The sequence below is a fragment of the Enterococcus malodoratus genome (assembly GCF_027659535.1).
GTDB classification, from domain to species: Bacteria; Bacillota; Bacilli; order Lactobacillales; family Enterococcaceae; genus Enterococcus_A; species Enterococcus_A malodoratus.
Window position 1 is genome coordinate 115,188 of record NZ_JAQDPG010000009.1, and the last position, 56,238, is coordinate 171,425.

General features: G+C 40.4%; 63 protein-coding genes (2 of these 63 running past the window's edge). 22 read left to right on the plus strand and 41 right to left on the minus strand.

Annotation, left to right across the window (positions count from 1 at the left end; genetic code table 11):
* The 4 genes from PGP85_RS15090 to PGP85_RS15105 form a co-directional block, all read right to left on the minus strand.
* On the minus strand, positions 1–958 hold the 5' portion of the coding sequence (locus PGP85_RS15090) for a PTS transporter subunit EIIC (protein WP_270328320.1). It extends 458 nt beyond the left edge of the window; only the first 958 of its 1,416 coding nucleotides appear in the window; it begins with the start codon at positions 956–958; the stop codon falls past the left edge of the window.
* A gap of 18 nt (positions 959–976) precedes the next feature.
* The gene (locus PGP85_RS15095) at positions 977–1,741 is read right to left on the minus strand and encodes a carbohydrate deacetylase (protein WP_270328321.1); all 765 of its coding nucleotides are present in this window, start codon (positions 1,739–1,741) and stop codon (positions 977–979) included.
* Between the two features lie 104 nt (positions 1,742–1,845).
* On the minus strand, positions 1,846–2,667 hold the full coding sequence (locus PGP85_RS15100; RefSeq protein WP_010740196.1) for a PRD domain-containing protein: 822 nt from the start codon (positions 2,665–2,667) through the stop codon (positions 1,846–1,848).
* A gap of 440 nt (positions 2,668–3,107) precedes the next feature.
* Complete coding sequence (locus PGP85_RS15105; RefSeq protein WP_270328322.1) at positions 3,108–3,707, minus strand: PepSY domain-containing protein; 600 nt, start codon at positions 3,705–3,707, stop codon at positions 3,108–3,110.
* A 246-nt stretch (positions 3,708–3,953) separates the two neighbouring features.
* Here PGP85_RS15105 and PGP85_RS15110 point away from each other — a divergent pair, with 246 nt between their 5' ends.
* The 4 genes from PGP85_RS15110 to PGP85_RS15125 all read left to right on the plus strand — a co-directional run bounded on the left by PGP85_RS15110 (position 3,954) and on the right by PGP85_RS15125 (position 6,981).
* Positions 3,954–4,865, plus strand: coding sequence for an ABC transporter ATP-binding protein (locus tag PGP85_RS15110; RefSeq protein ID WP_270328323.1), 912 nt, complete (start codon positions 3,954–3,956; stop codon positions 4,863–4,865).
* A gap of 1 nt (position 4,866) precedes the next feature.
* Complete coding sequence (locus PGP85_RS15115) at positions 4,867–5,634, plus strand: hypothetical protein (RefSeq protein ID WP_270328324.1); 768 nt, start codon at positions 4,867–4,869, stop codon at positions 5,632–5,634.
* A gap of 9 nt (positions 5,635–5,643) precedes the next feature.
* Positions 5,644–6,390, plus strand: coding sequence for an ABC transporter permease (locus tag PGP85_RS15120; RefSeq protein WP_270328325.1), 747 nt, complete (start codon positions 5,644–5,646; stop codon positions 6,388–6,390).
* A 78-nt stretch (positions 6,391–6,468) separates the two neighbouring features.
* Complete coding sequence (locus PGP85_RS15125) at positions 6,469–6,981, plus strand: helix-turn-helix domain-containing protein (protein WP_270328326.1); 513 nt, start codon at positions 6,469–6,471, stop codon at positions 6,979–6,981.
* A gap of 129 nt (positions 6,982–7,110) precedes the next feature.
* Here the strand turns inward: PGP85_RS15125 and PGP85_RS15130 are convergent, their stop codons facing one another.
* Together PGP85_RS15130 and PGP85_RS15135 are read right to left on the minus strand one after the other, a co-directional pair.
* Positions 7,111–7,584, minus strand: a complete 474-nt coding sequence (locus tag PGP85_RS15130) for a GNAT family N-acetyltransferase (protein WP_270328327.1) — start codon at positions 7,582–7,584, stop codon at positions 7,111–7,113.
* A 22-nt stretch (positions 7,585–7,606) separates the two neighbouring features.
* Positions 7,607–8,338, minus strand: a complete 732-nt coding sequence (locus PGP85_RS15135; RefSeq protein WP_270328328.1) for a TraX family protein — start codon at positions 8,336–8,338, stop codon at positions 7,607–7,609.
* Between the two features lie 174 nt (positions 8,339–8,512).
* Between PGP85_RS15135 and PGP85_RS15140 the strand changes: the two genes are divergently transcribed.
* On the plus strand, positions 8,513–9,988 hold the full coding sequence (locus tag PGP85_RS15140) for a helix-turn-helix domain-containing protein (protein WP_270328329.1): 1,476 nt from the start codon (positions 8,513–8,515) through the stop codon (positions 9,986–9,988).
* A gap of 45 nt (positions 9,989–10,033) precedes the next feature.
* On the opposite strand, the gene PGP85_RS15145 is transcribed toward PGP85_RS15140, so the two are convergent.
* Positions 10,034–11,095: a BtrH N-terminal domain-containing protein gene (locus tag PGP85_RS15145; protein WP_010740205.1), complete on the minus strand. Its 1,062-nt coding sequence runs from the start codon at positions 11,093–11,095 to the stop codon at positions 10,034–10,036.
* A 66-nt stretch (positions 11,096–11,161) separates the two neighbouring features.
* On the minus strand, positions 11,162–11,980 hold the full coding sequence (locus tag PGP85_RS15150) for a MerR family transcriptional regulator (RefSeq protein WP_270328330.1): 819 nt from the start codon (positions 11,978–11,980) through the stop codon (positions 11,162–11,164).
* Between the two features lie 160 nt (positions 11,981–12,140).
* On the opposite strand from PGP85_RS15150, the gene PGP85_RS15155 reads away from it, so the two are divergent.
* A complete protein-coding gene (locus PGP85_RS15155) occupies positions 12,141–12,518 on the plus strand; it encodes a hypothetical protein (protein ID WP_010740207.1) in 378 nt (125 codons plus the stop codon).
* 25 nt (positions 12,519–12,543) lie between these two features.
* Positions 12,544–13,152 carry a helix-turn-helix transcriptional regulator gene (locus tag PGP85_RS15160; RefSeq protein WP_270328331.1) on the plus strand — a complete coding sequence of 203 codons (609 nt, stop codon included), beginning with the start codon at positions 12,544–12,546 and terminating at the stop codon, positions 13,150–13,152.
* A 145-nt stretch (positions 13,153–13,297) separates the two neighbouring features.
* Here PGP85_RS15160 and PGP85_RS15165 read toward each other — a convergent pair whose 3' ends face one another.
* Positions 13,298–13,987, minus strand: coding sequence for a GntR family transcriptional regulator (locus PGP85_RS15165; protein WP_010740209.1), 690 nt, complete (start codon positions 13,985–13,987; stop codon positions 13,298–13,300).
* 221 nt (positions 13,988–14,208) lie between these two features.
* Here PGP85_RS15165 and PGP85_RS15170 point away from each other — a divergent pair, with 221 nt between their 5' ends.
* Positions 14,209–15,432 (plus strand): cysteine desulfurase-like protein, encoded by a 1,224-nt coding sequence (locus PGP85_RS15170; protein WP_010740210.1) that lies wholly within the window; start codon positions 14,209–14,211, stop codon positions 15,430–15,432.
* A 15-nt stretch (positions 15,433–15,447) separates the two neighbouring features.
* Complete coding sequence (locus PGP85_RS15175; protein ID WP_010740211.1) at positions 15,448–16,188, plus strand: cyclase family protein; 741 nt, start codon at positions 15,448–15,450, stop codon at positions 16,186–16,188.
* Positions 16,189–16,228: 40 nt separating this feature from the next.
* Here PGP85_RS15175 and PGP85_RS15180 read toward each other — a convergent pair whose 3' ends face one another.
* Complete coding sequence (locus tag PGP85_RS15180) at positions 16,229–16,693, minus strand: VOC family protein (protein WP_270328332.1); 465 nt, start codon at positions 16,691–16,693, stop codon at positions 16,229–16,231.
* Between the two features lie 100 nt (positions 16,694–16,793).
* Positions 16,794–17,384, minus strand: a complete 591-nt coding sequence (locus tag PGP85_RS15185) for a DJ-1/PfpI family protein (RefSeq protein WP_270328333.1) — start codon at positions 17,382–17,384, stop codon at positions 16,794–16,796.
* Positions 17,385–17,525: 141 nt separating this feature from the next.
* Here PGP85_RS15185 and PGP85_RS15190 point away from each other — a divergent pair, with 141 nt between their 5' ends.
* Positions 17,526–17,942: an Lrp/AsnC family transcriptional regulator gene (locus tag PGP85_RS15190; protein ID WP_010740214.1), complete on the plus strand. Its 417-nt coding sequence runs from the start codon at positions 17,526–17,528 to the stop codon at positions 17,940–17,942.
* A 72-nt stretch (positions 17,943–18,014) separates the two neighbouring features.
* Here the strand turns inward: PGP85_RS15190 and PGP85_RS15195 are convergent, their stop codons facing one another.
* Positions 18,015–20,801: an FtsX-like permease family protein gene (locus PGP85_RS15195; protein ID WP_270328334.1), complete on the minus strand. Its 2,787-nt coding sequence runs from the start codon at positions 20,799–20,801 to the stop codon at positions 18,015–18,017.
* Positions 20,802–20,811: 10 nt separating this feature from the next.
* Positions 20,812–21,513, minus strand: coding sequence for an ABC transporter ATP-binding protein (locus PGP85_RS15200; RefSeq protein ID WP_270328335.1), 702 nt, complete (start codon positions 21,511–21,513; stop codon positions 20,812–20,814).
* Between the two features lie 119 nt (positions 21,514–21,632).
* Here PGP85_RS15200 and PGP85_RS15205 point away from each other — a divergent pair, with 119 nt between their 5' ends.
* Positions 21,633–22,223, plus strand: a complete 591-nt coding sequence (locus PGP85_RS15205; RefSeq protein ID WP_270328336.1) for a TetR/AcrR family transcriptional regulator — start codon at positions 21,633–21,635, stop codon at positions 22,221–22,223.
* Between the two features lie 49 nt (positions 22,224–22,272).
* On the opposite strand, the gene rsgA is transcribed toward PGP85_RS15205, so the two are convergent.
* The 5 genes from rsgA to PGP85_RS15230 all read right to left on the minus strand — a co-directional run bounded on the left by rsgA (position 22,273) and on the right by PGP85_RS15230 (position 26,628).
* Positions 22,273–23,613: a ribosome small subunit-dependent GTPase A gene (gene rsgA / locus PGP85_RS15210; protein ID WP_270328337.1), complete on the minus strand. Its 1,341-nt coding sequence runs from the start codon at positions 23,611–23,613 to the stop codon at positions 22,273–22,275.
* Positions 23,614–24,311: 698 nt separating this feature from the next.
* On the minus strand, positions 24,312–24,644 hold the full coding sequence (locus tag PGP85_RS15215; protein ID WP_270328338.1) for a carboxymuconolactone decarboxylase family protein: 333 nt from the start codon (positions 24,642–24,644) through the stop codon (positions 24,312–24,314).
* Between the two features lie 123 nt (positions 24,645–24,767).
* Complete coding sequence (locus tag PGP85_RS15220) at positions 24,768–25,148, minus strand: VOC family protein (RefSeq protein WP_270328339.1); 381 nt, start codon at positions 25,146–25,148, stop codon at positions 24,768–24,770.
* Positions 25,149–25,185: 37 nt separating this feature from the next.
* Positions 25,186–26,133, minus strand: a complete 948-nt coding sequence (locus PGP85_RS15225) for a LacI family DNA-binding transcriptional regulator (RefSeq protein ID WP_270328340.1) — start codon at positions 26,131–26,133, stop codon at positions 25,186–25,188.
* Positions 26,134–26,259: 126 nt separating this feature from the next.
* On the minus strand, positions 26,260–26,628 hold the full coding sequence (locus PGP85_RS15230) for a DUF1694 domain-containing protein (protein ID WP_270328341.1): 369 nt from the start codon (positions 26,626–26,628) through the stop codon (positions 26,260–26,262).
* A gap of 96 nt (positions 26,629–26,724) precedes the next feature.
* Between PGP85_RS15230 and PGP85_RS15235 the strand changes: the two genes are divergently transcribed.
* Positions 26,725–27,528, plus strand: coding sequence for a MerR family DNA-binding transcriptional regulator (locus PGP85_RS15235; protein WP_270328342.1), 804 nt, complete (start codon positions 26,725–26,727; stop codon positions 27,526–27,528).
* A 31-nt stretch (positions 27,529–27,559) separates the two neighbouring features.
* Here the strand turns inward: PGP85_RS15235 and PGP85_RS15240 are convergent, their stop codons facing one another.
* From PGP85_RS15240 to PGP85_RS15280, 9 genes are all read right to left on the minus strand, one after another.
* Positions 27,560–28,228: an MmcQ/YjbR family DNA-binding protein gene (locus PGP85_RS15240; RefSeq protein ID WP_270328343.1), complete on the minus strand. Its 669-nt coding sequence runs from the start codon at positions 28,226–28,228 to the stop codon at positions 27,560–27,562.
* A 128-nt stretch (positions 28,229–28,356) separates the two neighbouring features.
* Entirely contained in the window at positions 28,357–28,962 is a 606-nt protein-coding gene (locus tag PGP85_RS15245) for an AAA family ATPase (protein WP_270328344.1), read from the minus strand.
* 14 nt (positions 28,963–28,976) lie between these two features.
* On the minus strand, positions 28,977–29,708 hold the full coding sequence (locus PGP85_RS15250) for a GntR family transcriptional regulator (RefSeq protein ID WP_010740224.1): 732 nt from the start codon (positions 29,706–29,708) through the stop codon (positions 28,977–28,979).
* 22 nt (positions 29,709–29,730) lie between these two features.
* Positions 29,731–30,492 carry an SDR family NAD(P)-dependent oxidoreductase gene (locus PGP85_RS15255; protein ID WP_333490242.1) on the minus strand — a complete coding sequence of 254 codons (762 nt, stop codon included), beginning with the start codon at positions 30,490–30,492 and terminating at the stop codon, positions 29,731–29,733.
* A gap of 19 nt (positions 30,493–30,511) precedes the next feature.
* On the minus strand, positions 30,512–30,985 hold the full coding sequence (locus PGP85_RS15260) for a PTS system mannose/fructose/N-acetylgalactosamine-transporter subunit IIB (RefSeq protein WP_270328346.1): 474 nt from the start codon (positions 30,983–30,985) through the stop codon (positions 30,512–30,514).
* Positions 30,957–31,397: a PTS sugar transporter subunit IIA gene (locus tag PGP85_RS15265; protein ID WP_251867226.1), complete on the minus strand. Its 441-nt coding sequence runs from the start codon at positions 31,395–31,397 to the stop codon at positions 30,957–30,959. The genes PGP85_RS15260 and PGP85_RS15265 overlap by 29 nt, the downstream gene beginning before the upstream one ends.
* 19 nt (positions 31,398–31,416) lie before the next feature.
* Positions 31,417–33,081: a PTS system mannose/fructose/sorbose family transporter subunit IID gene (locus PGP85_RS15270; RefSeq protein WP_270328347.1), complete on the minus strand. Its 1,665-nt coding sequence runs from the start codon at positions 33,079–33,081 to the stop codon at positions 31,417–31,419.
* A 12-nt stretch (positions 33,082–33,093) separates the two neighbouring features.
* Positions 33,094–34,098: a zinc-dependent alcohol dehydrogenase family protein gene (locus PGP85_RS15275; RefSeq protein ID WP_270328348.1), complete on the minus strand. Its 1,005-nt coding sequence runs from the start codon at positions 34,096–34,098 to the stop codon at positions 33,094–33,096.
* 11 nt (positions 34,099–34,109) lie between these two features.
* The gene (locus PGP85_RS15280; RefSeq protein ID WP_270328349.1) at positions 34,110–34,958 is read right to left on the minus strand and encodes a class II fructose-bisphosphate aldolase; all 849 of its coding nucleotides are present in this window, start codon (positions 34,956–34,958) and stop codon (positions 34,110–34,112) included.
* 240 nt (positions 34,959–35,198) lie between these two features.
* Here PGP85_RS15280 and PGP85_RS15285 point away from each other — a divergent pair, with 240 nt between their 5' ends.
* Positions 35,199–35,945, plus strand: a complete 747-nt coding sequence (locus tag PGP85_RS15285; RefSeq protein WP_270328350.1) for a MurR/RpiR family transcriptional regulator — start codon at positions 35,199–35,201, stop codon at positions 35,943–35,945.
* 24 nt (positions 35,946–35,969) lie between these two features.
* On the plus strand, positions 35,970–36,797 hold the full coding sequence (locus PGP85_RS15290; protein ID WP_270328351.1) for a carbohydrate kinase family protein: 828 nt from the start codon (positions 35,970–35,972) through the stop codon (positions 36,795–36,797).
* On the opposite strand, the gene PGP85_RS15295 is transcribed toward PGP85_RS15290, so the two are convergent.
* Positions 36,710–37,459, minus strand: coding sequence for a hypothetical protein (locus tag PGP85_RS15295; RefSeq protein WP_270328352.1), 750 nt, complete (start codon positions 37,457–37,459; stop codon positions 36,710–36,712). The genes PGP85_RS15290 and PGP85_RS15295 overlap by 88 nt on opposite strands.
* 498 nt (positions 37,460–37,957) lie before the next feature.
* Here PGP85_RS15295 and PGP85_RS15300 point away from each other — a divergent pair, with 498 nt between their 5' ends.
* The 3 genes from PGP85_RS15300 to PGP85_RS15310 all read left to right on the plus strand — a co-directional run bounded on the left by PGP85_RS15300 (position 37,958) and on the right by PGP85_RS15310 (position 42,207).
* A complete protein-coding gene (locus PGP85_RS15300) occupies positions 37,958–38,458 on the plus strand; it encodes an NADH-quinone oxidoreductase subunit NuoE family protein (RefSeq protein ID WP_270328353.1) in 501 nt (166 codons plus the stop codon).
* A 110-nt stretch (positions 38,459–38,568) separates the two neighbouring features.
* On the plus strand, positions 38,569–40,446 hold the full coding sequence (locus tag PGP85_RS15305) for an NADH-quinone oxidoreductase subunit NuoF (protein WP_270328354.1): 1,878 nt from the start codon (positions 38,569–38,571) through the stop codon (positions 40,444–40,446).
* 12 nt (positions 40,447–40,458) lie between these two features.
* On the plus strand, positions 40,459–42,207 hold the full coding sequence (locus tag PGP85_RS15310; RefSeq protein ID WP_270328355.1) for an NADH-dependent [FeFe] hydrogenase, group A6: 1,749 nt from the start codon (positions 40,459–40,461) through the stop codon (positions 42,205–42,207).
* 57 nt (positions 42,208–42,264) lie between these two features.
* Here the strand turns inward: PGP85_RS15310 and PGP85_RS15315 are convergent, their stop codons facing one another.
* A complete protein-coding gene (locus tag PGP85_RS15315; protein ID WP_251867235.1) occupies positions 42,265–42,810 on the minus strand; it encodes an ECF transporter S component in 546 nt (181 codons plus the stop codon).
* A gap of 287 nt (positions 42,811–43,097) precedes the next feature.
* Here PGP85_RS15315 and PGP85_RS15320 point away from each other — a divergent pair, with 287 nt between their 5' ends.
* Complete coding sequence (locus PGP85_RS15320; protein WP_270328357.1) at positions 43,098–43,445, plus strand: hypothetical protein; 348 nt, start codon at positions 43,098–43,100, stop codon at positions 43,443–43,445.
* Positions 43,446–43,514: 69 nt separating this feature from the next.
* The gene (locus tag PGP85_RS15325; protein ID WP_270328358.1) at positions 43,515–43,946 is read left to right on the plus strand and encodes a M23 family metallopeptidase; all 432 of its coding nucleotides are present in this window, start codon (positions 43,515–43,517) and stop codon (positions 43,944–43,946) included.
* 58 nt (positions 43,947–44,004) lie between these two features.
* Here the strand turns inward: PGP85_RS15325 and PGP85_RS15330 are convergent, their stop codons facing one another.
* From PGP85_RS15330 to PGP85_RS15365, 8 genes are all read right to left on the minus strand, one after another.
* Entirely contained in the window at positions 44,005–45,000 is a 996-nt protein-coding gene (locus PGP85_RS15330; protein WP_270328359.1) for a sugar kinase, read from the minus strand.
* A gap of 15 nt (positions 45,001–45,015) precedes the next feature.
* Positions 45,016–45,756, minus strand: a complete 741-nt coding sequence (gene dagF, locus PGP85_RS15335) for a 2-dehydro-3-deoxy-phosphogluconate aldolase (protein ID WP_270328360.1) — start codon at positions 45,754–45,756, stop codon at positions 45,016–45,018.
* 15 nt (positions 45,757–45,771) lie between these two features.
* Complete coding sequence (locus tag PGP85_RS15340; protein WP_270328361.1) at positions 45,772–46,866, minus strand: DgaE family pyridoxal phosphate-dependent ammonia lyase; 1,095 nt, start codon at positions 46,864–46,866, stop codon at positions 45,772–45,774.
* Complete coding sequence (locus PGP85_RS15345; RefSeq protein ID WP_270328362.1) at positions 46,856–47,962, minus strand: amidohydrolase/deacetylase family metallohydrolase; 1,107 nt, start codon at positions 47,960–47,962, stop codon at positions 46,856–46,858. Before PGP85_RS15345 ends, PGP85_RS15340 begins: the two co-directional genes overlap by 11 nt.
* An 8-nt stretch (positions 47,963–47,970) precedes the next feature.
* Complete coding sequence (locus PGP85_RS15350; RefSeq protein WP_270328363.1) at positions 47,971–49,059, minus strand: DUF871 domain-containing protein; 1,089 nt, start codon at positions 49,057–49,059, stop codon at positions 47,971–47,973.
* Entirely contained in the window at positions 49,056–49,319 is a 264-nt protein-coding gene (locus PGP85_RS15355; protein WP_270328364.1) for a hypothetical protein, read from the minus strand. Before PGP85_RS15355 ends, PGP85_RS15350 begins: the two co-directional genes overlap by 4 nt.
* Positions 49,320–49,388: 69 nt before the next feature.
* On the minus strand, positions 49,389–50,738 hold the full coding sequence (locus PGP85_RS15360) for a PTS sugar transporter subunit IIC (protein ID WP_010740245.1): 1,350 nt from the start codon (positions 50,736–50,738) through the stop codon (positions 49,389–49,391).
* Between the two features lie 233 nt (positions 50,739–50,971).
* Positions 50,972–51,673, minus strand: coding sequence for a GntR family transcriptional regulator (locus tag PGP85_RS15365; RefSeq protein ID WP_270328365.1), 702 nt, complete (start codon positions 51,671–51,673; stop codon positions 50,972–50,974).
* Between the two features lie 182 nt (positions 51,674–51,855).
* On the opposite strand from PGP85_RS15365, the gene PGP85_RS15370 reads away from it, so the two are divergent.
* Positions 51,856–52,458 (plus strand): DUF1349 domain-containing protein, encoded by a 603-nt coding sequence (locus PGP85_RS15370; protein ID WP_270328366.1) that lies wholly within the window; start codon positions 51,856–51,858, stop codon positions 52,456–52,458.
* Between the two features lie 196 nt (positions 52,459–52,654).
* Positions 52,655–53,341 (plus strand): phosphoribosylaminoimidazolesuccinocarboxamide synthase, encoded by a 687-nt coding sequence (locus PGP85_RS15375; protein ID WP_010740248.1) that lies wholly within the window; start codon positions 52,655–52,657, stop codon positions 53,339–53,341.
* A gap of 283 nt (positions 53,342–53,624) precedes the next feature.
* On the opposite strand, the gene PGP85_RS15380 is transcribed toward PGP85_RS15375, so the two are convergent.
* Together PGP85_RS15380 and PGP85_RS15385 are read right to left on the minus strand one after the other, a co-directional pair.
* Entirely contained in the window at positions 53,625–54,803 is a 1,179-nt protein-coding gene (locus PGP85_RS15380; RefSeq protein ID WP_270328367.1) for a site-specific integrase, read from the minus strand.
* A gap of 103 nt (positions 54,804–54,906) precedes the next feature.
* Positions 54,907–55,221: a helix-turn-helix domain-containing protein gene (locus tag PGP85_RS15385; protein ID WP_069017661.1), complete on the minus strand. Its 315-nt coding sequence runs from the start codon at positions 55,219–55,221 to the stop codon at positions 54,907–54,909.
* A 107-nt stretch (positions 55,222–55,328) separates the two neighbouring features.
* Between PGP85_RS15385 and PGP85_RS15390 the strand changes: the two genes are divergently transcribed.
* The gene (locus PGP85_RS15390; protein ID WP_016613890.1) at positions 55,329–55,544 is read left to right on the plus strand and encodes a hypothetical protein; all 216 of its coding nucleotides are present in this window, start codon (positions 55,329–55,331) and stop codon (positions 55,542–55,544) included.
* A gap of 298 nt (positions 55,545–55,842) precedes the next feature.
* On the opposite strand, the gene PGP85_RS15395 is transcribed toward PGP85_RS15390, so the two are convergent.
* Positions 55,843–56,085, minus strand: coding sequence for a helix-turn-helix domain-containing protein (locus tag PGP85_RS15395; protein WP_002335627.1), 243 nt, complete (start codon positions 56,083–56,085; stop codon positions 55,843–55,845).
* Positions 56,072–56,238: the end of a sigma-70 RNA polymerase sigma factor region 4 domain-containing protein gene (locus PGP85_RS15400; protein ID WP_061724774.1), read on the minus strand. 262 nt of this gene lie beyond the right edge of the window; only the last 167 of its 429 coding nucleotides appear in the window; its start codon lies beyond the right edge, outside the window; it ends in the stop codon at positions 56,072–56,074. Before PGP85_RS15400 ends, PGP85_RS15395 begins: the two co-directional genes overlap by 14 nt.

A 56,238-nucleotide genomic window follows, 5' to 3' on the forward strand; every position in this document is an offset into this window, starting at 1 on the left:
CGAAAGTAAACCCAATCCGAATGTTTAGCAAATAGCAGACAATTCCGGCTAACCCAGCAAATGCGGCATGTATCACGTATAGCATCGGTGAAAGGAACATAAAACTAAATTCCACAGGTTCGGTAATATTTGAAATGAATGATGTTGCCGCCCCACTGCCCATGATCCCTTTGACCATAGCTTTATTTTCTTTGAAAGCAGCTCGATAAATTGCTAGACAGATTGCTGGTACGCCGAACATCATGACCACGAAGAACCCAGATAAGAATAGTCCTGCTTGAGGATCACCGTTGATAAAACGAGTCATTTCACCCCGGAATACTTCTCCACTCGGTGCGGTATAGCTGCCCAAGTCGTAGTAAACATACGTATTCAACACATGGTGAAGACCAAATGGAATCAGCAGACGATTAAGGAACATGAAAATCCCAACGCCCAAAGCACCCATATTGACCAACAATCTGGCAAAACTATCAATCCCCGCTTGAGCAAACGGCCATAAGAAACCAAACACCACTGACGTAATCGTTTGTAAAATCATGACCATCGTCAATGGAAATTTCTCACCGGCAAAGTAAGAAAAAACCATCGGCAATTTCTGTTCTTTGAAGCGATTGTAGGTCCAAGCCGCAATCAGCCCTGAAATGATTCCGCCGAAGATTCCCATATTGACAGCCGGATTCATAATCTCCAACCCTTTTTTCAACGTGGCGATCGCCAGAAATCCTGTAAGTGCTGGGATTCCCTTATCTTTCGTTTTAGCAAAACCAATCGTTACCCCAATCGCGAACAGGATATCCAGATTACCAAAGACCGCATTTCCAGCGGCGCCAATTACTGGAATGTTTAACATATCATCGGCTGAGAGACGCATGATCAACCCTGCCAACGGCATCGCGGCTACTGGAAGTAGCATGGCTCTACCTAACTTTTGAATATTTGCTTTGAAATTTGACATTTTTTGCTCCTCCTTAGGCTATATATCTTTGTACGTAACCAACTCAATCAACCGATCTTCTTTAACTTGCTGCGCAAATTCCGAATGAATCAAAAATTCAACCTGATTGATTCTCGGATAAACAAAACTCGACCCTTGCAGTAAGGCCTGATCAAGGTACGCCGTATGACACATAATTTCAATCGATTTTTCTTCCCGTAAAAGCTGCAATAAACGCTCTAAATATTGATCAATGGAACAATTGATTTGCCGCTTCTCGATAACAGTTTCCCCAACATCATCGAAGTACGGTTCAAAATAATCTACATGTCGAACTTCTGCTTTTTTCTCAAAATTTCCACGAACCGGCAAATCATATTTTTTGGCCAATGCAATGACCACTTCCTGATTCATTCCAAATGTATGTGTATGATGATGACTGTCTAAGTGCGTTGGAATAATTCCCGCTCGATACACCTTCTGAATCTGCGTATTCCATTCTTGATAAAGCTGATCTCCATCAACCTCAAAAGGTTGCGTATAAAATGATAAGTGCTTAAAGTTGTCACCATCCATCAGACTAGCTACATTTTTCAGCAGCGGCTTGCCGCACGTTAACGTCAAATGAACGCCAACACCTAGATTTGGCAGCTCTCTTTTTAGTTTCACCGCGTGATCAAATCCCGGCATATTCGCCATTAACGTTGTTGAGGTTAAGATTCCTCGTTGGTAGGCATCCACAATCCCATAATTCACACCGTGACTGTAACCAAAATCATCTGAATTGAAAATTACTTTTCCCATTTTTTTCTTCCTTTCTTTTTATACTAAAAATAGACGCAACCTAATGAGCACAGATTAATTTCTGTGGTTCAAAAGGTTGCGCCTACCTAATAGTTACGCCCTACTTATTGAATTCTTGCCAAGTGAATAGCCAAATAAATAACCTCATTTTCTTGAACAGCCAGATCAAACGTTTCTTCAATCATTTTTTTGATGGCGATTGCTGTTTGATAGGGTTTGCTATCCTTAAACGTGCTAGTGAAAAAACCGATATTCTCGGTTGGAGACTCTTCTTGATAAATCAAACGTTTCACTAAAAACTTGATATGGATCATCATCCGATGATAGGTTAGTGAGTCCTTATCGAACCGATAACCATAATTTTTTTCCAAGTCCTGTAAAATTACTTTAGTCATTTCCAGGATCTTCAAACTGTTCAAACTGTTCCGCTCACCCAACTCCGCATTGATAATATGCATCGTGATGAAGCCGACCTCATTGGCGCCTAATTCTGTATCGTAGCGTTGATTGATCAAGGAGACGACTTCATTGGCTGTGGTATATTCATCAGGATATAATAGCTTCATTTCTGGTAACATAATCGCTGTGACTTGGCTGTCTTCCTTTTTTCGTTGAATCGCGAAGTAGATATGGTCCGTCAGCGCAATATAAATATTCGAATCTAAAGGTGAAGCAATTCTTTTCGAAATAAATTGAATGATCTCTTCCGAAAACTCAAGAAATTCGATTGGAATTTGAGCTGCCATTTCACTAAACATTTTAGTTTTTTCCTTGGAATCCAAGGTGAAAAATTTATCTGCAAGAGTCGGGTCAAACATCTGATTGACGACAGCAGAAAAACCGATTCCTTTGCCCATCGCAATTTTTTCTATTCCTTCATCATCAATTAATACCACATTATGATTGATCTTTTTAACAACCTTCATAGTTGCACCGATCCTCTCTCTATAAATGCTCCCGAATTTTTAATTTAAGCAACAAAAAAACGACCCAAGGAAAGTGTCTTTCCTAGGTCGTGCCTAATTTAATAGTTACACCCCATCTGTTTACACGCTCAATATAGCAAATAAAAAAAGCGCTGTCAACGATTTTTCGAAGTCTCTTTTTTTATGTCTTTATTTTCCCAATAACAATTCCTAAGCTTCGAAAAAGCTGCTCATTTTTGAAATCACTAGATCGAAGAATTAATATTGAATTCTTTTTATAACAGATAACCAATGTAAATCTAAATTTTTATACTATTCAATACTAAAAAAAGAATCCCGCTTATCATAAAACACCACCAAAATAACGAAGCTCATAGTTCTATACTGACTATGAGCTTCATAAAATTCAGATAAAAATTGTCTAGTTAAACAGTTTTTGATTAGTCATCTGTTTCAGATTCTAATACGTCACCTGATTTCGCATCGATTTTAACTTCGGTTTCTTTGTGGCCATCCATTACTTTGACTTCCCAGTATGTTTTCCCCATGTCTTTGTCCAAGCTCCAATCAGTAGCCTTTCCTTTGCCGACATGTTTTACAGCGATATCAGAAACTTTTTCAACACTCAAAAGATTGTCTAAATCCAGTTTATCTTCTTTTCTTTTCACGCCATCTTTATCTTCTGTATCTAGGTTCTCTTCACGTTCCTTGGAAACCTCTTTTGTATCTGCATCTACTCGTACTTCGTATTCCTTGTCGTCGTCGACACCTTCGATTTTATACAAATACTTGCCGAAAGATGTTTCTAAATCAACGGATGTAATATCGCTATCCGGATATGCCTCCTGATATGCCTTGATCGCATCATCTACACTAACTTTAAAATTCGTATTCGCTTCGCTGCTTGTTTGGCTATTGCTCGTTTGACTCGTTTTTTGTGTGCTGGAGCTTGAACTTGCCGAATCATCTGAATCTGTCCCACAGCCAGCTAAACCTCCCAATAATGCAACAGATAAACCTAAAATAACTATTTTCTTCACGATTATTCTCCCCTTCTCTCATTTATGTCTCTTATTTTATAATCTTTCTTTTAAAACTAAATACATCTGGCGACCTATTATAACTACTTTATCATCCCAAATAATTTATGCAATATAAAAGATCAGGTTTTAATTATTTAATTTATGTGTAATCTCACAACCAATCATTCAACCCAATTCGACGATACGTCGATTGTAGTTTTCCAATTTCGTGTTTAAACTGATGAAAAATCAATGGAGGAAGCTATGCATCCAGCAATCAGTGTAAACAATCTTACCAAAAAATATAAAGAAAAATCCGTCGTTGACGCACTCAGTTTTGACATAGAAAAGGGCAGCATTATGGGATTGCTTGGACCAAACGGCGCCGGCAAAACAACGACTTTAAAAATGTTGACTCATCTGATCAATAAAACTGCCGGCGAAATTTTGATTAATAATCTTTCTTTAGAGGCGCATCCAAAACAGGCCCTTCAAATGGTCGGCGCCTCGTTAGACACCCCAGCTTTTTATAATGAGTTCACTGCGCTAGAAAATTTGAGTTACATCGCCAAGTTGCATGAAAACATCAGCACCCAGAAAATCACACAATTACTTGAGCTGGTTGGACTTTCCGCAGAAACAACAAAAAAGGTTCGACATTATTCACTTGGGATGAAACAACGCTTGGCTTTAGCAAGAGCATTGATTCATGAGCCCAAAATCGTCATTCTTGATGAGCCTGCTAATGGACTTGATCCACAAGGAATGCGGAAACTTTATCAATTGATCCGATCATTAGCACTGGAAAAACAGGTGACGTTTATTATCTCTTCTCATCAGCTTTCCGATATGGAGGAATTATGTACGGATGTGATGATCTTGAACAAAGGGAAAGCTATTTTACACGGGAAAACCAAAGAGCTAGTCCAAAGAAAGAATGATTTGATCATTCTTTCTTTGGAAGATTCTCAAAAAGCATTCAATTGGCTGCAGGCCTCTTCACAAATTTATCTCATAGATCAACATGAATCAGATTTCCATATTCAACTCAAAGACATTTCCTTTGATACTTTTTTGAAGCAACTGGCTGCCAGTGGTTTAGTGATTCAGAGATTGAGTATTAAGCAAAAAAGTTTAGAGGATCTTTTTGTAGAATTGACGGAGGGCTGGGATTGAGATGGCTATTATGACTCGTTTAGAAATAAAACGACTGCTGCAGCAAAAATTAATTTATTTTTTTCTCGGACTATTTATTTTTGCGGTCATTGCTAATTCTGGTCTGCTCACTTCTGCGGCCTTGCGAGAGTTGGTGGATGCGGATGACCGAATTTTAGGCGGTCATTACTTTCCCGAATTTATGCTGCGGTTTTATTCCACGAATATCGGCGCCCTTTTTATGGCGATGATCACGACCCTATTTATCTGCGAAGATCGTCAGGCTGGACTCTTGATTCAACCGCTGCTGCACGGCCGAACGAAAAAGGAAGTACTTACTGCCAAAATAAACATGTTTTGCTTGTTTTCGCTAGTGATGGTAATAATTATTGGATTGATTGTCTACACGACTTCGTATTTTCGCTGGGGGGCTCAAATTTTCTCTGCACCTATATTCTCTCAAACATTAATCAAATATGCTTTAGTCGCCTTTTCCTTTATCCCGTTAGAGTTGTTTTTGATTTTACTTGCTGTTTTTGCCAGACATACGGTCATAGTACTTGGTGAAACCTTTTTGCTCTTGATGTTTTTCGTTTTTCTCAACCATAGCTTTCCAAAAGCTGCTTGTTTTTTCCCGCTGTACTATCCTTACGAATGGATTATCCAGCAGGAATTTCAAGCATTGACTTTGGCGGAAATTTATCCTGGTTTATTGATTTTTTTAGTTTATTCTCTTTTGATTTATTTTTTCATTATTCATTGCTCGAACAAAATAAACTTTGATAGATAGGAGCCGCAAATGACACGCTTATTACAATTTCAACTTGCTAAAGCCTTTCGACAAAAAGCTTTTTTTCTTTATCTGCTTGCTTACACGATCATTCTCTTGTCCGAAGGTTTAGCATTTAAACAAAATCCGCAAAATGATTTTGCTCAGGCCTATGCTGGCGGAAAGTTTTTGATATACACATTGCAGCTGCAATCTGCCTTGATTGGTCCGCTGTTTTTTCTTTTGTTAGCAGCCTTCGCAATCAACTTGGAGCGAACAACAGGAACTTTTCATTTGCCCTTGATCAATGGTCTATCAAAAAAACAGCTTCTCCACAGTAAATTACTCTATTTGATAATTTTGATGATTAGCAGCATTTCATTCCTAACTCTGTTTGCGTTTTTAGTCAGTGGTCTGCTGAATGGTTTTGGTTTTGTGTTCAATGGATTAACGCAATCACTTTTCACTATTTTTCTGACACTTATCCCATTGTTAACTACTTGTATTGGGGCGGTACTGTTATGTCTCTATACCAAGAATGTTGCGATTACAATGAGCATTGGTTTACTAATTCTGCTGGTCGATAATTTATTGAACCAGTTTATGGCAGGTTTCGTTTCAAATTTTTCTTTTTTATTTTATAATTACGCTTTTTCACTTTATAATGGCCGACAGCTTCTTGCTAGGGATATTCCGTTGGGGCTCGGATTGAGTATTTTTTATGCTGCACTCTTTTACTATTTGGCTATGCGAAAAATTAAAAAAATAGAATTTTAAGGAAAAATCATGCTTAAGTTGGACGAAAAAGCCCTTTCACTTCGTTAAACTAGAGAAAAGCCTTGAGGAGAAGTGTCTATGTTGGAAAATTCGATGGGAAATTATATAAAAGAATTACGAGTCGCTAAGGGATTGACGCAAAAAGAATTAGCAGAACAAATCTTTGTTACGAATAGTGCGGTCTCAAAATGGGAACGTGGACTTGGCTGTCCGGAAATCAATACCTTGCCGTTACTAGCAACTGCCTTGGAAACAACAGTAGAAGAACTTTTGCAAGGAAGTGCTCTTTCTTTTGATGAGCCTCTGGTAAAAAAAACAATTGAAAAAGAAAAAAATTCCCCTTTGCCGCAAACTGCCTTGAAAGCACAAAGAGGAAAAGTTTTCTTTTTTACCTCTTCCATTCTATCGACCGCTTTCTTTTTAATGATTATTTTGATTAATGTGATCTTAAATCTTGATTCCGGTTTAAGCGGTGTACTGGATATCGTTCAACCATTAACAGTCGCTTGGATCGGAGCAACAAGTATTATCGGTTTTATTCCATGGTTGTTTTTCTATTTGATGGATCGATATCGAATGGTCGTGGATTAATTTTACGAGAAAGAGCGCTCGAACATGAGCCTCTTTTTTTAATGCTTTAAAAAAACCGCCATCTGCTTTTATGAACAGTTGACGGGGTGCCGCATTATTTTAGAATTTTATAGTATAAACTAGCCTGACCTATAACTTGCAAATCATGATATATTCTTCTTGATTTTCATCGATAATCTCAAAGCCGACTTGCGAATACATTTTCACAGCGTAATTGTCTTTTTGAACAGCCAATGAAGTCTGGGCATACCCCGACTCCTTCAATTTTTCTATCATCGCCCGCATGAGAGCCGTGCCAATCCCGAATCCACGATATTCTGGCTGTAATGAAATGGCGAATTCAGGTGTGTGATCATCGATTGAACCGAAGCCCTCAATATTTCTGACCCAAACAGCACCGACTACTTGGCTTTCGCTCTCGGCACATAAACAATAGTCTTCCTTATATCTGCCAAAATCTTGGATATAAATACTTATGCTGGGTTCATCCAATACTGATCTCGGAATAAGATTATTGGGGTCGCGTTGAAAGATTGCGTGATATAAAAATTCCTTTAGTAACGGATATTCTGAACTCTTTAGCTCTCGAATAAAATACTCCATGTGCTCCTCCTATTGATTTGACTTAATGAATCACCATTCGAATCAAAGCTAAAATAGTCAAATGTATTGGATAAAATCCGTAAAATCCCCATTTCACCCATTGCGGTGAATACCCTCTCTCACCATTATAAGCATGTAGCAAAGGAATCACCATCAGCGTACCTAAACCAGTGAATACTTCATAAAGCGGAAAGCGCTGCGGATCTGATAAATTCATCATTCCCAATATCAACACTAAGAAAGCCGTCATATAAACGACCGGCAACCAAATTCCCCTTGATTCATTCTTCCATTTATAGAACCCAAAAATTAATAATACTCCGATCAGAGACCAGTCAGATGCCATCGTCACTATTGAAAAGAAGATGACTAATAAATTCTGCAAAAAGGGAGATTTCACTTGCTCGTAAGCCATCAGTAGCAATAAACCCATCAGTAACGTGAAGAAAATATTATTGACCAGCTCAATCGGACTAAACGAATGGTTGCCGCCAAACAACATATGAAAAGGATAGATCGATACTAACCAAAATATGGCCATCCGTTCAGCGTACTTCCTGCGATTACGCGTATAGTGAAATCCTTCGACCAAAAGATACGCCATGATTGGAAAAGTCAGTTTGCCGATAAACTCTGTAAAAAAATAAAACGCATGTGACTGTTCGTAAATATCAAAACCACCACCAATGTGATTCAGCAGCATGGCAATTATTGCGATCACTTTTAATTTGAAACCATCAATTGATTTGTTCATATCCTACCTCCACCAAAAAATTATTACGTTAAGTATGCCATAGACTCGCTATTAATTACCTTACTTTGGAGAAAGTTGTGGAAAATACTTTGACTATTAATAATGTTTATTATTTTCAGTTAACATTTTTTCCTATATACTTAGAGGTATCTATCGATTGAAAGAAGGTTTAACATGAGACATGCCCTATCTTCTACTAAAAATCGTCAAATTGAATTAATTGAACTTCTCAGAACCGCAAACAATTATGTGTCTGTAAAGAAAATAGCCAAAAAAATTGAGGCCGTCCCTAAAACAATCATAAGCGATTGTCAAGAAATCGAAGACCAGTGGAGCGACATCGTTCAAATCGAGAAAAACGGCTCTGGGGACTTGCATCTAACAGAAAAAGATAATCATACCGTACATGAGATTTTCTCAGATATCCTTAAAGAGTCACCGACATTTCAGCTATTGGAAATCCTTTTTTTTCAACCAGGGAAACTGCGGACTGATTTGGAAAAGGAACTCTTTCTAAGTTCCTCCAGTTTGTATCGCCGGATCGTCAAATTGAACGAAGGGCTGGAGATGCGCGGCCTGCAGGTTGATCGAAACAACCTCACCCTTGTCGGTGCGGATGAACGACAGGTGCGGTTATTTATGGCTGATTATTTTTTGGAAGTTTACGATATTTATGAATGGCCATTTCAATTGGATCAAAAAAAGGTATTGGCAACGATTAATCATTTGAATGATCACCTCGAGTTAAAACTGAATTTTTTACAAAAAACAGAGTTTGCTTTTTTACTAGCAGTTAGTTTGATTCGTCAAGATCAAGGCTTTTTCAGTACTAAAAAGCAAAATGCTTTAGCCGCCGAAAATGTAAAAAGCTATGTATTGCCAATTCAGGAACTAATGGCACCTATTTCACTACCGGTTACTGAGGAAAGACAAAATGATTTAATCCAAACGATTTTTTGGTTTGATTTTGGCTGGGATAACGCGGAGGAAGAGGCCCGAATCGAACGCTTATGTAATCAAACGCTTACTTTGATGACGGATGCTTTGGGAATCGGTATTTCTGATTTAGGCCGCAAAAATTGTATTGCTCTACTAAAGGCGGTCTATGTTTCATATAAAGTTTATCCTTACGAAAAACACATCGCCTATAATCGTGACTTGTACAATAGTTTAACTGTTCAAAGAGATTTTGCCGTTTTTACTAAAGTATTGGAGAAAACCTTACGGGACCAAGAGGCAAAAACCCGTTTTCCTTGGTATTCCATGTATTTCCACCCGATCCTATTCAAGCTGTTTATTTATTGGGACGATCTGCCAGAACAATTAGATGCTTTGCGCAAACCCGTCGCAACCGAGGTTTGCAGCGATTTAGGTGCCAAGCATGCACAGTTTTTGGCGTATTATCTTAAAAAGAATTACCACGATAAGGTGTTGCTGGATGTCCAAGCAGATAAAATCTATGCCGAAGTCGCTCCGGAATCCCTTGTTTCCGATCTCTATGTTACTAATTTTTCTACACCCGAAATTCCTGAGGAACGACTATTTGTTGTGGAGGATGTCCCTTCTGCCAAAAACTTGTCTGCTCTAGGCAGGAAAATAGAAGAATACCGAATGGTGACCTTGATCAAACAACTTTCTTATTTAAATTAGCTGCGTAAAAGCGAATCGTACCTTTTCTAGGTCGATCCGCTTTTTTTATTTGTGCGTCAAGTTTAAATCAACTAAACATTCTAATCGTTCCAGCAGTTTTCTTTCGTTTGTCCCTAACACTGCGATTTGTTCACTCAACGGTTTCAACAGTTCTGGATCACCGGTTTTTCCTAATTTCCATAACTCTCCAGCAAGTAAATCCCATTTTTCAGCTAACTTAATAAAATCATTGCCGATAGCTGTAAACTCTTTGTCAGTTAAAATGTGAGCAGCCTCTATTAAAAACTCTCCGTACATCTTCCGAAAAATACCGCCGCCGGTTCCGCCATCTTTACTAATCTGAAAGTAATTGGTAATCCCCGCTGTCTTCAATTTTTTTTGATCGAGGGTACGCCACTTTACAATTTCTTGTGAAAATTTGGTGATACCATTGATACCAAGCAGCTTTGCGGGCGGATTCAGCATACTCTCACAAGTTTCCCTAATCGCTTCAGTGAGGGTCTCCGAATTCGGCGCTTCATAAGTTGTCATATCGAAGGTCAAGTATTTATTATTCGCCGGAAAGGGCCGGAACTTACTGCTGCGTGCCTGCGCCATTTCTTGATAACTTACTAAATGATACTCACTGGCGATCGGACCTTTGGGTGTTCGTATCGGAAAGTCCGAATGATCGCGATCGCTCACATAAAAAACTTCTTGTTCCTCATCATACCCAAATAGAACTACCGCGTGCCCGCCAAAATGACTGGACGGATTCATTCCTAAGTATTTCATAAAAGGCATATCCGCATAAATCAGAACCGGATGATCTTGCTGAAGCAACTTTTTCGTTTTTGTAAAACTGACTTCATAATTTTTGGGCTGATGGCAATTGATCTGGATCATTAATCGTTCAGCTAGCTTTTGCTCAAACTCGATTGGCTTCGTTCTGCCGAATACCATGGGCGAGTTAGCTAAATTGATATAAGTAAAGGCCAACCCAGAACCGATTCCAAATAGCATCGCTTCCGATAATGGACAGTGGTAATAGTCAAAAACCTGTTTCAAAGCATTGGTTATACAGTGTTCTCCACCCGCGGGTTTAAAGTCTTCAATAATATGTCGCATAGCATATGCTCCTTTCAACAAAAAGGCAGTCAGCTATAGAGTTGACTGCCTTTTGTTTTGATGTGTCTAATTTGATTTGGCTACAACAAATCCTGATTCGGTTACCCAATTATCTGGATTGGGATCTTCCCCTGGCGAGACGTGACCAATATTGATCATCGGTCCAACAATTTTGTATTCGTTGGCTTCAAGCCATTCGGCAATCGTTTGGGTGATTTTCGGCATTTGATCAAAGCTGCCGCTGAATGTTACTGAGGCCATCGTAAAGGCCGGCGCTTTTTTGAATTCTGCCGTTTCACTGTTAGGATACTCGCCTATCACACTAGTTTGAACTTCTACATCAGCGTCCTTGTCGACGTACTCTACATCATGAAACAGGGTCATATTCAATGGCGGCTGCTTCATCTTGGCTCCGGTTTCTGCCATGCCTTGCTGCAGTTTTTGCCACAATTCTCCCTCCAAAGTATAGTCTGAAAGTATTCCGCGAACACTAAGGACGTTTCTTTCAGGGATTTCTTTTACGACTACATTATATTTCGTCATGTCATTTCCTTCTTTCATATTTTGTTTGAGAAGGGAGACCATCCGCTGTTTTTTCAACAGCTCATCTAAATCCTCCTGCAGTTTCTCCTCTTGGAGCGTATAATGCTTTTCTAGAAAATCTAAATCATTCGTATCAATGATTTCTTTGATCGTTTTCAATGGCAGCCCAGTTTGTTGGAGCAGCTTGATCTGATTCAACGTAGCTAATTGTCCTGCCGAGTAATACCGATAATTGGTTTGGTCATCCCTTTTTTCTGGCTTTAAAAGTCCTAAAGCGGCATAGTGATCCAATGTTCGAACGGTGGTGTTTGATAGTTTTGAGAATTCTCCAATTTTAAACATATGCGTGTGCTCCTTTTTTCTTCGTTTCGCTAGCTTACTTATAGTATAGAGTCACACGTAACGTGGGAGTCAATCAAAAATAAACTTTTTTTTGAAAAGGCTTGTACATTACTTTTAGTAATGTCACTATTAGCAATATAGAAACGAGGAGGAATTTGAAATGACACTTTTTTCAATTATTGGAGCGATCATTTTTAGTTTGATGGCAGTATTGACACTTTTAGTTACACTTGGTTTTCCGTTAGGCGAGTTTACCATGGGAGGAAAATATAAAGTCCTGCCTGTTCACATGCGTTTTATGACCGGCAGTGCGTTCATTTTTCAAATAATTGCTGCCATCAGTGTCCTCTATGTTGGAGAGGTCATTTCCTTGAATATTCCCTACTCTCTCGCCCGCGGTGTTTGTATTTTCTTTGCTTTTTATCTTCTATTAAATACGGGGATGAATCTGATGTCCTTCAGCAAGAAAGAAAAATACGTGATGACACCTTTGGCATTGATTGGATCAATCTGCTTTTTCGTAACAGCATTTTTATAATAAAAGATTACTGAGGAGTGAAAAAATGGATATTATCATTTTAGGTTTTTTAATGATTAAAGGCTCAACCATTTATGAGTTGCGGCAGATGATCAAAAATTCTCTTTCGACTGTTAGCAGCGACAGCACTGGCAGTATTCAAGCGGCTTTAAAGAAATTGTTGAACAAAAAGATGATCACTTTCACAGAGCAAATCGAAGGTGGTATCAACAAAAAAGTTTATTATATTACGGACGTGGGGAAAGAACACTTTCAGCAGGCTATTGCACAACCAATGCTGTATAAAGAAAAAAATATGGAGTTAAGCAAATTCTTCTTTATGGGCTTTACTGATAAAGCTAAAAGAGATGATATGTTAGCGGATTATATTCACGTTTTGGAAGATGAACTTGCTTCATTAGAAAAAATCAACACCTCAACCAGTCCCCGCTATCAATTTGATGATGCTGGTCTGCAAGATTTAAAAAAACGCGGCGGCGCTGCTGAATACATGACTTTAGAAAACGTTAATGAAATCGCCCATTTTCAATATGCCACACTAGATCTAGGAATCGAAAAAGCTCGATTTGAGATCGAATGGTTCAAGAAATTCAGAGAACGATTAAATTTGGAGGTCACTGCAGATAAACGCTAACACCATTGCCATTTCTGTTAAGGGCGTCAAAAAAGCATTCAAAGAAGATGAAACTCTATCGAAGAAAAGTGAAGTAATCATTGATCGCAAAAAAATAAAGTTGAGAAAAAGAACTTCCATTCTTTTCCCCAACTTTATTTGGTATTTATTGCCATTCAAAGAAGACTTCATACATTCCTTTAATATCTTTTTCGATCAAGGCTTTTGCCTGATCAGCAAAGCCTAACTTGATAGCATTAAAGATCGCTCGATGGTTTCTGGCTGATTTCACGAGAATTGGTTGCAGCTGCTCCTTGCCGATTTCCCCAATCAAGCAATGCCGATAGTGGCGCAAACGCAGCTCCATCGTTTCATACATCCGAGAAATGTGCGGATTTTGGGCCGCTTCAATCAGCAGATTATGAAATTCATGATCACAATCCGCGTATTGCCAACTGCCGTCTTCCAGATCAACTTGCTCGTATTCCACGGTCAGCTCTTCTAAACGTTTCAATTGCACTTGATTGATTGTGCTAGTTGCTAAAAATACCGCATGACCTTCCACCGCGATTCGCGCCTCACACAGCATCACACTTTCAGTTTTACTCATACTGGCAACAGTATACAGTTTCCCATTTTTTTCTACTAAAAATTCATCCAGTAATTGGTCTAAAGCTTTGCGGACAGGCGTCCGACTGACTGCCAACTCATTCGCGATTCGGCTTTCATTTAATTTCTGATTAGGTAATAGATGGAGATGAATAATTTCTTCTTGGAGAAACAAATAGATCAAATCGGTGATTGAGAAAAACGGATGGTCCTTTTTGATTTTTTCAAATTTTTCAATAGCGATCATGGCTGTTCTCCTATCCGTTAGCATAATACATTAGTATAAGTCACTTTTCTCGGTTTTGCAATCGTTTTCACGAAGGGCTTTTTACCTGCTGTAAGACTTCTTCTGTATTATTTTAAAACCTAAAATCTACAGTGGACGAATCTTTGTACTTATTTAGACGCCCGTCCCTGCTTTTTATTACACTATAGATGAACCATAAAACTTACTGGAAGGTGATATTGATGGAAAAAACATTCCCAATTGAACAAGTCAGAGAGCTTTTCCCTGCTTTGCAACGAACACATAATGGTCAAACGGTGGCCTATTTTGATGGTCCCGGCGGCTCGCAATTTTTAGAGAGTGCGATTGGCGTCATTAGCGACTACATGCGCAGCGGCGCAGCTAATCTTCATGGTAATTTTCCTACGAGTCACGAAACGGAAACGCTGATTCAGCAAGCCAAAGAAGACATTGCGGTCTTGTTCAATGCCGATGCTTCTGAGATTGCTTTTGGTCCGAATGCGACAACGATGATGTTTCATACTAGTCGAGCTTTAGCCAATCAATGGCAAGCAGGCGATGAGATTATTTTAACTGAACTCGAGCACCATTCCAACATTGATTCTTGGCGCAGAGCGGCGGAAGATCATGGAGTGATTGTAAAGTATATTCCGTTAAATACAGAAACTTTAGAATTAGAATTGGACAAATTGGATGAACTGATCAGTTCGAAAACTAAATTGATCGCTGTCGGCCACGCCTCAAACTGTGTCGGAACCATCACGGATATCAAACTCGTCTCCGCGAAAGCTAGAGAAGTTGGTGCTTTAGTCGCTGTCGATTCTGTGCATAGTATTCCTCATATGTATGTTGATATGCAGGAATTGGGCATCGATATGCTCTTCTCTTCTGCTTACAAATTCTTTGCCTCACACGTCGGTATGGCGGTTATTCGCAAAGAATTATTTGACAGTCTTGATATTTATAAAGTAGTTCCTGCTCCTGGCGGTGTACCTGATCGGTTAGAAATTGGTACGCAAAATCATGAAGGCATCCCGGCGGTATCGGAGGCTATCCATTTTATTGCCAGTTTAGGTGAAGGAAAAACATTGAAGGAACAATTAATCAGCGGATATCATGCCATTGAAGTCTATGAAAATATGTTGGCAGAACGAATTCGTAAAGGTTTGGCGGATGTTCCGGGGATTAAACTTTATCAAAGCGACAAAGAGAAAACTCCGACGATCGCCTTCCGTGCAGACGGGATCACGCCAATCGAATTTTGCACAAGAATGTGTAATGAGCACAGTGTCTTCATCGCCGAAGGTCATTTTTATGCGTTAACTTTAGTCGAGCGTTTAGGGATCGACCAAACAGGCGGGTTCATTCGCGCAGGTATCGCTCCTTACAATACAGTCGAAGAGGTAGATCGGTTCTTAAATGGTGTCAGACAAATCATGGCTTAGAAAGGTGGAAAAAAGATGAGCAACAAATTATGGGAATTGTTAGATGAAATGAAGTCACCTGCATACGAATGGGTCGATCTGAGTCATCCAGTCAATGAGGATACACCCCACTATGCCGGGTACAACACCCTTGAAATGACGGAAGTTTTTACCTATGATGAACATACCGTTTGTGCCAGCGAATACAAAATGGTTAGTCAATATGGTACGCACATCGACCCTCCTTCTCACTTTGTCAATGGCGGACGAACCTTGGATCAAATCACATTGAAAGAAATGCTGCTGCCTCTTTGTGTTGTCGATCTAACAGAAAAAGTCGCGAACGATGTCGACTATGCGATTACTGTTGCTGATTTAACTGCGTGGGAAGAAAAAAACGGTCAATTCCCTGACAATAGTTTCGTAGCTGTTCGAACGGATTGGTCAAAACGAACGGGTGAAGATTTCTTCGCTCCCGATGAATCAGGTCAGCCGCATTATCCTGGCTGGTCGCTTGAGGCACTCAAATTTTTGAGTGAAAAACGGACGATTACGGCGGTTGGACACGAGACTCCTGACACTGATCCTGCCATCGCTAATTTGATCGTTCCATGGCAAGGTGAACGCTATTTGTTAGAACAAGATAAATATCAAATCGAAATGCTTTGCAACCTCGATCAGCTGCCGCCGACTGGTGCGATCATCAGCTGCAGCTTCCCAAATGTGTCAGATGCTCCGGGATATACGGCGAGATGTATTGCCATTTATCAAAAATAAAAACGAACAGCGACCTGAAATGGGCCGCTGTTTTTTTCGTTCATTTCAACATCCGCTCTACCATCTTCGGTGACATAAATGTTTTTTCGGCTAATTGCTCTACAGTCAAACCTGTTCCATGCAGCCGTTTCATCATAACCTTCATATCCTCGCCAATCTCGATAATGTGCTTATCCGGATCATACAGACGGACAACCTTTTGGCCCCAAGGCATTTCCAGATCTTCTCCAACGCGTTCCACGTCTAGGGTCGAAATCCTCTTTAGAAAGCCATCAAAGTCTTCCTCTTCAAAATACATCTCAGCATCATTGCCATGGTAACGAAAAAAATCACTGGTACAATTAGTGAATGTCGACCACGAACTTTCCGTTTGCAAAGCTAATCCGCCAGTTAATGTTGCATTTTCTCCTAAATCAGCGATCACTCGAACACCGATCACTTCAGTGTAGAATCGTTTTGCGATCTCGATATCCTTTACTACTAACATCGGTCCTCTAAACTTCATTTACCTTCCTCCTAATGACTTATTTCATATTAATTTTATCACGAGTGAAGTTTCAAATGCTCGCCAATTTTGCCCAATAATGCGAGTTTCTAGTGCTAGTTCAGCTGGAAAACCCCATTCTTCGTTTAACTTCCACAGTATTTTCTGAACTGGTTACCTTCTCTAAAAGTCGAAAGGCAACATCTAGGGAGGGTTCGGGTGAAGAAGAAGTGATAATATTTTGATCCTCGACAATGCGTTGATCAGACTTCACGTTGACACCGAACGCTCTCATTTGCTCTTGTCGCGGATTATTTTCAAAGCGGTAGGTTGTTCCTGAACGATCGTGCAGTACACCGCTTTTAGCGACCGCAAGCGCCGCGACACAAATAGCGGCAATCGGTTTGTTTTGCTGATCAAAATTTCGAATCACTGCTAAAAATTCTTCGCTATATGCGTCCTCATAAAAGTTGGCTTCTTCAAAGCCGCCAGGAATCGCTAACGCATCAAACTCAGTCAAATCAATCTCCTTTAGCTGACGCATAGGAACACACGAATAGCCCCACGTACAATCTAAAACAGGATGCAGACCAACCGAAACCAATTCCGTTGAACGATCCCCTTCGTATAGATTCCAACCAAAAATATCGGTAAACACGCTCGCTTCATAGGATTCAAAACCATTGGCTAAAAGTAATAAGATTTTTTTCATTTGTATTCCTCCCTTTCGTTTCATTTATGATAAGGTATAATTACTTCAATCGACAGACAGGTTTTAAAGTCTTTTGACAATTTCACTTTAACAATTAAAGAATTTTTGTTTTTTCACTTCAAAAAGGAAGGATGCTGCATTATGGATGAAACAGATAGAAAAATACTGAATCTTTTAAAAGAAAACGCTCGAGCACCCTACAGTGAGATCGCTCAACAAGTAGCCCTCAGTTCTCCCGCCGTTAAGGAACGAATCACTAAAATGGAAGATTTGGGAATCATTGAAAAATACACGATCAACATCAACTATCAAAAAATTGGTAAAAACATCACGGCGTTTATCCTATTTGAAACGATCAATTGCAAAGCTTTTCGTGAATTTTGCTCAGAACAAAAGATGGTCTTAAAGTATTATCGCATCGCCGGACACTATAGTTACTTGGTTAAGGTTGTTGCCGAAAATATGGCGCTGCTAGAGGACTTCATCGATGAGTCGATGCACTTTGGAACCCCATCAACCCACATTGTTTTCTCCTCTGCGGCAAATGATTCATTGTAGAAGCAATAGAAAAACCGCTCAGAAAACTATTTCTGAGCGGTTCTTTAGTTTAGGTATTAGATATTTTCCAAATTAATCAACTGATTTCAAGGCCTCTAACATATCGACCGTCTTTAAACGATGATTGACAACGAATCCTAAAATCAGTGTTACTAACGAGATAATCGCGGCCGGTACAATAAAACTAGTTGCTGATAATGCCGGATTAAACATGACATCATCAGGCGGAACAACTGCAATAATATATTGATGGAGAATTTCACCAATGCCAAAGCCAGTGACTATCCCCATTAATGTTAGCAAAATTGTCTCGCGGTAGATATACATGGTCACCTCTTTGTCATAAAAACCTAGCACTTTGATCGTTGATAATTCTCTGATTCGTTCAGAAACATTGATATTTGTCAGGTTATAAAGTATGACTACTCCCAGCAAAGCCGCGATAACAATCAAGACTTTCATGATTTTATCTAATGAATGTACAATTGTATTCACTTGATTTGTCAGCGTTGTATTTTGAACTACCCCTTTTACACCGCTCAAATTTATAAACTTCACTGCTTGCTTCTCTGTATTTTTCACAGTACCGTCTTTTAATCGAACCAAATAAGCATTATTCACTGGTTCTTTACTAAACGTCTTTTGATAGCCGTCTTTACTCATAAACGCAAAATGTCCCATATACATTTCGGTAATACCACTAACCTTCATCTTCCTAGCGTTATTGTTGCTATCCATCAATTCGATTGAATCGCCTCTTTTAACATTCATTAGTTTACTCAATCGTTCAGAAATAATCACTCCATTATCGGGCAACGTGATTTTTTCGTCTGATTTTCGATTTTGAAGTCTAATATAATCTGAAAATTGTTGATTGTCTTCTGGGACAATTAACTTGATTTCTTGCTTATCACGATTACTTCCCGCAATTTTACTCATTTCCTCAAAACAAATGGACTCTTTTTTATCTATAGAAGAATCGGTCAATAGTTTATCAATTTCCTGTTGTTGAGATTTTGGAACATAATTATTTTCCGCAACGATCATATCATAACGGATAAGATCACCAAATTGACGGTCATTAATGCCGCTAATTGAATGTTGCACACTGAAGCCTGCAAACAAAAGTGCAACGGCCCCAGCAACACCAAAAATTGTCATCAGCATTCTTTTTTTATATCGAAAAATATTGCGTGCCGTTACTTTATGAGTAAAGCTCATTCGATTCCATAACGGTTTTATCCTTTCTAGTAAAATTTTGGAACCCGCTGCTGGAGCTTTTGGCAGTAATAGTTGAGCAGGATTTTCGCGTAGCTCTTTTATACCGATAAGACATGCCGGCAAGACCGCACTGATTGCTGCTAATAAAAAGGCCGCAACAGTGACACCCCAATGAAAGTGCAGTTCAATCTTAGGAACAGTAAAGCCCGAATGGTATGCGTTGTATACGATAATCGGCAATAATGTGTGACCTAAAAAAACACCTATCATCGTTCCAGATAAACTCGAAAATAATCCATAAAAAACAAACTTCTTCATCACATCTTTATTTTCATATCCTAATGCTTTTAACGTTCCTGTATTCATACGTTCTTCATCAACAAAACGTGCCATTGTTGTAAAGGTCACTAATGCCGCGACAAAATACAGAAAGATTGGAAATACATTGGCTAGTGCATCCACAATCCTAGAAAGTGAACTATAAATCTTATAGCCTTCTCCACCAGGTATCTCTCGCCGTGTATTCAAAGAATAGACTGGTTTTTCTAGATGATTGAGTGCCTCTCTCGCATCATTCAACCGTTCTTGATTTTGAGTAATCTCCTGTTCAACTGATACTCTTTTCTGCTGAAATAATTGATTTTGTTCCTGATACTCTTTTTCTTTTACAGCTAATTCTGTTTGTGCTTCACCTAACTGCTGCATTACGGCAGCTTGTGGAACTGATGTACCACTCTGCTGTTGGGCAAGCTGAAGTTCTTCTTTTTTTTGATCAATTTGCTGCTTAGCCTGATTTAATTCTATTTGTGTTTCAGTAATCTGCTGCTTTCCACTATCTATTTTTTGCTGACCTTCATCAATTTGACTTTGATACTCCCTTTTTATAGCTGATAGTCGGTGCGCTGGCTGATCTCTTAATTCTTCTGTTAACGCTGTTTTGTGCCGTTGGATTTTTGAGGTATAGGCAGCTGAATATGGATCTAAATCCTGCGTATCGTTAAATGTCATGCGTGCTAGCATATAATAGTCAGAATGGAAAGCCTCCTTTGAAACAACTCCATAGCCTTTTAGCGCCCCCGTTCCAGCGTTGGATTGACCTAAGTTTATTCCGGACAAGATTTCTCCTGAATAAACGAAGCCAACAATCTTAAAATCATGCTTTTTTAAAGAAGTATCTCCTGCTGGATTTTCCTTTTCAGAGAACGCTATTTGATCGCCGATTTTGTACTCTTTGGAATATTTTTGATCAATCGCAATCTCATTATTTTTATTTGGAAGCTTTCCGCTAATTAGCTGATAATCCGAAATCCTCTTTGATGCTGAGAACAAGCGAATGCTGTCATCTGTATTTTTAATGACCACATCTTTTAGATAGCCATACTCAATATCCTTAATCCCTTTCGTTTTGTTAATTGCCTTCTTATCGCTTTGATCAATACCTAAGTCTCCAATAACCGTCATATCAGCCACATTCAGTTTATTAAAGTAAGCTTCACCAGTTGTACGCATATCTGGTCCTGTCACTTTTAAACCAACCAAAGCAAATGAACCAATCAGCATCAATCCCATAATCGAAATAAAACGCCCTTTGGATTTTGAAATTGACTTTAGATTATCTTTCCAGAGTTTTCTTTTCATTTGACTACACCTACCACTCTATATCCGAAATTTTTTGAGGATGACGATTAACCTCGATTGATTTTACTTTTGCATCATGCATCCGAATTACTCGGTCCGCAATTGGCGCGATGGCAGCATTATGTGTCACAATAATAACGGTCGTACCTTGAATCCGACTCATATCCTGTAGGATTTGCAAAACCTGTTTCCCTGTTTGATAATCTAGTGCTCCAGTAGGTTCATCACAAAGTAAAATTTTGGGGTTTTTAGCAACTGCACGGGCTATCGCTACTCGTTGCTGTTCTCCGCCAGATAACTGAGCTGGAAAATTACTCATTCGCGCCGCTAGTCCCACCTCTTCCAATACCTTTTCTGGATCGGAAGCATTCTTAACAATTTCCGAAGCCAATTCAACATTTTCTTTTGACGTTAGATTCGGAACTAAGTTATAAAATTGAAAAACAAACCCCACTTCTTCTCTGCGATATTTTGTTATTTGTTTTAAAGTATAATTTGCGATGTCATTACCATCGACAATTACATTTCCTGAATCATTGGAATCCATTCCTCCTAAAATATTTAAGATGGTTGATTTTCCAGCTCCCGAGGCTCCTAAAATAATTGCTAATTCTCCTTTTTCAATTTCAAAGGAAACATTCTGATTCGCAATAATCTCTGTATCTCCCATTTGATATCTTTTATAACTATTTAAAACTTCAATGTAGCTCATGAAACTTCCTCCTTAAATTAACAACGTGTTGATTTATTTATAAGGAGAGTATAGAATTAATAGAAATGGAAGACAATAATCAATTTTCAAGAAGTGTCGATTTAAGGAGAGTGGCTTAAGTGACAAAGAAAAGAAATACGCAGACAAAAGAGAACTTAAAGAAATCCTTCATCAAGCTTGTAAATGCTAAAAATTTTGATAGCGTAACTGTCAGTGATTTAGCGCGAGATTCCAAAATTAATCGCGGAACCTTTTATCTACACTATTTAGATAAATATGATCTGATGGACAAATTAGAAGTGGAAGTTATCCATGACCTAAAGCAAATTTTATTGTTTGATGTAAATCTAGATAATTTAGATGATCCAATCGAATTAATTCCTTATGAGTCGATCTTAAATGCGTTGATTTATGTAAAAAATGATTTCGAATTTATCAAAACCTTAGCAAGTGACGGTGGAGATCCTAACTTTATGCTGATGGTCAAGGATATTCTCAGCGAAATGATTGATTCAAAAATCCAACAATCAGAAAAACTAACCTTCTCTCAACAAATGCTGCCTGAAGATTACGCAAAAGAAATCTTGTTATCGAGCATCGTTGCCATCATTATCTTATGGATTAAAAAAGATGCTCAGGAACCCCCTGAAGAAATAGCCACGATGATTACAAAAGCGAAACAGATTTCCCCTTATGAGTTATTGATTTAAAAAATAGAATAAAAAAACCGCTCAGAAAACTACTTCTGAGCGGTTTTTCTTATCCAAGTTTAAATGGCGGGTGTTTCAAGGCCTTCCCTGCCAAACTAATCAAGCGCTGCTGATTATCGTCAGCGGCTACACGATTAGTTTTTAATGTGCCGCAAGCTCGGCAGCGATGAATGATCGCCCATTCGCCATCTGATTTTGACCAAATGCTGATTGGGTCCATTCTTCCCTTGCACATCGAAGAACGGTCTCCCGGACGATTATCGACATGGAGACTAACTAGACAGTGAGGGCAATGATTTCGATGCTGACTGCCGGCACTTTCCGGATTCGCCGGCATTCCGCAATCCTGGCAAATAAAACTATCTGTACAGGCCGTTGCTTGATACGTATTTTTTAATTGGCGGGCAAATTTACTAATGTCCTTTAGCCAAACTTCCTTTTCACGTAAATAGGCCGTTTTATCGCTAGTGTATTTCGCTTCCGCGTGAAGCTTCAGATAGCTTTCCCAACGCTCTGGTGAGAGCTCTTCTTGTCGTAATGCTTCCTTGATCCCACAGCCGGGTTCGCTTTGATGACGGCAATCAGAAAATTTGCAGTTGCCGAAATGGGCCTCTACATCAGCAAAACTTTCTTCCAAGCCGTGACGAACATCCCACATTCCAACTTCGCGCATGCCGGGAGTATCGATCAGCTTTGTACCGTTATCCAACTCAAATAGTTGTCGGTGACTAGTGGTATGACGACCACGTCCATCTTTCTCGCGAATCGTGCGGGTTTCCATCACTTCTTTATCTAATAGGCGATTGATCAGCGTAGATTTTCCAACACCCGATGATCCAACTAAAACAATCGTTTTCTCCGATTGCAGGTACCGATTTAATTCGGACATGCCTTCACCAGTTTGTGCACTGACTGCATGAACCTCTGTTCCTAAGGCAATTTTTTGTGCTGCCTTAAGTTGGTCTGAATATTCTTCCGCTTGATCTGTTTTCGTTAATAAGACAATTGGAACTGCTCCGGATTGCCAAGCAAGTGTCAAATAACGTTCCAAACGACGTAAGTTAAAGTCGTGATTCAACGATTGTAAAATAAAAACATAATCAAAATTCGCGGCAATCATTTGCTCTTTCCCTTTGTATGAATCTAACCGTGACAAGGCTGAACTACGCGGTAAAGTTCTTAAAATGATGCTTTGGTCGTTGCCCTGCCAATTGATAACAACATGATCGCCTGTGGTTGGATAAATTTCTTGTTGGCTCTCATAGTTTCCGCGTTTTACTCTGGCCAAACCTTTTCCTTTTTCACTTGTGACCTCAAATAAATCTTTATAAACAGCCGTTACTTGAGCGATTGTTTCAGCTGGGTGATTTCCGATATTTTTTGTATTCATAAAATTGTTTTTCTCCTATTGTCATTGATTTTTCTCCTTTACTTTGTAAAATAATTATTTCCGATAGCATGCAAAGCGCTCCTTCTTCTTTTTAAAGTATTCATTTTTCTTTCTTGAAAAATGAGTCCGATTTTCAGGCCGTATACCATTCAACTATGTCTCTCATCCTTATTTTTTAGAGAAAGTTCAGATTGACTCTCCCCCTATAAGCTCTGGGAAAAGTTGAACTGGCATCCTTCTTCATTTTAAAGTATTCATTTTCTCTCTTGAAAATGAGTCTGATTTTCAGGCCGTATACCATTCAACTATGTCTCTCATCCTTATTTTTTAGAGAAAGTTCAGATTGACTCTCCCGCTATAAGCTCTGGGAAAAGTTGAACAGGCATTCTTCTTTTTAATGTATTCATTTTTCATACTAATTTTTTATACAGGATACCTGCCGTGAAAATAAATACTTCACCTAAAGGATTAAAAAACGACAAAAAAGACGATAGTCATACTATCGTCTTGAGAATACACTCATCCCATTGATTCGACAGATACCACTTCTAAAAGCACACCAAATAAAACTCGCTTTATTCGGTTATTCAGCTTATTAGTTAGATATCTGTGACACTCACAAAACATGCTCCATTCGTTAATAGGTGGTTGATTTATTTTCACCATCAGTATAGCAAATGCCAGTAACGCAAATCAACCTAATTCTGATCATAGCCCAATTCATCCAACAATCTCAGAATTTTTCTGGCAAAAGGATACAGCACAGATCCGCCGCCTATGACCGTCAGTTTCACGACTTCGATTACTTCTGCACGAGTAACCTCGGCTTTTTGACATTCTTCTAAATGATAAAGAATACATTCCTCGCATCTTGACATGATTGAGATAGTCAAGCCGATCAACTCTTTTTGGCGCTTATCAAGGACATTCGCTTGATACGTTTCATTGTCTAATTCTCCAAACTTCTTAAAAAAATCGTCCTCTTGCGTCAAGCGCTGATTGTATAATTTCCGTTCGTTACTTTGTTCCATTTATACACTCCCCTTCACCATTTTCACTCTTTAAATAATACAGAGACTTTTTGGTCTTTTCAAAGAAAATTTTACCGTACGCAAAAAGCAGTCGAATACGCGACTGCTTTTAAATAGATTCGTTTAGTCCGTCGTTAGCTCGATCAGGTTTCCTTCTGAATCTTGAATAACTGCTTCGTAATAGCCATCGCCGGTTGTTCTTGGCCCATTCAATAATGGGAAGCCATCAGCCAAGAAGCGCTCAACATAGCTATCAACATCCGCCTTTGTTCCAACTGAAATTGCCAAATGCGTATAACCTAAGCTGTCCGCAACGCGATTCGATAAGTGCTGTTTAGAGGTCAACTCCAAGCGGCTGCCTGAATCAAAGCTGACAAAATAAGATTTGAAGCCGGTTTTCTTGTTGTGATAAAGCTCCGTACTGCTGACATTAAAATAGTTTTCGTAAAAAGCCTTCATTTTCTCCAGATCCTTGGTCCAAATTGCTACATGTTCGATATGCATCGTTTTATTCCCTTCTTAATCCAAATATTTAGTAAAGCTATCGTTTAATAATACGTGGTTCCTTCGCCACGTTTATCATCCCTTGGTCCGATAAAATATAGTCGATCACCGCCGGCCCGATTTCCGTTGGCAGAAAATCAATGGTCGAAAAATTTAACAGCCGGCTATATGGCTGATTGCCTTCGCCAATTATCTGATAATCCTTTTTATGTGTGAACCCGATTTCCTCTAGTCCGCTAATGATGCCGGCGGCGGTATCATCCGCATTCGCGTAAATTACTTCTGGCAGCGGCAGTTCTTTAAAGGTTTCTTTGGCCCAACAATACCCGTTGTTATAACTTTCAATCCCGGTAAAGAAATTTTGGCCTTCAATCACCTCACCAAAATATTTTTGGTAGCAGTCAGCTTTATCTCGCGCGCTGGTGCTTTGTGCAAGGTCTCTTTTATTTGTGAAAATGACTTTACTGACACCTTGTTCAGCTAACTCGCAAAATAATTGATCGTAGGCCTTTTTGCGATCAGGAAAGATCATGGGAATTTTAGGATTGGCGACTTTTTCAGTTGAGACAATTCGCCCTTTTGATTTGAGTTTGGTCCAATTGTCCAAATTACTGGCCCGGGAAGTCAGCACCAGCCCGTCGATCATTCTTTTTTCCAATAACGAATAGTATTCGCTCTCGGTCTTCTCATCGTAATAGGTAGGTAAAAGCAAGACCTGATAGCCCTTCTCTCTCGCATGAAACAGTAGGCTATTGACTAAACGATCATAGCAGGAGCTATTGTAAGGCAACGTTACGCCTAACGTATAGTTTTTTCCATTGCTCAACTTTACCGCATTGCCGTTGACTACATAGCCAGTTTCTTCGATCGCGGCTTGAACTTTGGCTCGGATATCCTCTGAAACATACTGATGATTGTTGATCACTCGCGAGACAGTCGTTTTGGATACGCCAGTCATTTTCGCAATGTCTCGAATATTTGCCAAATGGACCACCACCTTTTTATCATCTATCAAGAATATACCCTATGGGACGCGTCCCATGTCAATAAAATTTTCACATTCAACAAAAAAACAGCCGAAAGTTCGACTGTTCAGTTTACAAAAAATCGTTTATTCCGCTGGATCTTCTTCAAAGATTACGGCCAAATGTTCTCTATTTTCGACGTTTTTCAGCATTGATAAGCGATACCCATCGTTAACCACAATCGTAAAATGTCGATTATGCCGCTGGGACAGCAGCATTAATTTCGTTATCATGGGAAGCTTTAAGTTGCCATTAATAATCAACTTGCCCTTGCGTTTCAACAGCTCTTTCAACCGTTTCATAGAAGTCTCCACATTGGTATGCAGTTCCTTGAAGGTCAGAAAATACGTCACTTTCTCACGTTTGCTGCCAAGCAGAACATTCTCCTCGATCAAACGATTATTGGCTTTCAATTGCCGCTGATTGATATAATGAATGATTTTCTTGATGTTCATTTTTCTCCCTCCATTTGCGCTGCTTTGAAATAAGCAGGAAAATATGCTATAAAACAGTTATAAACTATCCCTTTAAGGGAAGGTCAAGGAGAAAAGATGGATACGACAGAATTAATCACAATCGGCAAACTATCTAAACTAACCGGAATTCACGTAAAAGCCCTGCGATATTATGATCGGATCGGCATTTTGATTCCCGCCTACATAAATACAGAGAACGGCTACCGCTACTATACGCGAGAGCACATTTATTTAGTGGATATGATCAAGCTTTGTGCCGAGATCAATATTCCCCTTAAAGATATCAAAGAATTTTTAGGGATTGACGGCACTTCAATCGACATTGATAGTGTGTTAGACACCGGAATTAAATTGGTCAGAAACAAGGTCGACGAGTTTGAAAAAAAGCTAACTTTTTTAGAGGAAATGAAAAAGGAGGTACGGCGAAACGAAACACTCCATAAACAAAAAGACGGTCTATCGCTCACGATCGAATCAACCGATTATTGGTTGGAGCCCTTCAACGGAAAAATCGGCAGCAATGACTACTACCTTGCATTTAACCAACTGTTGAAGCAAATTACTCAAAAGAGTCTAGAGGCGGTTTATGAAGGAGGTCTCGCCATGGTAATTAAAAATCCGCGGCCCGAAACGTTTCTCTTCATTACTTTAGAACCAAATCCGCAAAATGCACAGCATAAAAATATCTTGCGACTGCCAAAGACACGTTATCTAACAAAAGTAACCGCTGAAGCAGATATTCAGAAAGTCTACCAAGCATCCGCGAAACAACTGGAAAATCAATCGGAAGTCATCCTCTTTGAATTAGAAATGTATGCTAGTCAAACGTCCAAGGCGGACCCCTTATATGAAGTACGAATCCCAATAGAAAAACAGTAGCTGATCGGCTCAGCTACTGTTTTCTTTCTCTTTATTTCACCGCCAATAGATAGCTTTCATCAATCAATTTCTTCAGCTCGTCAAAAGAAACTGAATCATCCAAGCAAATCGTGAACCAGTGTTTCTTATTCATATGGTAGCCAGGAAAATACTTTACGCCATCCACTAAGGCTGCAACCTTTTGCGGATCATTCCTCAAATCTAAGACTTCAATCAGGTCGTCGGAGGGAATCCCCAACTTATTTTTTTGAACGGTCAATAGAGCGCCGTACCATTTGCCGCTATCTGTTCTTCTAAAGATGGCATTACTCGGCGTTTTCGGCCATAGAAATTCCAGCTCGTTCTGGTAAGTCTCTCGCGCATAGTCAATCACTCGCTTGGTCTGTTCATTTTTGAAAATGTCCGCTTCGAAGCATTGATCGGCGATCGCTTGCAGGACAGCCTGATATTCCGCCTTCACTGAACCAACAAAAGAACCCGCCGCTGACGTTCGATGCAGCACGTATTCCTCGGCGCTGGCAAGTTCAACCAATTTAGTCTCGATTGTACCGGTATCTTCGATCGTGACCGTTAATTGGAATTCCCCCTCCATAATCGTCGTCTCATATGTATAATGCGCCGCGTTTTTTTCAAACCCATAAGCAAGTAACTTCGCTGGATTTATTTTCTTATGCTTGAAAAAAAGCTCCTCCCTGCTCATAAAAGGTTCCACTCCCATCCTTCATTTTTTCCATTATACACATTTCTGATCGAAACATCGCCCTTTAAATGAGGACGCAAAAAAAGAGTGGCTTTTTGCTCCACTCTTTTCTTTCATTCGACCGATTACTATTCTAACAGCTTTTCGAGCTCTATTAATAATTGGTCATAATCAACTAGAGAAAAATCAGTCACATCGACTTCGATCAATTCTCCCAATGAAAATTCTCCATAACCACGTGTCGTGCAGCGTTTGATGAACTCCTGATAGTCGACGAGATTATCTGCTGATTTATGATCAATCGTTTCGTTTTCTTTGTGATAACGCAATAAGATATGCCCCAAATGTCTCGAATGATCCAAATCCCGCAGCTTTTGACGTTCATAAAGAACATCTAGCTCTGCTATCAACCGGATCGTAATCACTTGATATCCAGATTGATCTGTTAAACGCCTCAATTTTTCCTTTTGTTTCCCGCTAAAAGGATAATCAGAAATCAAACTGATCGATTGCTGGAATTTTTTGGACATGATCTGATAGTACTCTTCCCAGCTTTTTTGAATCAAAGTTTCTTTTTCAGCCAAGTTATTAAAGCCGTATTGATCCCAATTTTTTTCTTTCAGTTCATCTGGCGAAAGAAATTGAATGCTTGGGAATTTTTCCAAAATCAAATTGGCCAAATAGGATTTGCCCGTTCCGGGATATCCTGCTAATAAAATCAAGGTTTTCTTCAAGGCTGTTCATCCCTTTATATCGTTAGTTCTATTTCCAGATGGTACTTATCGGCTAGATAGTAGCTATCTACATATTCTCGCGGGATATCTTTTACATCGTAGGAAATTCTTTTGATATGAAGCAAGGGCGTTCCTGCTTCTACTTTCAGGAGATCCGCAAGGGCTCCCGCGGCAACAATTGAAAAGATCTGCTGACTGGCGTAAGACCACTGAATATTGTAGGTTTTATCAAGAAAGACTCGAAGCGACTCTTCTGAAAAATTGCGATTCAGCATTTCGGGTACATAGTCTTTTTCAAAGTAATTAATCTCTAAATAGTACGGTTCCGTATCACCATAGCGCACCCGGTTCAAGCAAATCACTTCCGTATCTGGTTTTAGCTTCAGCGCTTCTGATACATCTATTGGTGCTCGAATTACACCGAATTCGATGACCTTTTTCTTGGCAATAACATCTTCTAGTCGTTTCTTTCTTGTATATTTCGCAACATTTTGGGGAGAATGTTTAGGATGTGTAGAAATGACGACTGTACCAAGACCACGCTGCTTCTTTACAAAGCCGTCGTTGGCAAGCATTTCCATTGAGCGCCTGGCCGTTGCTCGACTTACTTGGTAGGTCTTCATCAATTCACTTTCAGAAGGAATACACTCTCCGATAGCATAGGTACCATTGATAATTTTCTGGAACAAGCGGTCGTACAGTTGATAATACAATTGCTCTCTGCCGCTAAAATCCAACGAAGTCATTCTACAACATCCTCCTACTCTTTTAATCCATCCATTCTCCACCAACCAGATTGATCGATTGACCGGTTAGATAACTGGCCTTTTCTGTCAATAAGAATACCGCCGCATTGATAACGTCTTTCATCTCTACCAAACGATGCATCGGGATATTCCCTTTGAAATAATCCATGACTTCTTCCGGATCGATGTTTCGTTTTCTAGCGTACTCATGTTTCAGTTTTTCCCACATCTCGGTATAAACGATTCCCGGGCAAATTGAATTGACTCGAATATTTTGATCGGCAAACTCTTTGGCGATCGATTGTGTCAGTCCTTGTACCCCAAATTTGCTCGCGCAATAAATAGTCTGCCATGAGCTGGCCTTTTTCCCTGATAAGGAAGACATATTGAGTATTTCACCCCCGCCATGTTCAAGCATACGTTCTATAGCGATCTGACAACACAGAAAAGTCGCCTTCAAGTTGACGTCCATTGTCAGATCCCATAACTCCTCGGTACTCTCCAAAAAAGGTACCATCTTGGAAACACCGGCTGAGTTAACTAATGTGGTCAATGGACCATATTTTTCTTCGACACTTAGTATGCCTTTTTTGATTTCTGCTTTTGAAGTCACATCGATTTTATAATAAGCTGCGGCATCCCCAGCTTCTGCGACCAAATGGTTTCCTTTTTCCTCATCTAAATCAAAGATTGCTACTTTTGCTCCACGTGTGACAAAATCTTTTGCCATTGCGGCACCCATACCACTGCTGCCGCCTGTGATAACAATGACTTTTCCATCCATTTTTTCCATGTATTTGCTCCTACTTCAGATATTTATCTACACTGACTGGTTTGTCTTGCGGCATCACTTGGATGAATACGTTAACCTTTTTCTCAAGCAACGCGTTGAATTGTTCGTTTTCTTCCGCGCTCGTGGAAATGTTTTTGTATAAAACATTGCGCTCCGGCCGCGTCCCCATACCACCAACATCCACTTCCTCGATTTGAATCCCATTATCAACTAGATAATTTAACGCTTCTGGTCCCTTCACCAACAGAATCGTCGGCTCATCCAAGCCTTGGCTGAAGAATTGAACCCCTTCTTCTTTCGTAAAGATACCGATCGCGATTTCTTCGGGAATCGCCATTTCTAACACTTCAATCATATACTCATCATTGGCCGTTCCATCATCAACGATCACCACCTGATTGGCTCCTTTGTTTTTGATCCAAGCAGTCATAACTTGTCCATGGATCAAACGGTCATCAATTCTTGTTAATACTAAGTTTTGCACGCTGCTTCCGCTCCCCTCTACCGAATATCTTGCTTTGAATTCCCACACAATCTTCTGTTGTCGCTTTTTCCACCAAAGAATCTAATGTATCCTCTGCGGTTTTTCCCAGTGTCAATGACAATAACATCGGCATGTTCATCCCAGAGACGAGTCCAATTTTAAACTCTTTCGATAGATAAGCAGCACTTTGAAACGGTGTGCCGCCAGCAATATCTGAAAGAATCAAGAACCCCTGCTCTTTTTCTGAATAGGATGAAAGGGTGTCCGCCAATTTTTCACGATAACTCTCAGGAGCCTCGCCGGGAATCAAAGGCACTGCTTTGACTCCGAAGGTATCTCCCGCAATCATTTTTAAACTGCTCAATAAACCTTCACAAAACTCGCCATGACTGATTATGACCACATTAACCATTTGCCCACCTCATTTATTTTTAGCTCACATATCCTAAAATCCCCAGATAATAAGCCAGAATTCCAACTACAAAAATTGCGATAATGATATACAATGTATTGATTTTCTTCTTCAGCATCCACCATACTAATAACGTCAAGCCTAATGGGATCAAGCCTGGTGCCAATGAATCCAACACATCTTGAATCTTAGTAGTACCTTGCCCAACCTTAATCGCCAGTGGAGTGTTGACTGTTACGCGGCTTGCCGCCATTGCACCGACAACCATCAAACCGACGATACTAAACGAGTTGATGATTTTATCAATCGTGCCATTTTTCAAAATTTTCAATAAAGAGGTCTTTCCTTGCTTATATCCTGTCATAAACATAAAGTAACCGCAACCAAAAATTAGCGCTTCAAACACAACGAAGGACAAGATCGGACCTAAGTAGCTTCCTTCTAATGCCAGTGAACAACCAATCCCAAAAAGAATAGGGAACAAGATTCCTTGCATAACCGTATCACCGATCCCAGCGACCGGTCCCATCAACCCTGTTCGAACCGCATTGATATCTTTTGCCTCAACATCTTCACCGTTCGCTCGCGCCTCTTCCATTGAGCAAGCGATCCCGTTGATGATTGGTCCAATAGTAAATACTTCTGAGTTGTAAAAGACCATATATTTCTTTAACTCTTCCGCCTGTTTCTCGTTCGTATCATACAATTCGCGAATCGGGGTGATCATCAGGTTTGCTGCACCTAAGGCTTGTAACCGCTCATAGTTGTAGCACGATTCTGTACTCGTTGTCCATAACCACGTTTTCACCAAAGTGCTCTTAGAAAGCTTCTTAGTATATTCGGGAGCAACAGCCGGAGTATTTCCACGGTCATTTACCTGAGCGACTTCCACTGAATCAATTTTCTTGTTTACAGATAAGCGTTTTACTTTTTTCTTCTCGACTTTGTCTTCTGATTTATTATTACTGTTCAAATACATTACTAAAGCGATAATTGCTGAAAAGATCGAAATCGCGGTCATCCCCAAACCTGAATAAACGGTCAAAAAGAAACCAGCGAAAAACCAAGGAATCAACTTTTTCTTACCTAAATAATTCAACAACATAGCGATCCCTAGCGCGGGCATGATTCCGCCCACAACTTCCAGTGCGCTGATCACATGTTTGGGTACCATATCAATCAGTTGCTGCGCCCAGCCGCTGCCAGAATAGACAAGTAAGAACGCAGGAATCCCGTATAAGATAAATGCCATACACGCAGACGGAACAAAGTTCATTAGCCGTACGCCCCGCAAATTGCCCTGATCCAATAATTTATCGGCGCGATGAATCCAGGCCGCATTGACTGTCATGTAAATTTGATTCAAAAGCAGTCCCAGCATACTAAAAGGAATCGCAAATGTCACAGCCATTTTTGCATCTGCTCCAGACAAAATCGTCATCGCCGTTCCAAACACCCCTGCGACAATCGTATTACTCGGCATTGTTCCGCCCGCGGATATCCAACCTAGGTAAATCAATTGAATATTCGCACCAGCCATCATCCCTAACATTGGATCGCCCATAAACACACCGACCAACGTTCCGGTCGTTAATGGATAGACTAAACATTTTGTTACAGGACCAAAAAACCACCACTGACCCATCGTTGCTAAGATTGCAACCAAAACTGCTGATATTACCATTATATTTCCTCCCTAATGTTCTTTGCTTAAATAAACCATCACTTTCCCTTTTCGTGAATACTCTAACGCACGTAGTTCACTGCCGATTTCCTCCAAGCTTAATTCCGCGCTGATGATACTTTTTGTATCCAGCAGCCCGCTTTCTAAAAGTTTGACGGCTCTTTCAGAAGTATGCGGATTTAAAAATGACGTATAGATGCTTAGTTCCTTGGTGTACGCCTCAAATTGATTGAAGGAGACTGGCTCCTCGGGATCACCCAAACCGAATAGCAAAACCTTGCCATTTTTTCCCGCAATCTTGATCGCCTGTTCCATAGTTTGTTTCAATCCGATACATTCGACAACATAATCAATGTTTAGCTCTTTCGAAAGAGCTTCGATCTCCTGATCGGTCACAGCCAACGACGCTCCTAGTTTTAAAGCCAATTCTCGTTTTTCCGCTTCTCGTTCAACCACTATAATTTCACCAGCACCGCTGTACTTGATCAGTTGCAGCATCAGTGAACCGATCGCCCCCATGCCGTACATGACGACAGTTTTTCCGCTTTGAATCTGAATCAGATCCAAGCCGTGGATCGCGCAGGATAACGGCTCTGTAAAAGCCGCTGTCTCTAAATCAAGCGAGTCAGCGATTGGATACACATTTTGCTCTGGCGGATAAACATATTCTGAAAAACCTTTAGCCACGCCATGACGTTCTAAACAAAAGTTTGGAAAGCCCTGCTGGCACCAGCTGCATTTTCCGCAGCCGTAGCTGGGATCGCAGGCCACGCGATCACCAGGTTTGAAATACTTGCACTCCGGGCCGACGGCGGTCACTATCCCTGAACATTCATGGCCTAAAATGATCGGCGGAACAACCACGCTTGCACCATTTTTTCCTTGAAACTTATGGACGTCCGTTCCGCATAAGCCGCACCAAGCGACACGGATCTTTACTTGATCCTCAACAGGTTCATTCTCTGGAATATCTCTCACTTCATAGGTGTAATCGCCTACATAATATCCTGCTTTCATTTTTCTTCCTTTCACTCACTCATATTTTTGAATAAGTTGATTTTCCGAGCCACGATCGCTTCAATCGTTTCTAAACAAGGAACCACATTATCCCGATTTGAAACATTTTCCTTGTGTGTCTCGTAGCATTCCTTTGATTTTCGATTCCAACCAACTAATAGTTCTGTACCGACATTGAACTTGCGAATCCCCAGCTCGATAACTCTTTTCACATCGTCATCCTTCACACCAGTCCCGCCATGAATGACTAAAGGAATGTCAACGGCCTTTTTGATTTTCTCCAATTGTTCAAAGCTGATATCCGTTTTCGACATATATTGACCATGATTGGTACCGATCGCCACAGCTAACGCATCAATTCCGGTCTCAGCGACAAAGGCAACGGCATCTTTCGGATCAGTATAGAAAACTTCATCTTGGCTGACGACCAATCCGTCTTCCGTTCCACCCACGGTCCCTAATTCAGCCTCAACACTTACTCCGTATTCTTTGGCAAAGTTGACGACTTGTTTGGTTCCTAAAATATTTTCCTTAAAAGGCAGCGACGACCCATCGAACATGACTGAACTGTAGCCTGCCCGAATCGCTTTTCGAATTTCAGCAAAATCTTTGGCGTGGTCTAAATGTAAGACAACATCTACTCCATATTCTTCGGCCATTGATTTACAGACCGCAACGAGATTGCGATGACCGACATAGTTTGCTGTGCCGCAGCTTGTTTGGATGATCACTGGGGTCTTTTGTTTTCCAGCTGCTTCGATGATTGCCGGCAGCATTTCCAAGTTGTGAGTATTAAAGGCCCCAATCGCCATATTCAGGTGATTTGCCTCAGTTAAAACTTCTTTTAAAGTAACGTACATCAAAAACTCCTCCTAAGCGTTATCTGAATCCCTAACAAAAAAGATGGCCATCTTCTTATATCTTCTGCAAATATAAAAATGTTAGAATATACGTACGTTTGATTCATCTCAATCATATAATGCCTCATTTGGAAAAGCTATACGCCGAAAAGGAAAACCCTTACAGCTTTTCGCGGATTTTGGGAAATCCTGAAAATCCATTCATGCTAAACTATGGGAGAATGAGATAGGAGGAAGATCATGATCATTGATATAAAGAAAGAAGTTTATCAGAGTCTGTCAGAATCAGAAAAGAAAGTAATTGATTTCTTGAATCGAAATGAGCAGCTTATTCCTGAACTGTCTATTACAAAAATCGCAGAAAAAACCTTTACCTCTTCTGCCACGATTTCAAGAACCATTCAAAAATGCGGTTTCTCAGGCATCAGCGAACTGCGCTACAAAATTTCTCAACAAAAAGAATCAGCCGAATCAGCCAACGCGCCCTATGTTGTCAATAATATTTTGGCAAAATCATATCGTGAGTGCACGGAGACGATCAATTCAATCAGCTCTACAGACATTTATCAAACGATCGAATACCTCAAAAATGCCGATCGAATTTTCATTTGCGCCCGTGGCTTCACTGCCCTGATTGCTGATGAACTGCAGATGTATCTGCAACTATTGGGCTATAATGCGATCATCGTCAAGGACGTTATGTGGATGAAAAAATTTCATCGCATCATTACGTCAAAGGATACCCTAGTCATTATCTCGCTTAGAAACAGCACGCCTGAACTAGCAATAACAGCTAAGGCTGCTCGCGATTGTGAGGCCAAAGTAATCACTATATGCTGCAAAACACCCACCGAACTTGAAAAGTATTCTGACATTACCTTGGTTGGGCACTCCGAAAAAATTATGGAGGCCAGTGAACAAATCGTCTATTCACGAATTCCATTATTAATCATCACTCGAACCATTATTGAATATATCGGTTTATAACTTCGTTTTGAGAAAGGGGTAAGTATGAGTATTTTATGCGTCGGCCAAGCAGTTTATGATTTAACTTTTCCTGTAAATGAACCGTTAGTAGAAAATCAGAAATATCGCATTCCCGATCGTCATGAATGCATGGGAGCACCCGCAGCCAACGCCGCTTATTTGTGCGGTTCTTGGGGGGCTGAAGCGGCTTTGATCGCCCGAGTTGGTGAGGATTTATTTGGACAAGAGATTGTTCAAACCTTAGCCGTAGGCGGAGTTGACGCCGCTTCTATTTATTGTGATCCTAAGCAAGCGACGAGTATAAGCTGTATCGTTGTCAATCAGCAGAATGGCCATCGCACAATCTTGAATTCACCAATGAGAGAGCAGCGATTTCCGATCGTCTGGCCAGATAAAGAGCCACAAGTGTTACTCGTAGACGGTCATGAACTGAGCGCCGCGTTAGAAGCTATCAAAAAATATCCGACCGCCCTATCGATCATGGATGCTGGGACCTATAAACCAGAATTAGCGAAATTAGTGCAAACAGTCGACTACTTGGTTTGTTCTGAGGACTTTGCCTATCAAGCTACTGGAATCCCTATTCAACTTGATGGACCTGATCAAATAAAGGAAGTTTTCAAGCAACTTCGCACACTTAATGGAAATCAATTAGTGATTACGATCGGTGATCAAGGCTGTCTCTGGCAAGAACAAGAAATAATTCATCACGTTCCCGCTTTTAAGGTAGCACCAGTAGATACGACTGGTGCCGGGGATATCTTTCATGGTGCTTTTGCCTTCTGCTTGGAACAAAAAAAATCACTGAGAGAGACTATCATTTTTTCTTCTGCCGCCTCTGCCTTCTGCTGACCCTTTTTCGTTCCGCCTTTTTTATTTGTAGTTTTTCTCGGAATCATCTTTCTTTCCACAACTACTTCGATCTCGCTATAGATCCGTTTTGACTCCACCAGTTGCGTGAAACGGCGAACGCCATTGTTTTCGAAAATGGGCAGTGTCGTCAGGATCTCTAAAAGGGCCTTAAAGTCTTTTTTATCCTTCAAAGGATCTGCATCCCGCAATGTCCATTTATGATTCTTGCCATTCGCATCTTTGAAAACCGATTCGATGGCAACCTTTCGATCATCAGTTAATTCTTTTCCAATATTGGGTTTCATCATTTGATCGTAATGGGACCGTGCTGCTTTTGTGTACTTGAAATAGCTTGTCTTATTCTTGAATAGTCGACCGACAACTGTCTCCCATTCTTCTTTCGTAAAGTAATTTTGAAAATAGGAGCACTTCTTTCTTAAAAGATCATTCGGTTCAGCAAAAAGGAACAGGTCTCTGATCAGTTCGTCCAAGAAAAGAGCAAAGTCATTGACTGTTAATGCATTTCTGATTAATATCGCTATCGTGTAATCCAGTACTGAAGCCACATCAAGTGTATCGTAATAGTACTGGGGAATTTTCTTCACTAGATTCTCTCTTTTCATTCCAAAAAGTTGACGTTGATTCAGTTTCTGTTCGCTCATCTCTTTCCCTGCTTTCTTTCTAATTATATAAATCGCTTTCATTTTTTCCTACAAGAAAATCATACAACTAGAATGATTATTAATCCAACCCAAAATAATTATTATTTTGAAATAATTATGCAAACTCAGATAGAGTATTTTTCTAACTCATCATTGAAGGCAAGACACTCTTAAAATAACAACAAAAAGAAAAGCATCTGACTATTCAACTGCGATTTTCTATTCTCAGTTAATTTATCGAATTCCATTTCACTATTTTCGATAACGGTCGTTTTCTAAACTGCTAAAAACCTGCTAGTCCCTTCTCCCCGTTTCACTAGCTTTGCTTTCACGTACTTGATCATTCGAGAACAGTTCTCATTCTCATTTGACTAATTATTCACAAAGAGCCCACTATTTTTGATATACTTATTTTATATACAATAACTTTTTGACTGGAATTAGTTGTGATCATGTAGGGAATTTAGTCAACCTTATGAAAGGAGGATACAAAAATCAATGAGTACAGAAGCAGTGTTTGAATTTATCGAAACTGAAAGTCAGCATCAAGAATTTCTAACGAGTATAGAGAATCTGAAGGGACAGCGCGGTGCCCAGATGCCGGCCCTGCAAGAGGCTCAAAGAATCTATGGTTATTTACCTATCGAAATTTCGAAAAGGCTTTCAAAAGAACTAGCTCTTCCTCTCGAAGAATTGTACAGCACAGCAACCTTTTATGCTCAATTCACTTTTGTGCCAAAAGGCGAGTATACGATTAGTGTGTGCATGGGAACGGCCTGCTATGTTAAAGGCGCCGGCGACATTTTGGATTCGTTTTCGACCGAGCTGAAGATCGCACCGGGGGAAACAACCGAGGATCGTAAATTTACCTTAGAATCATGCCGCTGTATCGGTGCCTGCGGTCTAGCGCCCGTACTAACCGTTAATGAGGAAGTTTACGGTCGTTTATCTAAGAAGAAAGCAGACAAAGTGCTGGTTACGTATCTAAAGAAAGAATAAGTAATCGTGAAGGTTGTTCCTTTAGAAACTAGTACATAACCAAATGCTCGAGAAATTTTTTGAAAATTTGTTGTTGTCGACTGAAGCCTCTAGAGTCAGGAGTAAAAAATATGAAAGATTGGAATGAGTTAACGGAACTTCGAGACACCCACCGTCAAACAATCACGATGCGCTTAGATGATCATGATGCGGCAGAAAATCAGTATGACAAAGAGATACTCGTCTGTGCAGGAACGGGATGTATTTCATCTAAGAGCAGTGAATTCGTTGACGCGTTAAAAGAGGAATTAGCTAAAAATGAGTTAACAGAAAAAGTAAATATCGTGAAAACCGGCTGTTTTGGCCTGTGTGCGCAAGGTCCGATTGTCATTATTTATCCAGAAGCTGTCTTTTATCACCAGGTCCAGCCGAAGCACGCAAAGAAAATCGTGTCAGATCATTTAGTTAAAGGTAAATTAGTCGAAAAATTACTGTATCACGACAATGAGACCAAGGAAATCATCAATAAACTAATGGATACTCCCTTCTATCATAAGCAAAAGCGTGTTGCTTTACGAAATTGCGGACGAATCAATCCAGAGAAGATCGAAGAATACATTGCCTTTGACGGCTATCAAGCTTTAGCCAAAGTAGTGAATGACTATTCTCGTGACGATGTTTTGAGCACCCTGGAAACCTCGGGCTTAAGAGGGCGCGGCGGTGCCGGCTTCCCTACATTTATGAAGTGGTCATTTGCTAAAGCTAGTCAATCAGATCAAAAATACGTCATCTGTAACGCCGATGAAGGCGACCCGGGTGCCTTTATGGACCGTTCAGTCCTGGAAGGCGATCCGCATGCAGTCATTGAGGCAATGGCGATCGCGGGTTATACGATTGGCGCAAACCAAGGCTATATCTATGTCCGAGCGGAATACCCGATCGCCGTTAATCGTTTGCGAATCGCGATTAAGCAAGCTCGCGAGGAAGGCGTACTCGGTGACCATATCTTCGGCAGTGATTTCTCCTTTGACCTAGATTTGCGTTTAGGTGCTGGAGCTTTCGTGTGCGGTGAAGAGACCGCACTGTTAGAGAGTATCGAAGGACATCGCGGCGAACCACGGCCACGTCCGCCATTCCCTGCAGTCAAAGGACTGTTTGGAAAACCGACGATCGTTAACAACGTGGAGACATTCGCCAATATTCCCCAGATTATTCTCAAAGGACCGGAATGGTTCGCTAGTTTCGGAACGGAAAAATCAAAAGGAACGAAAGTATTCGCCTTAGGAGGCAAGATTCAAAATACTGGATTGGTTGAAATCCCCATGGGTACCACTTTACGAGAGATCGTCGAAGACATCGGCGGCGGTATCCCTAATGGTAAGAAGTTTAAAGCGGCTCAAACCGGAGGTCCGTCAGGTGGTTGTATTCCACCCGAGCATTACGATGTTCCAATCGATTATGAGAACTTGAAAAAGATCGGTTCGATGATGGGATCTGGCGGCTTGATCGTTATGGATGAAGACAACTGTATGGTCGACATCGCAAAATTCTTCTTGGAATTCACCGTAGAAGAAAGCTGCGGCAAATGTGTGCCCTGCCGCGTCGGTACAAAACGGCTGCTGGAACTTTTAGATAAAATCACAATGGGCAAAGCAACGTTGGATGATCTGGACAAAATGGAAGAACTTTGCCACCACATCCAGGAAAATTCTCTTTGCGGTCTAGGGCAAACAGCACCAAATCCTGTGCTTTCTACCCTTCGCTATTTTAGAGAAGAATACGAAGCCCATGTCTTAGAACATCGTTGTCCATCTGGCGTCTGTAAAAATTTGATTCAATACCGGATCTTGCCAGACAAATGTACCGGCTGTCGGGCATGTGCAAAAGGCTGTCCAGTTAGTGCGATCAGCGGTGAAGCCAAACAAATCCATGAAATTGATCAGTCGATCTGTACCAAGTGTGGTTTATGTATTGATACTTGTCGCTACGATGCGATCACGGTCATATAGGAGGTGGAGCAAGTGAAAGAAGTTATGATAACAATCAACGGAAAGATCTGTACTGCTCCCGAAGGATCGACGATTCTCGAAGCAGCACGAAAAAATAATATTGAGATCCCTACCCTGTGCTTTTTGAAAGAAATCAACGAAATCGGCGCTTGCCGTATGTGTGTGGTCGAGGTCAAAGGGGCCCGCAGCTTAGTGACTGCTTGTGTCTATCCGATCAGTGAAGGCATGGAGATCACGACGAATTCGAAAAAAGTATTCGACTCCCGCAGAGTCACGCTAGAATTGATTCTCTCAACCCACGAACGCAAATGTCTTTCTTGTATCCGCAGCGGAAATTGCGAGCTGCAGAAACTTTGTAAAGAATTCAACGTTGCCGATGAAGATTATTTCAATGGGGAAAACTGTGAATACGAATTTGACGACAGTGCCGTGCACATGGTGCGCAACAACAATAAATGTATTCTTTGCCGCCGTTGTGTGGCTGCTTGTTCGAAATGGCAGGCAGTCGGCGTGATCGGGCCAAATGATCGCGGCTTCAACACTCATATCGGCAGCGCTTATGAACAAAACTTAGGCGATGTGCCATGTATTTCCTGCGGACAATGTATCGTTGTTTGTCCAACGGGGGCAATTCATGAAAAAGACCAGACACAAGAGGTTTGGGAGGCCTTGGAAGATCCAACGAAGCATGTGATCGTTCAGACCGCCCCATCTATTCGGGTAACTTTAGGCGAAGCCTTCAACATGCCGATCGGTACTAACGTTGAAGGCAAAATGGTTGCCGCTTTACGGCGAATTGGTTTCGATAAAGTCTTCGATACCAACGTAGCCGCTGACTTTACCATCATGGAAGAGGCCAATGAATTCTTGGAACGTGTCGGAAATAACGGTCCATTCCCTATGTTCACATCTTGCTCACCAGGCTGGGTCAAGTATTGTGAACACTACCATCCCGAATTGATCCCTAACCTATCAACCTGTAAATCACCGCAGCAAATGTTTGGCGCCTTAGCAAAAACTTGGTATGCCGAGAAGGAAAGCATCGATCCAAAAGATATTTTTGTCGTCGGCATCATGCCTTGTACAGCGAAGAAATTTGAAGTGACGCGGGAAGATGAAGCAGCGGCCGGCTACTCGGATTGTGATGTGGCACTGACTACTCGCGAATTGGCTCGGATGATCGATAAGGCCGGTGTCCGCTTTGTGGAATTGGAGGATGAATCCTTTGACAATCCGCTAGGCGAAGCGACTGGTGCCGGTTATATCTTCGGTGCTACTGGCGGTGTTATGGAGGCCGCCCTAAGAACAGCGGCAGAAACTTTAGCCGGACATTCTTTGGAACAAGTGGAATTTACAGAGGTTCGCGGCATGAAGGGCATCAAAGAAGCAACCTATGAAATGAGCGGCGCAACGATCAATGTGGCGGTTGCCTCAGGAATCGGCAATGCCAAGAAATTGCTTAAACGTATCGAATCTGGCGAGAAATTCTACCACTTTGTTGAGATCATGGGCTGTCCCGGCGGCTGTATCAACGGCGGCGGACAACCTGTCCAACCAGCTTCGGTTCGCAACTTCGTCGATTTGAAAACAAAACGTGCGGCTGCTTTGTATTCCGAAGATAAAGGAAAAGGCCTGCGGAAATCAAACGATAGCCCGATCGTACAAAAGATCTATCAGGAATTCTTAGACAAACCAGGCAGTCTAAAGGCCCATCATATTCTCCACACCAGTTACCGTGATCGGACAAGAGTCAAAGTTTAGAACATTAAATAAGCGCCCAATCGAAAAATCGATTAGGCGCTTATTTTTTCTGATTGATTAATGAGCTCTCTGACGATTCAACGCTTTAGATAGGACCGGAACAACTAAAATGGATAATCCCCCGCCGATCAAAGCCGTGATCAATTGCGGGAAGGAAAATGCTCCTGAAACCATCGCCGCTTTCGGCGCCGGCATCTTCAACAAAATAGGAACAACAAATTGAACGATCGACAGATACAATACACCAAATTTTGCTACTGCACCAATCACTGTCGCCAAAACAAAATTCGTGATACTTTGCTTCTTGTTATACCCTGCAATAAAGTGCCAGATCGTTACCAAGACCGCATTCCCAATCGCGATACAAAATACAATTTGCGGAAATGCGGGCCCAATCCCAAACATAAAAGCAAAAATCGGTGACAGCAAAGCAATGCTTATCCCACTTGCCAATCCACCAGTAGTCACCGCAACAATCAAGATCAGATTGACCAAAGAGCCGGTCACCAACGTATTCCCTAGACCAGAAGTTACAGCTTGAACAACGATCAGTAGCGCCAACAAAACACCGGTTTGAGTGATCCATAATGCTTTTCGATTCATATTTTCGGAGATTTCATTTGTAAACGGATTCACAAATAATCCTCCTTTCACTTCCCTTCTTGTATCGATTTACGTTCCTGCCTTTGAAGATGAGTAAAAAATGAATAAATACTAGCTATTTCTTAATAATATTGTACCAGATTTAAGGCACAAATTGAGAAAGCTTTTTATCCAATTTTTTTCTATTTACTATGCAGAATTGATCCTCGAATCAACCTTAAGTCCGAATAAAAAAAACATCTAACATGCTATATTTATTAAAATGATCAAGAAAAAGGGTGTATGAAATGAGAAAAAGATCGATAATAAATAGGCTGTTGGGATTTATTTTAGGAATATTTTGGGTTTTTGTTTTATTTTTTCATGGCCTTGCGGGAACTTTTGCCTGGTTTGGACTAAAAATTGTTTTTCCGGTAATTGGTTTGATTATTCTATTAATCAGCTTAATCCGCTTAGTCACCAAAAAGGATCGGTTTAAAAACAGCCTAGTAACGATTGTTCTATCGCTGCTTATGATAGCTCCGATTACATTAGTTATAGGAATCTTCCACACAGCCTATCCGATCAGAGAAAGCCAAGCAAGTCCGGCTTTGACAGTTTCGTGGCCGCTAAAGGAACAGACGGTTGTTGGTTAGGGCGGAAATACGTATGAGGAGAATTATCATTCAGAATGGCCGGCGACTCGCTGGGCCTATGATTTAGTGATGGAACCTTATAACACCAATAATCCTAAGTTAGCTAGCTACGGCTGTTGGAATAAAGAGGTCGTTTCTCCAGTTGAGGGAACGGTCGTTGGAGCCTATGACAAAGATGAAGATCATGGCGTGAATTTGGATGAATTCTACAGCCAAGGAAACTATGTATTTATTAAGGTAAAAGAAACTGGGACCTATTTAGCACTCTATCATCTAAAGCAAGATAGCGTCACGGTGGCTAAAGGCGATCAAGTAAAAGTTGGAGACACTTTAGGCCGCGTAGGAAATAGCGGTGCCTCCTCCGAACCGCATCTGCATATTCATCATCAAAAACAGAATCCAGTAAATGGCAATCAATTGTTAGCTGAAGGACTGCCGCTCTACTTTAAGCTTCAAGGTAAACAGGAACTGCCTGTAAAAGGTACAATCGTCACTCCATAAAAATAGACCCGATAAACAGGACAAGAATCTCTTGTACTATTTATCGGGTTTAGTTCTTTTAACGAATCAAATCAATACCAGGATTTTCCAACACGGCAAGGACCTGTTCCTTCGTAGTCAATGGTACATCTCCATGAATCGTATGAGCCAATACTGCATTCATCGTTGCAAACTCGACTGTCTCAGTTAATGACCAGCTTTCTGCATAGCCTGCTAAAATCCCAGCAGCATATGCATCACCGGCACCGATTCGATCTAAAACGGTTAACTCACGACTTGTACTAACAGCCTGCTCATCACGAGTATAAAGAAACCCTTGCAGCTGTTTCTGATTGTTGGCGGAGGTTCTTTTCGTTCCGGCGAACCAATCAATTTGATACATTTCCATAAATACCGAAATCAATTCATCCTCCGTACCGGATAATGGCATTTGCAGCAAATCCGTCAAATCTCGAACACTGCCAAAAACGATATCACAGTAAGGTAAAATCTGCTCATACTGCTTTTTCATGAAAGCAGCCTTATTTGGTTCGGTATTCAAACTAGGACGAAAGTTAAAATCAAAACAAACCTTTTTGCCTGCTTCAGCCGCTTTTTTTGCTAATGCGTGAGCGGCGTTTCGCGTCTCATCCGTTAGGCTTAAGGAAATTCCGCAAATATGGATCAGATCATTCGAAGCCGCGACCTGCTCAAAATCATAGGCAGTCTGATCGCTCACCCCAAATGAACTGTGATGGCGATTCTGATAAGTCACTTGTGTTGGACGCTGACCGTAACCATTCTCCGCAAAATAACTGCCGATATGCTGGTGAGCAAAAGTTAGTAGCTCCGTCCTGATCCCATATTTAGCGATTGCTGATTTGGCAACTTGGCCTAAACGATTATCTGGCAGCACTGTCGCCAGTGAGGTCTCATAACCTAACTGGGCTAGATTCGCCATAATGTTGACACCCGTGCCAGTGTAATCCATCCGCAATTCATTTGTTTGGTCTAACAACAGATATTCTGGCGGGGACAGCCGCAGCATCACTTCACCAAAAGCCGCAAATCTCATAGATTGTTCTCCTTTTTATTTCAATGTATTTTTAACCATCTCAAGCAGTGTTTTAACATCTTCTGGTCGAGTATCGCCTGTTTCTGCATCAATAATCGAGCTGTAAACATGGGGAATGATTTTTTTAACGCCGGCATCCACCGCGATTTGAAGGATTTCTTCAAAGTTCTCTAAGTCGATTCCGCCGGTCGGTTCCAGATAGAAATCATACTTCGCGCAAGCTTCAGCCACAGCTTTAAATTCTTCTTTATGGGCCAAACCTTTCATTGGGAAGTATTTGATCGAACTGCCGCCCATATCTTGCAATAGCTTGATCGCTGTTTCGATTGGAACGATCCCTTCCGCTCCTTGCGAGCTTAATGGGCCAGTCGCGATATTAACGTAGCCGACTTTTCCGGTAGGTGAAACGAGTCCATTGATGACTGTTTCCGACTGCCCTAGCAAAGCTCTGGAAGTTCCTACGCCAGTAAATACTTGATTTACATGCTGTGGCTGCAACTTACCTGAGATACGCGAGACCATTTGGCTTTGATTTGGGTCGCCTGCGCCTAAGCCGACAGATAAAGCATTATCGGTGGCTTCTTGATATTTTTTCATATCGGCGATCGCTACTTCATCGCTGTCATAATTTTTCGATAGAACGCCTAAGACTACGTGGCCTTCTGCGGCTTGATAACAGTCTTTGGCATTTTCCACTGAGTTTGCTAATACATTTAAACAAATTCGATCTTCTAAGTAATTTGGTTGTAATGACATTGCTTTGTCCCCTTCTTATTCCATAATAGCGCGTAAACGCGTTACGATCATTGCCATCTCCTGCACATTCACAGAACGGATATCAAATTCGATAATTCCGTTATTGGCTTGATATTCTCTTGTATAAACAGCTGGTGATTCTTCCTTCAGCTTGGCAATAACTTCCTGCGCTGTATGATTGCCCGAAACGTGAACACTGGCCCGATAAATATCCCGACCAGCACCATCCTGAACACTCTTAGCGGTTAAGTCTTTGATTTGATTGACCGCTTCGATGAAAGGTTCTAGTCTCGCCTGCATCGAATCCCCAGACTCGCTGCCATTCTTCAAATAGTCTTCAATCGCTTGGGTAAAACCGAGGATATTATCTTTCCCGATTTTCATAGCTCTGCCGATCCCTTTGCCCTGCAAGCGAACCCATTCGATTTTGTCTTTCTTGCCGATCACCAAACCAGCGCTTGGCCCTTCGATCGCTTTTGCACCAGAATAGATTACTAAATCAGCCCCGGCTTTACTATAGAAGAATAAATCCTCTTCCGCAGCGGCATCAACGATCAATGGCAGCTGATTTCTTTTCGCAACAGCTGCTGCTTCTGCAACTGACAGCATACTTTTTTGAACTGTATGATGACTCTTAATGTATAAAATCGCCGCCGTATTTTCAGTAATCATCATTTCCAAATGATCCGCTGAACACATATTGGCATATCCGGCTTCTACTACTTGCCCGCCGCCTTGTTCGACCATTACTTCTACTGGTGTCCCATAATCAACGTTGTGCCCTTTGGGTAAAATGATCTCTCGCTTCTTGATGCGATCAGTATATGGATGGTACGCATGATAGACGTCGCCTTGTCCAATCACCGCCGCAACACTTTGAGCAATTCCGGCCGAAGCGGAAGAAACGATCTGTGTATCCTCGACTTCTAAAAGTTTCGCGATATAAGCCCCGGTCTTTTCACTCAAGTCCGCCATTTCAAAAAAGTGCTCGCCGCCAAAACGTTGGGCTTCCATCACCGCTTCAGAGACCTTCGATACTCCAAGAATCGTCATGCGGCCGGAAGCGTTGATCACTTTTTTTAAGCCTAATTTATCCAAATTAATTGTCATAGATTTGACCTCCAATGATCGTTTTCACAGGCACGATTTCCTCTTTCGCTGTGCGAGTATTCCCATTTGAATCGATTAATTCTTTTTTAGATTCCTGAATGGTGAATATCGTGATATCCGCATCGTACCCCGCCGCTAGTTTTCCTTTGTTCTTTAAATGGAAATTTTCGGATGGGCTTTCCGTAACCTGCTTAATGATCTCTTCCCAAGAATACCCTACTAAGAACAGCTTTTCCATTGTTGTGGCTAGATCATAGACCGGACCATTTTGACGATTGCGAACATAAATGTCCGAGCTGATCGAAGAACTCTTCATCCCCTCACTCAAGGCTTGCTTCGCAACACCAAAATTGAAGCTGTCAGTCCCATGTCCGATATCAAAGATAACGCCTTTGTTGTAAGCTTTCCACACAAAACCTTTGATTTGATTGCTGGAGCGATCGAGAATCCCATTTTCTTTTCCATTAAAGCAATGGGTCAACACATCGCCTTTATCCATCAAAGCTAGAATATCCGACAGCTCAGGCGGTGCGGAACCGACATGAACCATTAACGGCAGATTGCCATATTCTCGTTGAAATTTTTTCGCTAATCTTAGCGGTTCGATCCCGCTTGAACCGATCACCGTCTTGCTCATTCGAGCTTTCAAGCCAACGATAAATTCAGGAAATTCCTCGATCGCCCGTCGTACCGCATCACGTTGAACTTTCGTCAGATCAGCCAATTCATCCTGCTCAACAATGCCCCATTTTGAAATGTTCAATAAAGCGTAGACATTGGTTTTTGATTTTTCAGCCAACACACAAAAGTCTCCGATGTTTTCCGCACCGGTCGTCCCGGCATCGATTACCGTCGTCACGCCTCTTTTCACACCAACCTCATCGGGATAATCATAATACAACGTCATTTTTTCATAGCAATGTACATGATCATCGATCCAGCCTGGCGAAAGGTATTGCTCTTCCGTTAACACAAGCTCATTCTGACTCTCTTCAACAATTTTATCTGCTATATCAGTGATTTTGCCATCAGAAATTCCTAATTCGAATTTCTGTCCATCAATCGTTTTGCCGTTTCTTACAACTAAATCCAACATTTTCGTTCCTACTTTTCTGTAAATTTGAATTTTGACCAAGGGTGAATAAATGGTAAGAGCAGCTGTTCATTCGCAATGATCTGCCCCACTTTATTCTTCCGATTATCCTTATGAGCCTTCAAGACTACTTGCAGCTCATTTTTATATTTACCAAACGCGTCATTTCCGATCACGATATCTCCCGGTTGGAATTCGATTTCATTGTCATGAGGGGCGTTGGCTTCTTGTCCATATTTTTTACGAACAAAGGTTGAGCGAACCATCTGATCCGTGATGTCTCCTCTGCGATAGTGCTGTTCATTTAGAACGATTTGTTTTTCTACTTCATTCACATCTGCGACAAATTCAACAGAAAATTCCGTTTGATAACGATCGACTGCGCCCATTGCCTGCAATTCTTCTTCTGAAGCATAGGCATTTCCGATGATCACATCATCGATTAATTTAGTCGCAAATAAATGCTTGGTCGCCACTTCCACTGGCAAATGACGATGCATTTCTAACGTTGGCAAACCATCATTGATATCCCACGGACCGATATCTCCCACTTGAGAAGTAACGAAAGCAGCGGTTCTGATCCCGTGAGCCTTGAAACGTTCGCTGCATTTTACGAAGAAATCGTAAGGTAAAGCCGTTCCCTCTTGCGGATAAAAATTGTGGCAGCCATATAGAAATGGCGTGTTGGCTTCATAAGTCAAGATATTGTCCAAATACGCCACATCATTACTCATGTTCAATTCGATCGCCACACCATATGGGTTGTAAGTCAGCATCGCTTCCTTGCTTCCATCAAAGCCCAAATCCAACCGAATCCCATCCGCACCTAATTCATGAAAGAAACTCATATCATCATAGGAAATGCCTAGCTCTTCGAAAATATTTGGTGCTACATCTAAGATCGTTTCGTAGCCTAGCTCCTTCGCAAAGAAAATCAGCTCTTTAAATTTCTTTTTGACCGCCTCTTTGCCTTCAGTAACCTCTAGCATACTCATAAAAATCCGACCGAACTCATATTTATGAGCCAATTTAATATATGCTTTGTCCTGATCGATATCACTATGATCCGGATAGACCGAAATTCCTAATACACGTTTCATACACTTTTCCCTCGTTCCATTTCATCAAATTTTGAGCGGTACTTATAAGCAATCAGCGAAGCCGAACAAATTGTCACAGTCATTACTAAGAATGACGCGATGTTTAGCAAAACGCCAAGCACCATCGCTAATGTAATTGCCCCTAAAGAACCAAACAAGATATATCTCAGTTTTACTTCCTGTATTTTTGCTGGAAGCTTTCCTTTTTCTAAATAAATATGACTCGCTAGAAATAGAACAACTAAATAAATTAAGTTCATAGTATCACCGAAGAGGATAGTCGCTTGACTACCCTCTCCATCCTTTCTGCTATAGAAAATGAATCCTTCTTAGTTAGAAGTAGCACCTTGCAAGCTTTCGCCTTTTGCTTTTTTCGCTGCTTCTTCTGCTTCTATCTCAGCAGCTTCACGCGCTAATTGTTGTTTTTCAAAAACCTTGAAGAACGGGTAGTAGATTCCCATCGAGATTAAGAAATTGACAATAACCAAGATCGCCGCTCCAATACTCCAGTCCGTACTCATCCAAGCCGCAATCGGCGCTGGAATCGTAAAGCCGTAACGCGCCACCATCATTGGAATCAAGCCGGAAACCGTTAAGAAGTAAGATAAAGTCGTAGTCACTAGTGGTGCCAAAATGAATGGAATCCCTAACAACGGGTTCATTACGATCGGTGCACCGAAAATCATCGGTTCATTAATATTGAATAATCCCGGTAAGAATGACAGACGTCCTAAACTCTTCAGATATTTCGATTTAGAGAACATGAAGAATACCACTAACGCCAACGTCGTTCCTGCTCCGCCGATCCAGATGAACCATTGTAAAAATTGTTCCGTGAAAATATTTGGCATCGCAGTGGCACTGGCACCATCCGCAAAAGCTTCCATATTTTCAGCGATCGATAATTCCCAGAAAGGACGAATAACTGGTCCCATGATGGCTGGTCCATGAATTCCTAATACCCAGAAGAAACAGATCAAGAAAACCGTCAACAATCCGCCAAACAAACTATTACCGGCAAGAACATCTTTGAAAGGCATTAGCAAATTACTCAAGAAGCCATTGATATCGAATCCGATCATATGACGGATTACCCAGAAGAAAATCAGGATAGCGCCACCAGGTATCAACGCCATAAATGAATTGGTGACTTCTGGCGGAACGCCTTCAGGCATTTTGATCGTAATGTTCTTTTCAATAAATATCCGATAGATTTCTACTGAAATAAGCGCGGTGACGATTGCTCCAAATAAGGATGCCGCACCAAGGTTAGCAATATTGATGTAACGTCCAGCATCAATCACTCCGTCAACATTATCGAATACACGAAGCGGCGGTGCCGCAGTCACTAGAAAGGCCATAACGGACAAAATACCGGCAGTCAAAGAATCGACCTTATAACTATTAGCCAACTGTGAGGCAATTCCAAAAGTAGCATATAAAGCTAGGATTCCGACTGTATAACGAAATGGGATATCTAAAATTGCTAAATACGGTTCAATCATTGCAGCAACAGAAGGAATCGGGAAATTTAGAAAAATAGTGAAAAAAGAGCCAACAATTGTCAACGGCATCGTTGCAACAATTCCCTTTCTGATTGCCATCATGTGTCGCTGTGTACCAATCTTATTCGCGAAAGGCATCAATTTTTGTTCTATCGAACTTACAAGTCTGTCCATTTTTTAACCTCCGTTTATAACGTTATAATGTTTACAAGTGAATAGTACCATACCGTTTTTTACCTGTAAACGCTTTTTCAAGATTATTTTTTACTTTCTTTTGACAAAAATTGATTGTTTTCTTTAATAGCGAATCATAATTAACCCTCAGAAGAACTTTATTTTTCTGCAAACCTTCATTAATGATTAGATATAATAAAAAACTGTGACAGCTAACCATCACAGTTTCAATCTTATGTTTCATATTCAATTTGATACGCATGATTCGAAGTATTGTAAATGGCTTCCGAATACTCGACTACCTTCTGATCATAATCATAGGATTTTCGAATTCTCTTTAACGCGATCGTTTCTTCCGTTTGAAGAAGCTTTTGCTGTTCTTGATTTAATGCGATCGCGACAAAATCATCCATAAAGCGTTCGATCTCTAAGCCATTTTGATACAAAATCCGATAGAGCGATTCTTGTTCCAAATCTTCTTTGGTGAATCTTTTTAACCCTACAGGCAAATAATGATCGAAACAGATATACGGTTTATCGTCCAACAAGTACATCCGTTGGAACCAAATAGCTTCCGAGCCAAAGTACTCATAGGCTTTCTGACTCTCGTCCAACGTAATCTTTTTTACATCAAGGATCATTTTTTTAACGGACAAATTGGAATTTTCTAAAATTTGCGTAAAGCTGATCGCCTTTGATAATTTATTGTACGGGCGCTCACTGAGTACCGTTGTGCCCTTCCCGCTTTTCTTCTCCACATATTCATCCGCTGCCAGCAGCTCAATGGCTTTTCTGACAGTGATCTTGCTGACATCGAATAATCTTTCCAGCTCTGGTTCTGAGGGCAGCATCGTCCCTACAGGATACTTTCCAGAAAATATATCTTCTTTAATTTTCTCAGCGATTTCTAGATACAACACACGAGTCTTCTTCATACGGTCCACCTTTCTCAATGAATGTTCTACATTACTTAGAATAGCATTTAGCGTAAAGTTTGCAAAGCTGGATTGTGGCGACTCATAAATATTTGCTCTTTAGTTCCACATGCTAAGCTTTTTATAGCAAACTTGCTTTATCTTTGCTACTCTTTTATTAAGACAAACTCAGGAGGCATACTATGGATCTGCAAAATTTTAATTGGACCCGTTCCCCCGAAAGCTATAATTTATCCGAAAACATGCTTGAGGTCATCACCAAACCGCATACTGATCTTTGGCAAAATACCTATTATCATTTTCAAAACGACAATGCGCCCGTTTTTCAGATGGAAACGGACGAGAAATATTTTAGTTTTGTCGTAAAAACTGAATTTGCTGAAAGCCACCATCGGTTTGATCAATGCGGCATCGTGATGTACTTAGATAGTGAAAATTGGCTAAAGGGTTCGATTGAGTATGAGAATGATACCTATCAGCACTTAGGCAGCGTCGTAACAAATCACGGTTTCTCCGATTGGGCAACGACCGAAATCGATGCTTCAATCAAATCCATGTGGTATCGCCTAAGCAGACGCGAGAATGATTACTGCATCGAATCTTCAACAGATGGGAAAAAGTTTCAACAAATGCGTATCTGCCACATGCTTAACGGGGATGGCAAAGTTCGCTTCGGAGTCTATGCCTGTTCTCCAGAGGCTTCCTCCTTTAAAGCCGTTTTTACTGATTTGCAGTTGTTAGAGTGTCAATGGCCTGCACATGATGGACAGCTGCCGGATGAATAGATCATTTCCATCAGTTAAAAATCCGAACAAAATACACTCTCTAAATCAATAAAGTTTACTTTCAAACGGACAAATCATTAAAACACGAACTTTATTCAGCTTTTTTATTTCAAAACCCGAAAAATCATCGACAGTGACAATCCCCAATGTTATCATTTTTTAAAACACTGGTTATTTCAGAGAAGGCAGGAAAAAGATGAAAGAATTGTACGATGGAAAAACGAAAACAGTTTTACTTGATGAAGAGAACAAAGAAGTCTATTTACTGTTCAAAGATAGTGCGACTGGCGAAGACGGTGTCTTTGACCCGGGTTCCAACACCGTTGGCGGCAGCGTCGCTGGCAAAGGCAAAATTGGCTTAACCGTTTCAAAATACTTTTTTGAATTAATGGAGAAAAATGATATTCCTACTCATTACTTAGGGGCAGATATCGAAAAAGGTGTCATGAAAGTTCGTCAATTAACAGTACCAAACTTGGAATTTGTTTTACGCTATTTCACGGCTGGCAGCATGTGTCGCCGCTTTACGTTACCAGAAGGATTGCCTTTCGACCCGCCGTATTTGGAAGTAACTTTAAAGGATGACGAACAGGGTGACCCATTGATTACCGATCGTTTGTGCCAAATGAAAGGCATTTTGACACCTGGTCAATACGATGAAGCACTGAATATTTTAACAAACGTTGGTACCGTCCTTAAAGATGCTTTAGCCGAAATGGATTTAAGCCTAATTGATTTCAAAATTGAAATTGGTTATGACGAAAATGGAAAAATGTATGTTGTTGATGAAATTACTCCCGATATCTGGCGAGTAAAAGACGAAGCGGGCAACATTCCCAACCAAATCGACTGTGCACAATTAATCTTAGATAAAATTCAATAAGCAAAAGGTGAGGTGCCATTACGGCTACCTCACCTTTTTTATGTTTTGAAAAATATCCATTCGCAAAGCAAACAGTATTCAAGGCATACAAAAAAAGCCCTTGATAACCAAGGGCTTCGATTCATCAGATAATAAAAGATTAACGACGAATTTCTTTGATACTTGTGAAAAGTCGTTAAAGTATTGATATAAAAAGATTTTTATTACCTCTGACTACATATTGACTACTTTGTTAAAAAATCGTTTTTCAAGAATCCTGTAATACCAGTGCTTTCACCGTTTTTTAACTCTCTAAAGAACTAAAAGCAATCAGAGGTTTTACCTTTTCATTTGACGTTAAGTGGCGATAAATTTTCGAAGTTGTTTGGTCAGTATGCCCTAAGCGATCTTTCAAGACTTCCCAGCTACAGTGCTCCGCTACTAAGCTTGCCATTGTATGACGAGCTAAATGGGTATGAAATGGCTTATTAATTCCCGAGCGATTCACACACCGTTTGACGTGATCATTTACATACTCTCGACGATAAGGAACACCACGTTTACTAGAGTCAAGATACACAAACAAATATGTTTCTTCTATAGTAAACCTGTAATGTTGCCTCATCTCATCCAAAGCCTTAATCAACTGTTGTAACTTTTCCATAACTAGAGGAGTTACTAGAACTCGTCTAGCAGAACTAACTGTCTTAGTAGTTTCAATTCGAAAATCCTTGCTCTTACCTTTAACTGCCGTTTGCTTATAGAATAGAATTTCATTTCTTTTGAAATCTATATCTCCAGGCTGTAGAGCAAGCGCCTCGCTGACACGGCAACCAGTGTAAAATAGAACATGGAATAGTACAGACATTGGTAACTCTTCATGAACAATGCCGTAATTCAAAAAAGTTCTCAATTCATCGACAGTAAGAAACTTGTCCTCAATATTATTCACGGCTTCTTTTAAATCAGTTATCGTTAACTGATATTTTGGCATTCTCACAGACTTCATTGGGTTTTCACTTATCAAATTCTTTCTTTGACAATATTTGAAAACCATATTCAGAACTTGAATAAGTGATTGTAAACTATTTTTGGCATAGCCAACATTTGTTCCATTAACGCCACATTCCTTTAAGGTAAAAAGTAGTTCTTGAAGGTAGTCAGGTGATAAATCAGATAACTTTTTATCACCAATCCATCGAACAATAATTTTTAATTGTTCTTCTCGTTTGTCATAGGTTGTTTGCTTTTGCTCATTTAACGAACGGTAATGTTGGAACCATTGCTCACCTACAACACGAAACTTGTCATTGCTTGCAACAATTTTTTTCTTAAGCCTTTGTTGTTTCTCCATTTCAAGATAGGCGAGTTGTGCCTCACGTTTTGACTTAAAGCCACGTCTTGTTGTTCGATATGCTTGGAAGTACCATGTGATCCTACCAGTAGAACTGATTTGCTTCTTGAATCGATCTGTTTTTTCCATTTATTGATTCCTCCTATTTTGAAGGAACCCAACAAGCAGAAACCCTTTGGAAATCTTTCTATCTATGAAATCATTGTACCGCATCTTAGAAAGAAAAGATAACTTACAAAGATCGAAGAAGTCGCAATTTTTCACGATAATCATCTGAATCACTCTTTCTCATCCATTCTAAAACATCATCACGAAAATAGTGTCCCCGAATCCCATACCAACAGGGAGGAAACTCACCAAGTTTTACTAAACGGTTCAATGTGCTATCACTTATCTGAAATAGTCGCTTTAAATCAGTATTCGTTAAAACCAGAGGTAAATGACTAACTGCAAGCAATTTTTCCGTGTAATCTTCCAGTTTTTTTTGTAAAATTGAATAGAACTCTATTTCCAGAGAATTAATATTTGTTTTAACTTCCAACTCCATCACCCTTCTCTATTAAATTCAAAAAGACCACCACAGTACCCCCTTAAAATTGTAAAAAACCACTCCAGTATCCCATCAAAACGGACTAGAAAAGAGGAATTAATAATATGAAACAAGGAATTGCAGACATAAAAATAATTAAAGAAATTCTTGAAAAATCTACGGCTAATGCAATAGCATCCGGAACAGGAATCAATTTGAGTACAGTAAAAAAACTTAAAAGTGGAGAGAGGGCTGTAGAAAAATTAAATCTTGCCGATGCTATTAAAATCACAGAATTTGGCATGAAAAATATGCCAACCAAAATCGAAATATGGAAATAGTAGTTTCTCTAATCTATCAGCTGCTCTGCCAAAGCACATAGGAATTTCACCTCCCCCCAGTAATGGCGGGCCAATTTGGTTACGGAAGTCTCATTATCGTAGTTATGATTTTTATATTAAATTTGTCGCTCAAAGGATAACCCAGTCATGGCGTTACTAGAAAATCGTAATCTACATGTACTGATAGATTTACTATTCACTTATCAAAGAGCGTTAGGCTATTTTCAGCCTATGGAAATCCTTTATTTTAAACCGATAAAAAACTTCCATAGAATGAAAAGGAAAGGGAAAAAATACTTTAACGAGTTGTGTCAAATTCAAGTATCTTCTCAATCAATTTCGTTTCCAGTTGTCTACGCATATATTCATCTACGTACATAACCATTCCTTTTTCTTCTTCATAGACAGGTTTCATGGCTAATCGTGATATATAATTTTGATATTTTGACAGAACGATGGACATGGCGATTGAATCACCAGAGACTGCGGCTTCAATAGTAGCTACTGGTATAAACGGTATATATCGTTTATTTTGCTTCATAATTGCCACCCAAATACTTTCCTAACTCTTCCAAGGCCACTTGTCGTTGGTACCAAACACTGCCGAGACTTTTCCCAATAATATCGCCAATTTCACGATCGTTGAGACCGATGAAGAAGGACATCAAAATGATTTCTTGTCTTAGACTAGATA

Excerpts from the sequence above, each read along its gene's own strand:
- PGP85_RS15330 (WP_270328359.1), bottom strand. The coding sequence starts at position 45,000 with ATGAGATTTGCGGCTTTTGGTGAAGTGATGCTGCGGCTGTCCCCGCCA.
- PGP85_RS15285 (WP_270328350.1), top strand. The coding sequence starts at position 35,199 with ATGATCATTGATATAAAGAAAGAAGTTTATCAGAGTCTGTCAGAATCA.
- PGP85_RS15220 (WP_270328339.1), bottom strand. The coding sequence starts at position 25,148 with ATGCATATCGAACATGTAGCAATTTGGACCAAGGATCTGGAGAAAATG.
- PGP85_RS15365 (WP_270328365.1), bottom strand. The coding sequence starts at position 51,673 with ATGAAGAAGACTCGTGTGTTGTATCTAGAAATCGCTGAGAAAATTAAA.
- PGP85_RS15215 (WP_270328338.1), bottom strand. The coding sequence starts at position 24,644 with ATGGAACAAAGTAACGAACGGAAATTATACAATCAGCGCTTGACGCAA.
- PGP85_RS15370 (WP_270328366.1), top strand. The coding sequence starts at position 51,856 with ATGGATCTGCAAAATTTTAATTGGACCCGTTCCCCCGAAAGCTATAAT.
- PGP85_RS15345 (WP_270328362.1), bottom strand. The coding sequence starts at position 47,962 with ATGTTGGATTTAGTTGTAAGAAACGGCAAAACGATTGATGGACAGAAA.
- PGP85_RS15170 (WP_010740210.1), top strand. The coding sequence starts at position 14,209 with ATGGAAAAAACATTCCCAATTGAACAAGTCAGAGAGCTTTTCCCTGCT.
- PGP85_RS15300 (WP_270328353.1), top strand. The coding sequence starts at position 37,958 with ATGAGTACAGAAGCAGTGTTTGAATTTATCGAAACTGAAAGTCAGCAT.
- PGP85_RS15395 (WP_002335627.1), bottom strand. The coding sequence starts at position 56,085 with ATGAAGCAAAATAAACGATATATACCGTTTATACCAGTAGCTACTATT.
- PGP85_RS15110 (WP_270328323.1), top strand. The coding sequence starts at position 3,954 with ATGCATCCAGCAATCAGTGTAAACAATCTTACCAAAAAATATAAAGAA.
- PGP85_RS15160 (WP_270328331.1), top strand. The coding sequence starts at position 12,544 with ATGGATATTATCATTTTAGGTTTTTTAATGATTAAAGGCTCAACCATT.
- PGP85_RS15120 (WP_270328325.1), top strand. The coding sequence starts at position 5,644 with ATGACACGCTTATTACAATTTCAACTTGCTAAAGCCTTTCGACAAAAA.
- PGP85_RS15190 (WP_010740214.1), top strand. The coding sequence starts at position 17,526 with ATGGATGAAACAGATAGAAAAATACTGAATCTTTTAAAAGAAAACGCT.
- PGP85_RS15340 (WP_270328361.1), bottom strand. The coding sequence starts at position 46,866 with ATGACAATTAATTTGGATAAATTAGGCTTAAAAAAAGTGATCAACGCT.
- dagF (WP_270328360.1), bottom strand. The coding sequence starts at position 45,756 with ATGTCATTACAACCAAATTACTTAGAAGATCGAATTTGTTTAAATGTA.
- PGP85_RS15155 (WP_010740207.1), top strand. The coding sequence starts at position 12,141 with ATGACACTTTTTTCAATTATTGGAGCGATCATTTTTAGTTTGATGGCA.
- PGP85_RS15280 (WP_270328349.1), bottom strand. The coding sequence starts at position 34,958 with ATGTACGTTACTTTAAAAGAAGTTTTAACTGAGGCAAATCACCTGAAT.
- PGP85_RS15140 (WP_270328329.1), top strand. The coding sequence starts at position 8,513 with ATGAGACATGCCCTATCTTCTACTAAAAATCGTCAAATTGAATTAATT.
- PGP85_RS15360 (WP_010740245.1), bottom strand. The coding sequence starts at position 50,738 with ATGGACAGACTTGTAAGTTCGATAGAACAAAAATTGATGCCTTTCGCG.
- PGP85_RS15195 (WP_270328334.1), bottom strand. The coding sequence starts at position 20,801 with ATGAAAAGAAAACTCTGGAAAGATAATCTAAAGTCAATTTCAAAATCC.
- PGP85_RS15385 (WP_069017661.1), bottom strand. The coding sequence starts at position 55,221 with ATGGAGTTGGAAGTTAAAACAAATATTAATTCTCTGGAAATAGAGTTC.
- PGP85_RS15290 (WP_270328351.1), top strand. The coding sequence starts at position 35,970 with ATGAGTATTTTATGCGTCGGCCAAGCAGTTTATGATTTAACTTTTCCT.
- PGP85_RS15135 (WP_270328328.1), bottom strand. The coding sequence starts at position 8,338 with ATGAACAAATCAATTGATGGTTTCAAATTAAAAGTGATCGCAATAATT.
- PGP85_RS15230 (WP_270328341.1), bottom strand. The coding sequence starts at position 26,628 with ATGAACATCAAGAAAATCATTCATTATATCAATCAGCGGCAATTGAAA.
- PGP85_RS15125 (WP_270328326.1), top strand. The coding sequence starts at position 6,469 with ATGTTGGAAAATTCGATGGGAAATTATATAAAAGAATTACGAGTCGCT.
- PGP85_RS15315 (WP_251867235.1), bottom strand. The coding sequence starts at position 42,810 with ATGAATCGAAAAGCATTATGGATCACTCAAACCGGTGTTTTGTTGGCG.
- PGP85_RS15305 (WP_270328354.1), top strand. The coding sequence starts at position 38,569 with ATGAAAGATTGGAATGAGTTAACGGAACTTCGAGACACCCACCGTCAA.
- PGP85_RS15235 (WP_270328342.1), top strand. The coding sequence starts at position 26,725 with ATGGATACGACAGAATTAATCACAATCGGCAAACTATCTAAACTAACC.
- PGP85_RS15130 (WP_270328327.1), bottom strand. The coding sequence starts at position 7,584 with ATGGAGTATTTTATTCGAGAGCTAAAGAGTTCAGAATATCCGTTACTA.
- PGP85_RS15325 (WP_270328358.1), top strand. The coding sequence starts at position 43,515 with ATGGAACCTTATAACACCAATAATCCTAAGTTAGCTAGCTACGGCTGT.
- PGP85_RS15095 (WP_270328321.1), bottom strand. The coding sequence starts at position 1,741 with ATGGGAAAAGTAATTTTCAATTCAGATGATTTTGGTTACAGTCACGGT.
- PGP85_RS15250 (WP_010740224.1), bottom strand. The coding sequence starts at position 29,708 with ATGACTTCGTTGGATTTTAGCGGCAGAGAGCAATTGTATTATCAACTG.
- PGP85_RS15100 (WP_010740196.1), bottom strand. The coding sequence starts at position 2,667 with ATGAAGGTTGTTAAAAAGATCAATCATAATGTGGTATTAATTGATGAT.
- PGP85_RS15375 (WP_010740248.1), top strand. The coding sequence starts at position 52,655 with ATGAAAGAATTGTACGATGGAAAAACGAAAACAGTTTTACTTGATGAA.
- PGP85_RS15200 (WP_270328335.1), bottom strand. The coding sequence starts at position 21,513 with ATGAGCTACATTGAAGTTTTAAATAGTTATAAAAGATATCAAATGGGA.
- PGP85_RS15295 (WP_270328352.1), bottom strand. The coding sequence starts at position 37,459 with ATGAGCGAACAGAAACTGAATCAACGTCAACTTTTTGGAATGAAAAGA.
- PGP85_RS15165 (WP_010740209.1), bottom strand. The coding sequence starts at position 13,987 with ATGATCGCTATTGAAAAATTTGAAAAAATCAAAAAGGACCATCCGTTT.
- rsgA (WP_270328337.1), bottom strand. The coding sequence starts at position 23,613 with ATGAATACAAAAAATATCGGAAATCACCCAGCTGAAACAATCGCTCAA.
- PGP85_RS15270 (WP_270328347.1), bottom strand. The coding sequence starts at position 33,081 with ATGGTAATATCAGCAGTTTTGGTTGCAATCTTAGCAACGATGGGTCAG.
- PGP85_RS15240 (WP_270328343.1), bottom strand. The coding sequence starts at position 28,228 with ATGAGCAGGGAGGAGCTTTTTTTCAAGCATAAGAAAATAAATCCAGCG.
- PGP85_RS15265 (WP_251867226.1), bottom strand. The coding sequence starts at position 31,397 with ATGGTTAATGTGGTCATAATCAGTCATGGCGAGTTTTGTGAAGGTTTA.
- PGP85_RS15355 (WP_270328364.1), bottom strand. The coding sequence starts at position 49,319 with ATGAACTTAATTTATTTAGTTGTTCTATTTCTAGCGAGTCATATTTAT.
- PGP85_RS15180 (WP_270328332.1), bottom strand. The coding sequence starts at position 16,693 with ATGAAGTTTAGAGGACCGATGTTAGTAGTAAAGGATATCGAGATCGCA.
- PGP85_RS15350 (WP_270328363.1), bottom strand. The coding sequence starts at position 49,059 with ATGAAACGTGTATTAGGAATTTCGGTCTATCCGGATCATAGTGATATC.
- PGP85_RS15255 (WP_333490242.1), bottom strand. The coding sequence starts at position 30,492 with ATGGATGGAAAAGTCATTGTTATCACAGGCGGCAGCAGTGGTATGGGT.
- PGP85_RS15390 (WP_016613890.1), top strand. The coding sequence starts at position 55,329 with ATGAAACAAGGAATTGCAGACATAAAAATAATTAAAGAAATTCTTGAA.
- PGP85_RS15275 (WP_270328348.1), bottom strand. The coding sequence starts at position 34,098 with ATGAAAGCAGGATATTATGTAGGCGATTACACCTATGAAGTGAGAGAT.
- PGP85_RS15380 (WP_270328367.1), bottom strand. The coding sequence starts at position 54,803 with ATGGAAAAAACAGATCGATTCAAGAAGCAAATCAGTTCTACTGGTAGG.
- PGP85_RS15175 (WP_010740211.1), top strand. The coding sequence starts at position 15,448 with ATGAGCAACAAATTATGGGAATTGTTAGATGAAATGAAGTCACCTGCA.
- PGP85_RS15150 (WP_270328330.1), bottom strand. The coding sequence starts at position 11,980 with ATGTTTAAAATTGGAGAATTCTCAAAACTATCAAACACCACCGTTCGA.
- PGP85_RS15185 (WP_270328333.1), bottom strand. The coding sequence starts at position 17,384 with ATGAAAAAAATCTTATTACTTTTAGCCAATGGTTTTGAATCCTATGAA.
- PGP85_RS15115 (WP_270328324.1), top strand. The coding sequence starts at position 4,867 with ATGGCTATTATGACTCGTTTAGAAATAAAACGACTGCTGCAGCAAAAA.
- PGP85_RS15145 (WP_010740205.1), bottom strand. The coding sequence starts at position 11,095 with ATGCGACATATTATTGAAGACTTTAAACCCGCGGGTGGAGAACACTGT.
- PGP85_RS15320 (WP_270328357.1), top strand. The coding sequence starts at position 43,098 with ATGAGAAAAAGATCGATAATAAATAGGCTGTTGGGATTTATTTTAGGA.